This window comes from Aquibaculum arenosum (assembly GCF_029222965.1).
GTDB classification, from domain to species: Bacteria; Pseudomonadota; Alphaproteobacteria; order Kiloniellales; family DSM-21159; genus Aquibaculum; species Aquibaculum arenosum.
On the sequence record NZ_JARHUD010000010.1, the window covers coordinates 56,068 to 112,426 of the forward strand.

At 67.0% G+C, this 56,359-nt stretch carries 51 protein-coding genes, 1 tRNA gene and 1 other RNA gene (2 of these 53 running past the window's edge); 9 read left to right on the top strand and 44 right to left on the bottom strand.

The features are described 5' to 3' along the window. From nuoI to P2G67_RS14560, 10 genes are all read right to left on the bottom strand, one after another. Positions 1 to 468, bottom strand: the 5' portion of a protein-coding gene (nuoI, locus tag P2G67_RS14515) for an NADH-quinone oxidoreductase subunit NuoI (protein WP_275823973.1). The gene continues 21 nt to the left of window position 1, outside the view; only the first 468 of its 489 coding nucleotides appear in the window; the start codon lies at positions 466 to 468; its stop codon lies beyond the left edge, outside the window. 180 nt (positions 469 to 648) lie between these two features. Further along, a complete protein-coding gene (nuoH, locus tag P2G67_RS14520) occupies positions 649 to 1,659 on the bottom strand; it encodes an NADH-quinone oxidoreductase subunit NuoH (protein WP_275823974.1) in 1,011 nt (336 codons plus the stop codon). Between the two features lie 47 nt (positions 1,660 to 1,706). Then, entirely contained in the window at positions 1,707 to 3,785 is a 2,079-nt protein-coding gene (gene nuoG / locus P2G67_RS14525; RefSeq protein ID WP_275823975.1) for an NADH-quinone oxidoreductase subunit NuoG, read from the bottom strand. A gap of 33 nt (positions 3,786 to 3,818) precedes the next feature. Beyond that, positions 3,819 to 5,111: an NADH-quinone oxidoreductase subunit NuoF gene (nuoF, locus tag P2G67_RS14530; protein ID WP_275823976.1), complete on the bottom strand. Its 1,293-nt coding sequence runs from the start codon at positions 5,109 to 5,111 to the stop codon at positions 3,819 to 3,821. Beyond that, positions 5,111 to 5,728: an NADH-quinone oxidoreductase subunit NuoE gene (gene nuoE, locus P2G67_RS14535; RefSeq protein ID WP_275823977.1), complete on the bottom strand. Its 618-nt coding sequence runs from the start codon at positions 5,726 to 5,728 to the stop codon at positions 5,111 to 5,113. Before nuoE ends, nuoF begins: the two co-directional genes overlap by 1 nt. Continuing rightward, positions 5,725 to 6,903, bottom strand: a complete 1,179-nt coding sequence (locus tag P2G67_RS14540) for an NADH-quinone oxidoreductase subunit D (RefSeq protein WP_275823978.1) — start codon at positions 6,901 to 6,903, stop codon at positions 5,725 to 5,727. Before P2G67_RS14540 ends, nuoE begins: the two co-directional genes overlap by 4 nt. Then, positions 6,903 to 7,529 (bottom strand): NADH-quinone oxidoreductase subunit C, encoded by a 627-nt coding sequence (locus P2G67_RS14545; RefSeq protein WP_275824026.1) that lies wholly within the window; start codon positions 7,527 to 7,529, stop codon positions 6,903 to 6,905. Before P2G67_RS14545 ends, P2G67_RS14540 begins: the two co-directional genes overlap by 1 nt. A 44-nt stretch (positions 7,530 to 7,573) precedes the next feature. Then, complete coding sequence (locus P2G67_RS14550) at positions 7,574 to 8,119, bottom strand: NuoB/complex I 20 kDa subunit family protein (RefSeq protein ID WP_322099721.1); 546 nt, start codon at positions 8,117 to 8,119, stop codon at positions 7,574 to 7,576. Then, positions 8,110 to 8,475 (bottom strand): NADH-quinone oxidoreductase subunit A, encoded by a 366-nt coding sequence (locus P2G67_RS14555; protein ID WP_275823979.1) that lies wholly within the window; start codon positions 8,473 to 8,475, stop codon positions 8,110 to 8,112. Before P2G67_RS14555 ends, P2G67_RS14550 begins: the two co-directional genes overlap by 10 nt. 284 nt (positions 8,476 to 8,759) lie before the next feature. Beyond that, a tRNA-Asp gene (locus P2G67_RS14560) sits at positions 8,760 to 8,836 on the bottom strand. Positions 8,837 to 9,191: 355 nt separating this feature from the next. Here P2G67_RS14560 and P2G67_RS14565 point away from each other — a divergent pair. After that, the gene (locus P2G67_RS14565) at positions 9,192 to 10,367 is read left to right on the top strand and encodes a pyridoxal phosphate-dependent aminotransferase (protein ID WP_275823980.1); all 1,176 of its coding nucleotides are present in this window, start codon (positions 9,192 to 9,194) and stop codon (positions 10,365 to 10,367) included. A gap of 378 nt (positions 10,368 to 10,745) precedes the next feature. Continuing rightward, complete coding sequence (locus P2G67_RS14570; RefSeq protein ID WP_275823981.1) at positions 10,746 to 11,219, top strand: Ros/MucR family transcriptional regulator; 474 nt, start codon at positions 10,746 to 10,748, stop codon at positions 11,217 to 11,219. A gap of 176 nt (positions 11,220 to 11,395) precedes the next feature. Here the strand turns inward: P2G67_RS14570 and P2G67_RS14575 are convergent, their stop codons facing one another. Beyond that, positions 11,396 to 11,842, bottom strand: coding sequence for a MarR family winged helix-turn-helix transcriptional regulator (locus P2G67_RS14575; RefSeq protein WP_275823982.1), 447 nt, complete (start codon positions 11,840 to 11,842; stop codon positions 11,396 to 11,398). Between the two features lie 77 nt (positions 11,843 to 11,919). Between P2G67_RS14575 and P2G67_RS14580 the strand changes: the two genes are divergently transcribed. From P2G67_RS14580 to P2G67_RS14590, 3 genes are all read left to right on the top strand, one after another. Then, complete coding sequence (locus P2G67_RS14580) at positions 11,920 to 12,999, top strand: WD40/YVTN/BNR-like repeat-containing protein (protein WP_275823983.1); 1,080 nt, start codon at positions 11,920 to 11,922, stop codon at positions 12,997 to 12,999. Between the two features lie 7 nt (positions 13,000 to 13,006). Beyond that, positions 13,007 to 13,300, top strand: coding sequence for a MoaD/ThiS family protein (locus tag P2G67_RS14585; RefSeq protein ID WP_275823984.1), 294 nt, complete (start codon positions 13,007 to 13,009; stop codon positions 13,298 to 13,300). Positions 13,301 to 13,444: 144 nt separating this feature from the next. Next, entirely contained in the window at positions 13,445 to 14,275 is an 831-nt protein-coding gene (locus P2G67_RS14590; RefSeq protein ID WP_275823985.1) for a c-type cytochrome, read from the top strand. Between the two features lie 10 nt (positions 14,276 to 14,285). Here the strand turns inward: P2G67_RS14590 and P2G67_RS14595 are convergent, their stop codons facing one another. The 25 genes from P2G67_RS14595 to P2G67_RS14715 form a co-directional block, all read right to left on the bottom strand. Further along, positions 14,286 to 14,582 (bottom strand): hypothetical protein, encoded by a 297-nt coding sequence (locus P2G67_RS14595; RefSeq protein WP_275823986.1) that lies wholly within the window; start codon positions 14,580 to 14,582, stop codon positions 14,286 to 14,288. Next, the gene (ligA, locus tag P2G67_RS14600) at positions 14,579 to 16,720 is read right to left on the bottom strand and encodes an NAD-dependent DNA ligase LigA (protein ID WP_275823987.1); all 2,142 of its coding nucleotides are present in this window, start codon (positions 16,718 to 16,720) and stop codon (positions 14,579 to 14,581) included. Before ligA ends, P2G67_RS14595 begins: the two co-directional genes overlap by 4 nt. Continuing rightward, positions 16,717 to 18,390 (bottom strand): DNA repair protein RecN, encoded by a 1,674-nt coding sequence (recN, locus tag P2G67_RS14605; RefSeq protein WP_275823988.1) that lies wholly within the window; start codon positions 18,388 to 18,390, stop codon positions 16,717 to 16,719. The genes ligA and recN overlap by 4 nt, the downstream gene beginning before the upstream one ends. A 7-nt stretch (positions 18,391 to 18,397) precedes the next feature. Then, positions 18,398 to 19,207, bottom strand: a complete 810-nt coding sequence (locus tag P2G67_RS14610) for an outer membrane protein assembly factor BamD (protein WP_275823989.1) — start codon at positions 19,205 to 19,207, stop codon at positions 18,398 to 18,400. Between the two features lie 166 nt (positions 19,208 to 19,373). Next, positions 19,374 to 21,158 carry a cell division protein FtsZ gene (gene ftsZ / locus P2G67_RS14615; protein ID WP_275823990.1) on the bottom strand — a complete coding sequence of 595 codons (1,785 nt, stop codon included), beginning with the start codon at positions 21,156 to 21,158 and terminating at the stop codon, positions 19,374 to 19,376. A gap of 106 nt (positions 21,159 to 21,264) precedes the next feature. After that, positions 21,265 to 22,536 carry a cell division protein FtsA gene (gene ftsA / locus P2G67_RS14620; RefSeq protein WP_275823991.1) on the bottom strand — a complete coding sequence of 424 codons (1,272 nt, stop codon included), beginning with the start codon at positions 22,534 to 22,536 and terminating at the stop codon, positions 21,265 to 21,267. Between the two features lie 35 nt (positions 22,537 to 22,571). Next, on the bottom strand, positions 22,572 to 23,450 hold the full coding sequence (locus tag P2G67_RS14625; RefSeq protein WP_275823992.1) for a cell division protein FtsQ/DivIB: 879 nt from the start codon (positions 23,448 to 23,450) through the stop codon (positions 22,572 to 22,574). Then, the gene (locus tag P2G67_RS14630) at positions 23,441 to 24,361 is read right to left on the bottom strand and encodes a D-alanine--D-alanine ligase (protein WP_275823993.1); all 921 of its coding nucleotides are present in this window, start codon (positions 24,359 to 24,361) and stop codon (positions 23,441 to 23,443) included. The genes P2G67_RS14625 and P2G67_RS14630 overlap by 10 nt, the downstream gene beginning before the upstream one ends. Continuing rightward, positions 24,358 to 25,287, bottom strand: a complete 930-nt coding sequence (gene murB, locus P2G67_RS14635) for a UDP-N-acetylmuramate dehydrogenase (RefSeq protein ID WP_275823994.1) — start codon at positions 25,285 to 25,287, stop codon at positions 24,358 to 24,360. Before murB ends, P2G67_RS14630 begins: the two co-directional genes overlap by 4 nt. 5 nt (positions 25,288 to 25,292) lie before the next feature. Further along, positions 25,293 to 26,711: a UDP-N-acetylmuramate--L-alanine ligase gene (gene murC, locus P2G67_RS14640; RefSeq protein WP_275823995.1), complete on the bottom strand. Its 1,419-nt coding sequence runs from the start codon at positions 26,709 to 26,711 to the stop codon at positions 25,293 to 25,295. After that, positions 26,708 to 27,841 (bottom strand): undecaprenyldiphospho-muramoylpentapeptide beta-N-acetylglucosaminyltransferase, encoded by a 1,134-nt coding sequence (gene murG / locus P2G67_RS14645; RefSeq protein ID WP_275823996.1) that lies wholly within the window; start codon positions 27,839 to 27,841, stop codon positions 26,708 to 26,710. The genes murC and murG overlap by 4 nt, the downstream gene beginning before the upstream one ends. Next, entirely contained in the window at positions 27,838 to 28,968 is a 1,131-nt protein-coding gene (locus tag P2G67_RS14650) for an FtsW/RodA/SpoVE family cell cycle protein (RefSeq protein ID WP_275823997.1), read from the bottom strand. The genes murG and P2G67_RS14650 overlap by 4 nt, the downstream gene beginning before the upstream one ends. Next, positions 28,965 to 30,353, bottom strand: coding sequence for a UDP-N-acetylmuramoyl-L-alanine--D-glutamate ligase (gene murD, locus P2G67_RS14655; RefSeq protein WP_275823998.1), 1,389 nt, complete (start codon positions 30,351 to 30,353; stop codon positions 28,965 to 28,967). Before murD ends, P2G67_RS14650 begins: the two co-directional genes overlap by 4 nt. An 11-nt stretch (positions 30,354 to 30,364) precedes the next feature. Continuing rightward, complete coding sequence (gene mraY, locus P2G67_RS14660) at positions 30,365 to 31,453, bottom strand: phospho-N-acetylmuramoyl-pentapeptide-transferase (RefSeq protein ID WP_275823999.1); 1,089 nt, start codon at positions 31,451 to 31,453, stop codon at positions 30,365 to 30,367. Beyond that, positions 31,443 to 32,906: a UDP-N-acetylmuramoyl-tripeptide--D-alanyl-D-alanine ligase gene (locus P2G67_RS14665; RefSeq protein ID WP_275824000.1), complete on the bottom strand. Its 1,464-nt coding sequence runs from the start codon at positions 32,904 to 32,906 to the stop codon at positions 31,443 to 31,445. The genes mraY and P2G67_RS14665 overlap by 11 nt, the downstream gene beginning before the upstream one ends. Continuing rightward, positions 32,903 to 34,375, bottom strand: a complete 1,473-nt coding sequence (locus P2G67_RS14670; RefSeq protein WP_275824001.1) for a UDP-N-acetylmuramoyl-L-alanyl-D-glutamate--2,6-diaminopimelate ligase — start codon at positions 34,373 to 34,375, stop codon at positions 32,903 to 32,905. The genes P2G67_RS14665 and P2G67_RS14670 overlap by 4 nt, the downstream gene beginning before the upstream one ends. Beyond that, positions 34,362 to 36,128: a peptidoglycan D,D-transpeptidase FtsI family protein gene (locus P2G67_RS14675; protein WP_275824002.1), complete on the bottom strand. Its 1,767-nt coding sequence runs from the start codon at positions 36,126 to 36,128 to the stop codon at positions 34,362 to 34,364. The genes P2G67_RS14670 and P2G67_RS14675 overlap by 14 nt, the downstream gene beginning before the upstream one ends. Next, positions 36,125 to 36,760, bottom strand: coding sequence for a cell division protein FtsL (gene ftsL, locus P2G67_RS14680; RefSeq protein ID WP_275824003.1), 636 nt, complete (start codon positions 36,758 to 36,760; stop codon positions 36,125 to 36,127). Before ftsL ends, P2G67_RS14675 begins: the two co-directional genes overlap by 4 nt. After that, positions 36,757 to 37,740: a 16S rRNA (cytosine(1402)-N(4))-methyltransferase RsmH gene (gene rsmH / locus P2G67_RS14685; protein ID WP_275824004.1), complete on the bottom strand. Its 984-nt coding sequence runs from the start codon at positions 37,738 to 37,740 to the stop codon at positions 36,757 to 36,759. The genes ftsL and rsmH overlap by 4 nt, the downstream gene beginning before the upstream one ends. A 3-nt stretch (positions 37,741 to 37,743) precedes the next feature. Further along, positions 37,744 to 38,151, bottom strand: coding sequence for a division/cell wall cluster transcriptional repressor MraZ (locus P2G67_RS14690; protein WP_275824005.1), 408 nt, complete (start codon positions 38,149 to 38,151; stop codon positions 37,744 to 37,746). A 463-nt stretch (positions 38,152 to 38,614) separates the two neighbouring features. Beyond that, positions 38,615 to 38,992, bottom strand: an RNA gene (gene rnpB, locus P2G67_RS14695) — RNase P RNA component class A. Positions 38,993 to 39,050: 58 nt separating this feature from the next. Beyond that, positions 39,051 to 39,755 carry an N-acetylmuramoyl-L-alanine amidase gene (locus P2G67_RS14700; protein WP_275824006.1) on the bottom strand — a complete coding sequence of 235 codons (705 nt, stop codon included), beginning with the start codon at positions 39,753 to 39,755 and terminating at the stop codon, positions 39,051 to 39,053. Between the two features lie 7 nt (positions 39,756 to 39,762). Then, positions 39,763 to 40,650, bottom strand: coding sequence for a DMT family transporter (locus tag P2G67_RS14705; protein WP_275824007.1), 888 nt, complete (start codon positions 40,648 to 40,650; stop codon positions 39,763 to 39,765). Further along, entirely contained in the window at positions 40,647 to 42,491 is a 1,845-nt protein-coding gene (locus P2G67_RS14710) for an ABC-F family ATP-binding cassette domain-containing protein (protein WP_275824009.1), read from the bottom strand. Before P2G67_RS14710 ends, P2G67_RS14705 begins: the two co-directional genes overlap by 4 nt. A gap of 145 nt (positions 42,492 to 42,636) precedes the next feature. Beyond that, entirely contained in the window at positions 42,637 to 43,425 is a 789-nt protein-coding gene (locus P2G67_RS14715) for an aspartate dehydrogenase (protein ID WP_275824010.1), read from the bottom strand. A 153-nt stretch (positions 43,426 to 43,578) separates the two neighbouring features. Between P2G67_RS14715 and P2G67_RS14720 the strand changes: the two genes are divergently transcribed. Genes P2G67_RS14720 through P2G67_RS14730 form a run of 3 tightly spaced genes read left to right on the top strand, consistent with a single transcriptional unit; the run spans position 43,579 to position 47,392 of the window. After that, entirely contained in the window at positions 43,579 to 45,855 is a 2,277-nt protein-coding gene (locus P2G67_RS14720; protein WP_275824011.1) for a xanthine dehydrogenase family protein molybdopterin-binding subunit, read from the top strand. After that, positions 45,852 to 46,826: a dihydrodipicolinate synthase family protein gene (locus P2G67_RS14725; RefSeq protein ID WP_275824012.1), complete on the top strand. Its 975-nt coding sequence runs from the start codon at positions 45,852 to 45,854 to the stop codon at positions 46,824 to 46,826. The genes P2G67_RS14720 and P2G67_RS14725 overlap by 4 nt, the downstream gene beginning before the upstream one ends. A gap of 14 nt (positions 46,827 to 46,840) precedes the next feature. Next, the gene (locus P2G67_RS14730; protein ID WP_275824013.1) at positions 46,841 to 47,392 is read left to right on the top strand and encodes a 3-hydroxyanthranilate 3,4-dioxygenase; all 552 of its coding nucleotides are present in this window, start codon (positions 46,841 to 46,843) and stop codon (positions 47,390 to 47,392) included. Between the two features lie 3 nt (positions 47,393 to 47,395). On the opposite strand, the gene aac(3) is transcribed toward P2G67_RS14730, so the two are convergent. From aac(3) to P2G67_RS14770, 8 genes are all read right to left on the bottom strand, one after another. Continuing rightward, positions 47,396 to 48,208, bottom strand: coding sequence for an aminoglycoside 3-N-acetyltransferase (gene aac(3), locus P2G67_RS14735; RefSeq protein ID WP_275824014.1), 813 nt, complete (start codon positions 48,206 to 48,208; stop codon positions 47,396 to 47,398). A gap of 36 nt (positions 48,209 to 48,244) precedes the next feature. Beyond that, a complete protein-coding gene (locus tag P2G67_RS14740) occupies positions 48,245 to 49,234 on the bottom strand; it encodes an ABC transporter ATP-binding protein (RefSeq protein WP_275824015.1) in 990 nt (329 codons plus the stop codon). Continuing rightward, positions 49,231 to 50,202: an ABC transporter ATP-binding protein gene (locus P2G67_RS14745; RefSeq protein ID WP_275824017.1), complete on the bottom strand. Its 972-nt coding sequence runs from the start codon at positions 50,200 to 50,202 to the stop codon at positions 49,231 to 49,233. The genes P2G67_RS14740 and P2G67_RS14745 overlap by 4 nt, the downstream gene beginning before the upstream one ends. After that, complete coding sequence (locus tag P2G67_RS14750; RefSeq protein ID WP_275824018.1) at positions 50,202 to 51,035, bottom strand: ABC transporter permease; 834 nt, start codon at positions 51,033 to 51,035, stop codon at positions 50,202 to 50,204. Before P2G67_RS14750 ends, P2G67_RS14745 begins: the two co-directional genes overlap by 1 nt. Next, positions 51,035 to 51,976, bottom strand: a complete 942-nt coding sequence (locus P2G67_RS14755; RefSeq protein ID WP_275824019.1) for an ABC transporter permease — start codon at positions 51,974 to 51,976, stop codon at positions 51,035 to 51,037. Before P2G67_RS14755 ends, P2G67_RS14750 begins: the two co-directional genes overlap by 1 nt. A 104-nt stretch (positions 51,977 to 52,080) precedes the next feature. Then, complete coding sequence (locus P2G67_RS14760) at positions 52,081 to 53,568, bottom strand: ABC transporter substrate-binding protein (protein WP_275824020.1); 1,488 nt, start codon at positions 53,566 to 53,568, stop codon at positions 52,081 to 52,083. A 60-nt stretch (positions 53,569 to 53,628) separates the two neighbouring features. After that, on the bottom strand, positions 53,629 to 54,639 hold the full coding sequence (locus P2G67_RS14765; protein ID WP_275824021.1) for a P1 family peptidase: 1,011 nt from the start codon (positions 54,637 to 54,639) through the stop codon (positions 53,629 to 53,631). Positions 54,640 to 54,662: 23 nt separating this feature from the next. Then, positions 54,663 to 55,970 carry an acetylornithine deacetylase/succinyl-diaminopimelate desuccinylase family protein gene (locus P2G67_RS14770; RefSeq protein ID WP_275824022.1) on the bottom strand — a complete coding sequence of 436 codons (1,308 nt, stop codon included), beginning with the start codon at positions 55,968 to 55,970 and terminating at the stop codon, positions 54,663 to 54,665. Positions 55,971 to 56,156: 186 nt separating this feature from the next. Here P2G67_RS14770 and P2G67_RS14775 point away from each other — a divergent pair. Further along, the coding region annotated (locus P2G67_RS14775; RefSeq protein ID WP_275824023.1) for an IS5 family transposase crosses the window boundary (this coding region is incomplete at its 3' end): on the top strand, positions 56,157 to 56,359 show 203 of its 818 nt. Its footprint extends 615 nt past the window's final position.

Sequence of the window (56,359 nt, forward strand, 5' to 3'; positions counted from 1 at the left end):
GGCAATGTTCAGGGCGATCTCGTACTCCCAGCGGTCCCCGTTATCGAGGAGCTTCTCCTTGTTGTAGAAGAGCTCCGCCCGGGTCTCCGCCGCGAACTCGAAGTTCGGTCCCTGGACGATGGCATCAACCGGGCAGGACTCCTGGCAGTAGCCGCAGTAGATGCACTTGGTCATGTCGATGTCGTAGCGCGTGGTGCGGCGGCTGCCGTCAGCACGCGGCTCGGCCTCGATGGTGATCGCCTGCGCCGGGCAGATCGCTTCGCAGAGCTTGCAAGCGATGCAGCGCTCTTCCCCGCTGGGGTAGCGGCGCAGCACGTGCTCGCCGCGAAAGCGCGGGCTGAGCGCCCCCTTCTCATGGGGATAGTTCAAAGTCACCTTCGGCCGGAAGAAGTAGCGCAACGTCAGCCACATGCCCGACAGGAGCTCCGTCAGGAAAAGGCTGCGTACAGTGCGATCGACGAACGCCATGGTGTCGTCCTAACTCCTAAGCAATCCGTGGGCCAGCGGTCCGCAGACCCTGTCCCGGGGACCAAGGGGCAGCCTGCCCCGCCGCGGCGCGGGCGCTACCATAGTCTTGCAACAGGCCCTGGCAAGTCCCTGCCTCGTCCTGTGTCGCGCGCTGGCGCACACTTCGGCTCAGACTCTGGTTCACTGGGGCAACCAATCGAAGGTCACCAGAACGCCGGCGGTCAGCACGACCCACACGAGGGTAAAGGGCAGGAAGACCTTCCAGCCCAGCCGCATGAGCTGGTCGTAGCGATAGCGCGGAAAGGTCGCCCGCACCCAAAGGAAGCAGAAGAGCACCAGGGCAACCTTCAGGGCGAACCAGACGATTCCCGGCAGCCAGTTGAAAGGCACGATGTCGAGCGGCGGCAGCCAACCACCCAGGAAGAGGATGGTGGTGATCGCGCTCATCAGGATCATATTGGCGTATTCGCCAAGGAAGAAGAGCGCAAAACTCATCGCCGAGTACTCGACGAAGTAGCCCGCCACCAGTTCCGATTCGCCTTCCGGCAGGTCAAAGGGTGCGCGATTGGTTTCCGCCAGCACCGAAACGAAGAAGATCACGAACATCGGCAGCAGCGGGATCGCGAACCAGACGGTCTGCTGCGCCAGCACGATGTCAGTCAAGCGCAGCGAGCCGACGCAGAGCAGCACGGTGATGATGACGAAGCCCATGGAGACCTCGTAGCTCACCATCTGCGCCGCCGAGCGCAGCGCCCCCAGGAAGGGATACTTCGAGTTCGAGGCCCAGCCGGCCATGATCACGCCGTAGACACCCAGCGAGGAGATAGCGAAGAGGAAGAGGATGCCAACGTTGATGTCAGCGATCACCCAGCCTTCAGCCACCGGGATCACGGCCCAGGCCACCATGGCCAGGGCGAAGGTCAGGATCGGGGCCGCCAGGAACACGATGCGGTTGGCACCGGCCGGCAGAATCGTTTCCTTGAACAGCAGCTTCAGTCCGTCGGCAAAGGGCTGCAACAGGCCGAAGGGGCCCACGACGTTGGGGCCCTTGCGCAGCTGAATGGCCGCGATGACCTTGCGTTCGGCATAGGTCAGGTAGGCGACGGCCACCAGCAGCGGCACGACAATCGCCATGATCTGCGCAACGATGATCGCAAAAGGCCAGGCATAGCCGCTCCAGAAGTCAGTCACGACGCCCCTCCCCCGCGGCTGTGGCCCACGTGCTTCGCTTCATCCCTTCACCCCTCCGTCCCGGTCGCCGCGCGCTTGGGCAGCACGAAGATCTCCGTGCACTTTGCCATGGTCGGCGAAGCCCGGCTGATCGGGTCGGTCATGTAGAAGTTGTCGATCGGCAGTGCAAAAGGCGCCCCTGACACCTCGCCCTTTGCCCCGAAAGCCTCCCAGGCCGCCGGCTGCACCTCGTCGAGGCGGCCGAACAAGGGATTGGCTTCGATCAGCTTCTGCCGCAATTCACCGAGGTTGTCGTAGGGCAGAGGCTGGCCCACCACCTCAGAGAGCGCGCGCAGAATCGTCCAATCCTCGCGCGCCTCACCCGGCGGGAAGGTGGCCAGGCGGCCGAGCTGCACGCGGCCTTCCAGATTGACGTAGGTGCCGTTCTTCTCGGTGTAGGCCGCACCGGGCAGGATGACATCGGCGCGATGTGCGCCGGCGTCGCCGTGATGGCCCTGATAGACCACGAAGGCGCGCCCTAGGCGGCTCATGTCGATTTCATCGGCGCCGAGCAGCCAGACCAGGTCGATCTCGCCCTGCTCCGCCCCAGACAGGATGCCCTCGAGATCGCGGCCTTCCGGCCCCGGCAGGAAACCGAGGTCCAGACCGCCGACACGGCTGGCAGCGCGGCTCAGCACGTTGAAGCCGTTCCACTCTTCCGGCGCCTGCGGGCCGGCCATGCCGAAGCTCTCGGCCACCTCCCGCGCCAAGGACAGGATTGCCGCGCCGTCCGGCCGCGCCACCGCACCGCTGCCGAGAATCAGCATCGGCCGCTCGGCCTTGCGCAGCACCTCGGCGAAATCGCCCTCGCCGCGACCCAGAGCCTGCAGCGCGTCCAGACCGTCGCCCAGCGAGACCGTCTCATAAGTCAGATCCACCTGCGGGCCGATCACGCCGACCGGCAGGCCGTTCTGCAGGAAGCGCTTGCGGATGCGTGCGTTCACCAAAGCGGCTTCCCAACGCGGATTGGTGCCGATCAGCAGAACCGCATCCGCCTGCTCGATGCCGGCGATGGTCGTGTTGAAGAGATAGCCGCTGCGTGCCCGACTGTCGCTGCCAACCTTGGACCCGTCCTGGCGACACTCCAGGTTCTCGGAGCCGAGGCCGGTCATGAAGTCCTTGAGGGCTAGCATGGACTCGGCGTCGCAGAGGTCGCCGGCAATCGCCGCCATGCGCTCGCCCGAGAGCCCGCGCAGGCGCTCGGCCACCGCCGTCAGCGCTTCCTCCCAGGACACGGGGCGCAGCTTACCGTCGATGCGCAGATAAGGGCGGTCGAGGCGCTGACGCGACAGGCCGTCACGCGCATGGCGCGTCTTGTCGCTGATCCACTCCTCGTTCACGTCCTCGTGGATGCGCGGCAGCACACGCATGACCTCACGCCCGCGACTGTCGACGCGGATGTTCGATCCCACCGCGTCCATCACATCGACCGACAGCGTCTTGCGCAGTTCCCAGGGGCGGGCCGTGAAGGCGTAGGGCGCACTGGTCAGCGCCCCCACTGGGCAGATGTCCACCAGATTGCCGGACAGCTCAGAGTCGATGGCGCGTTCCAGCGTGGTGATCTCCGCGTCCTCGCCGCGGTTGACCATGCCGATGTCCTCGACCCCAGCGATCTCGGTCGCGAAACGTACACAACGCGTACACTGGATGCAGCGGGTCATGATCGTCTTGATCAGGGGACCCATGTACTTCTCACTGACCGCGCGCTTGTTCTCCTCATAGCGGCTGCGGTCGTAGCCATAGGCCATGGCCTGGTCCTGCAGATCGCACTCGCCGCCCTGGTCGCAGATCGGACAGTCCAGCGGGTGGTTGATCAGCAGGAACTCCATCACGCCGTTGCGGGCTTTTTCCACCGTCGGCGTGTCGGTGCGGATCACCATGCCGTCACCCACTGGCATGGCGCAGGAGGCGATCGGCTTGGGGGCGCGCTCCATCTCCACCAGGCACATACGGCAGTTGCCGGCGATGGAGAGGCGTTCGTGATAGCAGAAGCGGGGAATCTCCGCGCCGGCCATCTCGCAGGCCTGCAGCACGGTGATGCCGGCGGGCACCTCGATCTCGCGACCGTCGATCGTGACCTTGGGCATGTTCAACCTTCTCCTGGCGCCGCTTGCAGCGGCTTACTCCGCGGCGACCGGGGTGCGGCCGGCCTTGTATTCGGCGATGCGGCGTTCCAGCTCGGGGCGGAAGTGCCGGATGAGCCCCTGGATCGGCCAGGCGGCGGCATCGCCCAGGGCGCAGATGGTGTGGCCTTCGACCTGCTTGGTGACGTCGAGCAGCGTATCGATCTCTTCGACCTCGGCCTGGCCTTTCATCATCCGGCTCATCACCCGGTACATCCAGCCGGTGCCTTCGCGGCAGGGCGTACACTGGCCGCAGGATTCGTGCATATAGAAATGGCTGAAGCGCTGGATCGCCTCGACGATGTCCGCCGACTGGTCGATCACGATCACCGCTGCCGTACCAAGGCCCGACTGCGCCTCCCGCAGGGAATCGAAATCCATCAGCACGTCATCGCAGATCGTCTTGGGCAGACAGGGCACCGAAGAGCCTCCGGGGATGACGGCCTGCAGGTTGTCCCAGCCGCCGCGCACGCCGCCGGCATGCTTGTCGATCAGCTCGCGCAGCGGGATGCCCATTTCCTCTTCCACGTTGCAGGGCCGATTGACGTGCCCTGAGATGGAGAAGATCTTGGTGCCGGTGTTTTTGGGTCGCCCCAGCCCCTTCCACCAGGCGGCACCGCGCCGCAGGATGGTGGGAGAAACGGCAACCGTCTCCACGTTGGTGACCGTGGTCGGGCAGCCCCACACGCCAACCGCAGCCGGGAAAGGCGGCTTGAGGCGCGGCTGGCCCTTCTTGCCCTCCAGCGATTCCAGGAGCGCAGTTTCCTCGCCGCAAATGTAGGCGCCGGCGCCGCGGCTGACCTCGATGTCGAAGGCCCAGCCCGACCCACAGGCGTCGGGGCCGAGCAGACCCGCCTCGCGCGCCTCGGCAATCGCCGCCTCCAGGCGCTGGGTCGGCAGCCAGTATTCACCGCGGATGTAGATGTAGGCCTTGTGCGCGCCCATGGCGAAGCCGGCGATCACACAGCCTTCCAGCAGCATGTGCGGATCGTTGCGCATGATCTCCCGGTCTTTGCAGGAGCCGGGCTCGGATTCGTCGGCGTTGACCACGAGGTAGTGCGGGCGGCCGTCGTTTTCCTTGGGCATGAAAGACCACTTCAGACCCGCCGGGAAACCGGCGCCGCCACGACCGCGCAGTTCCGATTCCTTGATCTCCTCAATGATCTTGTCGCGTCCCAGGGCAACCAGGTCCTTCGTATTGGACCAGATGCCGCGCTTGCGCGCACCATCGAGACGCCAATCCTCAAGGCCGTAAAGGTTGAGGAAAACGCGATCCTTGTCCTGCAGCATCAAGCGCCCCCCTGCACTTCGGTCAGCGTGGTCAGGCCGCCTTCGGGCTCTGAGCTAACGCGGCCCTGCTGCGAGCCGGCCGCCGGCGTCTCCCCCTTGCGAAGGGCCCGCATGATCTCCTTAGCCTTCTCCGGCGTCAGGTCCTCGTAGTAGTCGCGGTCATTAACCTGGAACATCGGCGCGTTACAGCAGGCGCCCAGGCATTCAACCTCGACCACCGAGAAGGCACCATCTTCGCTGAGTTCACCGAAGCGGCTGGTCCCTGCCTCTTCCAGGCAGGCCTTGGAAATCTCGTCGGAACCGCGCAGCCAGCAACTTGTGGTGCGGCAGATCTGGATCTGGTGACGGCCCACGGGCTGGGTGTTGAACATGGTGTAGAAGCTGACGACCTCGTGCACCCGGATCGGCGCCATGCCCAGGAAGGAGGCCACGTACTCGATGGCCGGAACCGAGAGCCAACCACCGTTTTGCTCCTGCGCCAGGTAGAGCAGCCAGATGACCGCGCTGGCCTGCCGGCCTTCGGGATAGCGCGCGACGTAGCCCTTGGCCTTATCCAGGTTCTCCGGCGTGAAGGCGAAGTCCTCGGCCTTCGGCGGGATGTAGGTGGTGACCTTCATCGATCGACCTCTCCGAAGACGATGTCCATGGAGCCGAGAATGGCCACCGAGTCGGCCAGCATGTGGCCGCGGCAAAGGTGGTCCATCGCTGCCAGATGGGCGAAGCCCGGCGCACGGATCTTGCATTTGTAGGGACGGTTGGAGCCGTCGGAGACGAGATAGACCGCGAACTCGCCCTTGGGCGCCTCGACGGCCGTGTAGGTCTCGCCCGGCGGCACGTGATAGCCCTCGGTGTAGAGCTTGAAGTGATGGATCAGCGCTTCCATGGAGCGCTTCATCTCGCCACGGCGCGGCGGCGTGATCTTCTGGTTCTCCACCATGACCGGCCCGTCGGGCATCTTCTCGATGCACTGCTCGATAATGCGCAGCGACTGGCGCATCTCCTCCATGCGCACGAGATAGCGATCGAAGCAGTCGCCGGACTTGCCGACCGGAATCTGGAAATCCAGCTGGTCGTAGCACTCATAGGGCTGTGCCCGGCGCAGGTCCCAGGGCACGCCGGAGCCGCGCAACATCGGGCCGGTGAAGCCCCAGTCCAGAGCGGTTTCCACCGGCACGACGCCGATGTCCACAGTGCGCTGCAGGAAGATGCGGTTGCCGGTCAAGAGATCTTCCAGGTCGTCGATCACCTTGGGGAAGGACTCGCAGAAGCGTCCGATATCATCCAGCAGGCCGGCCGGCAGATCCTGGTGTACACCGCCCGGGCGGAAATAGGCCGAATGCAGCCGCGCGCCGCTGACGCGCTCATAGAACTCCATGATCTTCTCGCGCTCTTCGAAACCCCAGAGCAGCGGCGTCATGGCGCCCACGTCGAGCGCGAAAGTGGTGATGTTCAGCAGGTGATTGGCGATGCGCGTCAGCTCGGAGAAAAGCACGCGGATGTACTGAGCGCGCGGCGGCACCTGGATGCCCAGCAGCTTCTCTGTCGCCAGCGCGAAGGCGTGCTCCTGGTTCATCGGGCTGACGTAGTCGAGCCGGTCGAAGTAGGGCACGGCCTGCAGGTAGGTCTTGTATTCGATCAGCTTTTCGGTGCCGCGGTGCAGCAGCCCAATGTGCGGGTCTGCGCGCTCGATCACCTCGCCGTCCATTTCCAGAACCAGGCGCAAGACGCCGTGCGCCGCCGGGTGCTGCGGACCGAAATTCAGGGTCAGCGGCTTGATTGCTGCTTCCGCCATCAGGCCTTGCCTCCGTCTTCGCTGTCAGCCGCCTCGGCCTTTTCATCACCGGGCAGGTGCAGCATGCCTTCCCAGGGGCTCTCGAAATCGAAGCCGCGGAACTCCTGCCGCAGGGAAACCGGCTCATAGACCACGCGCTTCAGCTCTTCGTCGTAGCGAAGCTCCACGTAACCGGTGAGCGGGAAGTCCTTGCGCAGCGGATGCCCCTCGAAGCCGTAATCGGTCAGGATGCGTCGCAGATCGGGGTGATCGGAGAAGAAGACGCCGTAGAGGTCCCAGGTTTCCCGCTCGAACCAGTTGGCCGAGCTGAAGACGCCGCACAGCGAGGGAACCGCAGTTTCCTCATCGGTCGGCAGCTTGATGCGGACCCGCAGGTTATGTTTCAGCGACAGCAGGTTATAGACCACCTCGAAGCGCCGCTCGCGCTGCGGATGATCCACGGCCGTGATGTCCATCAACTGCTTGAACAGCGCGTTGGGATTGTCGCGCAGGAAGGTGGCGAGAGGAATCAGGTGCTCCCGTTCCGTCCAAAGGATCAGCTCGCCGCGAATCTCTTCGGCCTGCATGAGCGCATCCGGTTGGGATGCCTCAAGCTGGTCGATCAGGTCCTTGTGGGCAGGGATCATCACCATCTCGTCGCTGTTGCTCGACACCGGAACGGCCGTCCGCCCTAGCGGGCGATCGCCGCCTGGCGCTTGATCTTCTTCTGGAGCTGAAGGACGCCATAGAGCAGCGCCTCTGCCGTGGGCGGGCAGCCGGGGACATAGACGTCGACCGGCACCACCCGGTCGCAGCCACGTACCACGGAATAGGAGTAATGATAGTAGCCGCCGCCGTTGGCGCAGGACCCCATGGAGATGACCCATCGCGGCTCGGCCATCTGGTCGTAGACCTTGCGCAGCGCCGGCGCCATCTTGTTGCACAGCGTGCCGGCAACGATCATCACGTCCGACTGGCGCGGGCTGGGCCGGAAGACGGCACCGAAGCGGTCCAGATCATAGCGGCTGGCGGCGGTGTGCATCATTTCCACCGCACAGCAGGCCAGACCAAAGGTCATGGGCCACATCGAACCGGTCTGGGCCCAAGCGGCGAGCTTGTCCATCTGCGCGATGACGAAACCCTTTTCCTGGATCTCATCGGAGACACGGTTAAGCGCGGCGTCCTGCGTCGCGCCGGGCGCGAGCGGCTGGCCCTGCGGCTGGGCGATCACTCCCATTCCAGCGCTCCCTTCTTCCATTCATAGATGAAGCCGACGGTCAAAAGCCCAAGGAAGACCATCATCGACCAGAAACCAAACATGCCGATCTCACCGAGCGAAACCGCCCAGGGGAAGAGAAAGGCCACTTCCAGGTCGAAGATGATGAAGAGAATGGCGACGAGATAGAAGCGCACGTCAAAACGCGAGCGCGCGTCGTCAAAGGCCTCGAAGCCGCATTCATAGGCCGACACCTTTTCCGAGTCCGGCCGCTGCCGGGCCACGACGTAGGAGCCGATCACCATGACAAGCCCCAGACCCAGAGCGATGCCGATGAAAATCAAGATCGGCAGGTACTCTACCAGCAGTGGATTCATCTCCTGCCCCTCGGAACCAGTCCTTCGGCAGCGCCACCGGCACTTCCAGCAGCCGGCAACGCCGTTGCCCGTCCGACACTTTGCCCCTGAGGGTCAGTGCCGGCCGGTTGTCTCAGCAAGTGCGCGGCCACACGAACGCGGTCGCGACGTGGCCGGACTATAGGGCGGACGCCCCGGTGGGAAAAGGGCGAAACGACGCGTCACCCTCGCCCACAAAAACACGATGGGCAAAGGCGTTAGAGCCCTGCCCTGCAGGTGACATCGATTATGTCGGGGAAAGCGAGTGGCGGGAGTGACGGGACTCGAACCCGCGGCCTCCGGCGTGACAGGCCGGCGCTCTAACCAACTGAGCTACACCCCCTCGCCATGTCGCGGCCGGCGCTGGGCTCGGCGTGGCGACGGGCGGGAAGTACTCCAGGGGCTGGGGGGTGTCAAGCGAAACCGCGAGCCGAATTTGCCAAAGCCGGCCAAGCGTTGAGGCGGACGCGCAGACGCGCTGCACACGCGCCCCTGACCCTGGTTCGAAGCCCCCGCCTCCCTTGCCTTTCGTACAGGGGAGGCCATGGCATGATCTGGGCGCCGGGCGCTGCGAAAGTGCAGGCCGGAGCACCACGCCGGCCGCTGCCGTCCCACGCTGCGGCTGGACTGAAGCAGCCCGGCAACCTTAGAGTTGGCGCAACTCTAGTCTCTTCCCCCGACAGAACAGGGATTTGCCGATGCTTCCGCTCGCCGCTGCCGTTTCTCGCCTTGGCACCGAAACCGCCTTCGAAGTTCTCGCCCGCGCCAAGGCGCTGGAGGCTAAGGGGAAGTCGGTGATCAATCTTGGCATCGGCCAGCCCGACTTCCCGACCCCACCGCACATCGTCGAGGCGGCCGTCAAGGCCCTTCGCGACGGTCACCACGGCTACACCCCGGCAAATGGCATCCCGGAACTGCGACAAGCTGTTGCGGCCACCTTGGAAAAGCGTGCAGGCGCAGCGCTGGACCCGGACCGGGTCGTGGTCGTGCCAGGCGGCAAGGTCACGATGTTCTTCGCAATCTCGCTGTTTGGCGAACCCGGCGCGGAGATTCTCTACCCCAACCCCGGCTTTCCCATCTACGAATCGGTGATCCGCTACAGCGGCGCCACGCCGGTGCCCCTGCCGCTGCACGAGGACAAGGGCTTTGCTTTCTCGGCCGAGGAGGTGCTGGCCCGCATCACCGAGCGCACGCGCCTCATCATCATCAACAGCCCCGCCAACCCGACCGGCGGCGTCGTACCCAAGGAAGAGCTGGACCGGTTAGTGGAAGGCCTCGAGGCTTGGCCCCACGTCGTCGTGATGTCGGACGAGATTTACGGCGAGATGCTTTATGACGGGCTGGAGCACAGCTCGTTGCTCGCCTACGAATCGCTGCGTGACCGCCTGATCCTGCTCGACGGCTGCTCCAAAACCTACGCCATGACCGGCTGGCGTCTGGGCTATGGCTACTGGCCGAAGGAGCTGGTGGAGCCTGTGGTGCGCCTGGCGGTTAACTCGGTCTCCTGCGTCAATGCACCGACCCAGTGGGCTGGAATTGCCGCATTGGAAGGGCCTCAGGATGCGGTTGCCGAGATGCTCCGCGCCTTCGACCAACGTCGCCGTGCCGTGGTCGCTGGGCTGAACGCCATCGAAGGAATCAGCTGCGTCACGCCGAAGGGCGCTTTCTACGCCTTTCCCAATATCGGCAAGACCGGCCTTAGCGCCAAGCAGATGGAGCAAGGCCTTTTGGCGGAAGCGGGCGTGGCAGCCATCGCCGGCACCTCCTTCGGCGCCGAGGGTGAAGGCTACCTGCGCATTTCCTATGCCAACTCCCTGGAGAACATCGAGTTGGCGCTGGAGCGGATCGGTCGCTGGCTCACCGAGCGCGCCTGACGCACTCGGGTCTGCCCTGAGGTTCGGTCAAACGGGTCGGATGCCGCTCTGACCCTGACCGCGTCAGCTGGAGTCTGAGCGGGACTGGCCAGCTGTCGACGCTGATCACTTCAGTTGTAAATCGACCACGGACACAGCGTCCGTTTGCGCCTGATTCTTGCGTAACCCGGACCGCGCTGCGCCGTTTTCTCTGGCCGAGTTTTATCTTCCCCTTAAAGACATCGCCTCGTTCTGAGCCCACAACTACCTCTTTGTGCGTAGAGGAAGGCCGAAGTTCTCGGTTCTGCGATCTATCGGCATTCGGTTATGCTTGCAATTCAAGAGAAATATCTTAGATTGCGCGGCAATAGATTAACCCCTCCAGAATAGGAGAAGACCGTGGAAGACAAGTCGACAGACGAAGCTCCCAAGCAATCCGAGATTCTAACACACACCGCACAGATCGTAGCCGCACACGTTGGTCACAATGCGATTGCGCCCAACGATGTGCCGACTCTCATCAAATCGGTACACGATGCCTTGACGAGTGTCGGGACACCGGAACCGGAAGAGCCCCAGCAGGAGCCGGCGGTGCCTATCCGGCGCTCGATTCAGCCGGACTATTTGGTTTGTTTGGAAGACGGCAAGAAGCTGAAGATGCTGCGCCGTCATTTGAAGACGGCTTTCAACATGACCCCGGAAGAGTATCGGGCAAAGTGGAACCTGTCCCCGAACTATCCTATGGTCGCGCCCAACTACGCCAAGCAACGTAGCGATCTGGCCAAGCAGTTCCGACTGGGCAAGCGCAAGGAAGAAGAGCCGGCAACGCCGGCACCGAAGACACGCGGCCGGAAAAAGAAATCCGAGTCCTGATGCGGAGGGCAGCAGACGGCATTTGATCGGAATCGTTTCGCGGACCGAATGAATGGCAGAAGCTGCGTCACACCTTAGAATCTTGATCGGAAGAATCTTGATCGGATTCACGCGATTGATTGAGTCGCATAGCGATTTCGATCAATCGCGGCGGTTTGCTTGAAAACGCAAAATCTTCAGGAGAGCGCGCGCAGGTCTCGGCACAGCCGCTCGGGGTCCTCTTCCTCGACCAGCGCGCGCGTCGCCTCCTGGGTGCGTTCCCACAGCGGCATTGCCTCGACCAGCAGGTCGCGCCCCGCCTCCGTCAGCAGCAAACGGCGGCTGCGCCGATCGGCGGGATCGACGGTGACCTCCAGCAGCCCCTTGCGCTGCAGCGGCTTGATGTTGGCCGTGATGGTGGTGCGATCCATCGCAAGCACCGACGACACCGCCCCGATGCTCGGCGGCTCCGGGCGGTTCAGCGACATGAGCAGAGAGAACTGTCCGCTGGTGAGCCCCAGCGGCCGCAGCGCCTCGTCGTAGCGCCGTGCCAGCGCGCGCGCTGCCCGCTGCACATGCAAACATAGGCAACTGTCGCGCACCCGCAGGGTTTCTGAATAGGGAAGAGACTCATCCTGGGCCATGGACCTTTGACACCGATCTACAATGTTGATATCAACTTAATGCGCCTGCGACAGCGCTGCAAGATAGGGAGGCAAAGGTGGCGACAAAAGTCCTGATCCTGCTGGGCACCAAGAAAGGGGTCTTCATTTTCGAATCCGACTACGGGCGTCGCTCCTGGCAGCTGCGCGGTCCCTACTGCCAGACATGGCCGGTCTACCATGTGGTGGCCGATCCCGGCAGCGGCACCCTCTATGCCGGGGCCGGCGACCCCTGGTTCGGCCCGGCGGTCTGGCGCTCGGACGATCTCGGCGAGACCTGGTCGCACTCCAGCGAAGGCCTCGTCTATGGTGAAGGCGAAGATCCGGTCCAAGGCGTTTGGAGTCTGGCGCCAGCGCATGGCCGCCTCTATGCCGGCGTCGGACCGGCCGGCCTCTTCGTCAGCGACGACCGCGGCTCGACCTGGAGCCATCTGGAAGGGTTGCGCGCCCACCCCTCCCGACCCCAGTGGCAGGCAGGGGCTGCCGGTCTCATCCTCCATTCCCTGCTCCCCCACCCGAGCGACCCGCAGCAGATCTGGATTGCGATCTCGGCGGCCGGGGTGTTTCACACCGCGGACGGCGGCGGCACTTGGGAGCCGCGCAATCGCGGCACCCGCTCCGACTACCTGCCGGAGGACCAGCGCTATCCCGAGTTCGGCCAGTGCGTGCACAGCCTGGCCATGGCCCCGGGGCGACCGGATCGGCTCTACCAGCAGAATCACTGCGGCATGTATCGCAGCGACGACGGCGGCCAGGCATGGCAGAGCATCGAAGCCGGGCTGCCCTCCACCTTCGGATTTCCCTCGGCGGTCGATCCAAAGGACGAAGACACTCTCTACCTCGTGCCGCTGAACGGGGACATCGCCGGGCGCTACATGCCCGAGGGCCAGGCGGCCGTGTGGCGCACACGCGACGGCGGCCGGACTTGGCAAGACCTGCGAGAAGGCCTGCCGCAGCGCAACGTCTACTTCAACGTCCTACGACAAGCGCTGGCCACCGACGGCATGGACCCGCTGGGCGTCTACTTCGGCACCAGCAGCGGCTCTCTCTATGCCAGCGATGACGGCGGTGACACCTGGCGCCGTCTGGCGGAGCACCTGCCCCTGGTGCAGTCGGTGGAAACCCTGGTGATCCGCTAGGTCCCCGATGAGCCTCAAGACCGAACGGGAAGCGCCCCAGGTCGTGGTCCACTTGCCCACGGCCTTGCGTGCGCTCTTTCCCGAGGCGCCGCCCCGCGTCCAGGTCCGGGCCGCGACGCTGGCGGAGGTCATGCATGTGCTCGACCAGCGCTGGCCCGGCATGCGCGACAGGCTTTGCGATTCGCGTCCGGCCTTGCGGCGGCACATCAACGCCTTCGTCGATGGGGAGCGCGTCGACCTGACCCGGCGCTTGCAGGAGGGCGACGAGGTGATCCTGCTCACGGCCATCAGCGGCGGCTGAGCCACGCAAACGCACCATGCAAGCAGCTGCTCAGATCTTCCCGTAATTCAGACTCCCGCGCGAGCCGAATTCTTGTATTATGGGCCTTCCGGCCCAAAGGGCCATGACGGTTTCAAGACCCAACAAGAAGAGACGGGGGAGAGGATGCGCACAGTCTTGTTGGCCGTGGCCGGCCTCGCTGCCACTGGCGGAAGCGTCCAGGCGGATGAGCTTCTGGACCGTGGTGCCTACTTGATGAACACCATCGTTGCCTGCGGCAACTGCCACACGCCCATGGGCCCGGAGGGTCCGGGGCCGGAGCTTGCCGGCGGCCTGCCCTTCGAGTTGCCGGGCTTCACCAGCTACGCCGCGAACATCACGCCGGACCCGGAAATCGGCATCGGCGACTGGAGCGACGAGGAGATCGGCCGCGCCATCCGCGAGGGCATCGGCCGCGACGGCGAACTGCTGGCGCCGGTGATGCCGGCCGAGTTCTACCAGCATCTCTCCGACCGCGATCTGGCCGCCATCATCGCCTACCTGCGTCAGGTCGAGCCGGTGGTCAGCGCCGTGCCGGAAACAAAGTTCAAGATGGAACTTCCGCCGGCCTGGGTCGAGCCGGTGGCGAGCGTGCCGGAGCCGGACCACGACGATCCCGTGGCCTACGGCGCCTATCTGGCGGAAATCGGCCACTGCATGGAGTGCCACACGCCGCGTGACGACCAGGGACACCTGGACTTTGACCGCCTGGGCGCTGGCGGTCAGGTCTTCCCGGGCCCCTGGGGTGAATCGGCTTCCCCCAACATCACCTCCCATCCCAAATTGGGGATCGGTGAGTGGAGCGACGCCGAGATCAAGCGCGCCATCACCCAGGGCATTTCAAGGAACGGCCAGAAACTGCAGCCCCCCATGGGCTATGCCTACTATGCAGGCATCAGCGACAAGGACATGGATGCTCTGATTGCCTGGCTGCGCAGGGTGCCGCCGGCAGAGTAGCCGCGCCGCTCTACCCCATCTCCACCAGGCGCAGGCCGTCCAGGTTACGGGCGCGGCGGAAGGCGTCGAGGTCGCGGCAGAGCGCGATCAGACCCTCCTCATGGTCGAAGCTCTCCGCCTCGGCGCGCAGCTTGAGGTTTTGCACATCCCGGGCGGTGAGCAGCAGCACCTCCCCCTCCCAGCGGCCGGCGTCGAGAAACTCCGGCAGATCGGCCAGCTCGTAGTCTTCGCCGATCCAGGCATGGACCAGGGCGTGGCTGCCATCCGGCAGCAAGGCGTAGACACCGGCCTGCGATCCGCTGCTCATGTGTCGCTCCCGCTCAATTCGCGCCACTGTTCTTCGCTGAGGATTTCGACCCCAAGATCGGCGGCCTTGCGCGCCTTGGAACCGGCATCGGCGCCCACCACCACAAAGTCGGTCTTGCGCGAGACCGATCCGGCCACCTTTGCGCCCAGTGCCTCTGCCCGCGCTTTGGCTTCGCTGCGGCTCATGGTTTCCAGCGTGCCGGTGAAGACCAGTGTCTTGCCGGCGATGGGCGATTGCACTTGCCTGTCCGGTGCCTCCGGCGGCTCCACGTTCAGGCGGGCCTCCAGTTCCTCCAGAACCTTCAGATTGTGCGGCTCGCCGAAGAAGGCACAGAGATCATCGGCCATGGACAGGCCGATGCCAGAGAGATTGCAGAGCTCCGCATAGGCTTCGCCCACCTCTTCGGGTTTGCGGGCCTCGGGCTGCGCCTGGCGTTCGGCGGCAGCCTGCTTCATTGCCGCCTGCCAGGCTTCCAGCGAGCCGTAGCTGCGGGCCAGCAGGCGGGCCGTCGCCTGCCCCACTTGGCGGATGCCGAGCGCATAGATGAAGCGATCGAGCCCGATCCGCCGGCGTGCCTCGATGGCCTCGAAGAGCTTTTCCGCAGAGCGCGCACCCCAGCCCGGGCGATTCTTCAGGCGGGTCAGACCGTCGGAGCCATCATTGCGCTGCAGGTCGAAGATGTCGGCCGGCGTGCGGATCAGCTCCCAATCGAAAAAGGCGCGCACCTGCTTTTCGCCCAAGCCTTCGATGTCGAAGGCATCGCGGGAGACGAAGTGGATCAGCTTCTCCACCTGCTGATAGGGGCAGGCCAATTCGCCGGAGCAGCGGGAGACCGCTTCGCCTTCGTGGCGCACCACCTCGGTGCGCAACGGACAGGGGCAGTGGGTCGGGAAGCTGTAGGGCGCCAGGTTCTTGGGGCGCTTGTCCAGCACCACTTCGACGATCTGCGGAATGACGTCGCCGGCGCGCTGCACCACCACGGTGTCGCCTTCGCGCACGTCCTTGCGCTGAATCTCGTCGGCATTGTGCAAAGTAGCGCGGGAGACCACGACGCCGCCCACGGTTACAGGTGTTAGATGCGCAACCGGGGTCAGCGCGCCGGTACGCCCCACCTGGATGTCGATCTTCTCCAGTTTCGTGGTGGCCCGCTCGGCCGGGAACTTGTGGGCAATGGCCCAGCGCGGTGCTCGGCTGACGAAACCCAGGCGCGCCTGCAGGTCGAGCCGATCCACCTTGTAGACCACGCCGTCGATGTCGTAGTCGAGGCCCGCCCGCTCCGCCTCGACCCGGTGGTAGAGCGCCAGCATGGCTTCCAGGTCCGGACAGCGTTCAGCCAGCGGATTGGTCGCAAAACCCCAGTCCCGCAGACGCTCGAGAAAGGCCCAGTGGGTCTCGGCCACGCTCTCCGACAGCTCGCCCCAGGAGTAGGCGAAAAGCCTGAGCGGCCGCTGGGCCGTGATCGCAGGGTCGAGCTGGCGCAGGGAGCCGGCGGCGGCATTGCGCGGATTGGCGAAGACCTTGCTGCCCGCCTCCTCCTGCCGCCGGTTGAGCGCGGCAAAGTCGCTCTTGGTCATGTAAACCTCGCCGCGCACCTCCAGGACATCTGGCACCCCTTTGCCCAAGTCCTTGGGCAGGTCGTCCAAGGTGTGCAGGTTGCGGGTAACGTCTTCGCCCTCCCGCCCGTCACCCCGGGTGGCGCCGCGCACGAAGCGCCCCTCCTCATAGCGCAGGGTGATCGACAGCCCGTCAATCTTGGGTTCGGCGACAAAGTCAAGCGTCTCCTCCGCCGGCCAGTTGAGGAAACGCCGCACCCGCGCGACGAACTCACCCAGGTCGCCCTCATCGAAGGCATTGTCGAGTGAGAGCATCGGCACCGCGTGACGCACCTTGGCAAAGCCACTGGAGGGCGCGGCGCCGACCCGCCGGCTGGGACTATCGGCACGGACCAGATCGGGAAAGCGCGCCTCGATGGCGGCGTTTCGCTGACGCAGCGCGTCGTAGTCGGCGTCGCTGATCTCCGGCGCATCCTCGCGGTAGTAGAGCGCATCGTGCCGGGCGATCTCGGCCGCCAGCCACTCCAACTCGGCAGCGGCCTGCTCGCGGGTCAGGGAGTCGACAGGGAGCGCGTGCTCGCTCATGGTCTCGCCATCAGTTTGCCGGCGGCCGCGCGGGCCTCCTGGGTAATCTGCGTGCCCGAGAGCATGCGCGCCACCTCTTCCTGCCGCTCAGGTGCATCGAGCGGCACGACACGGGTCACCGTGCTCTCCCCGGCCGTTTCCTTACGGACCTGCCAGTGATAGCGCCCCAGGGCCGCCACCTGAGGACTATGGGTCACCACCAGTACCTGGCGCTGCTCCGCCAGGCGCGCCAGCCGCTCGCCCACCGCCGCGGCCGTGGCGCCGCCCACCCCCGAATCGACCTCGTCGAAGATCAAGGTCGTCACCGGCGAGGCTTCAGCCAGCACAACCTTGAGCGCGAGCAGCAGACGGGAAAGTTCACCACCGGATGCGATCTTGGCCAAGGGGCCACCGGGCGCGCCCGGATTGGTGCTGACCTCGAACACCACCCGGTCGATGCCCTGCGGCCCCCAAGCCTCTTCGTCGCGCCGCTGCACACGGCAGAAGAAGTGCGCCTTGTCGAGTCGCAGCGGGGCCAACTCCGCCTGCACCGCAGCCTGCAGGCTTTCGGCTGCGGCACCTCGTTTATCACTGATCTCTCCGGCAGCGGCGAGATAGGCTTCACGCGCGTTTTCGACCGCTGCCTTCAAGCCGGCGAGATGGGTCTCGCCGCTGTCGAGCGCCTCCAAGCGCTCGGCGAAGACCCGGCGCAACTGCGGCAACTCCTGCACCTCGCAGCCGTGCTTGCGCGCCTGTTCCTTCAGGGCGAAGTAGCGCTCTTCCACCGTGGCCAGGCGTCCGGGCTCGAACTCCAGGTCCGCGGACAGCGAAGACACCTGGGCCTGGGCCTCATTGACCTCGGCCACCGCCCGGTCGAGCGCGCCCATGAGTTCGTCGACTCGGCCACCCGCCTTGTCGGCCACGCGATCCAGGGCACGCTGTGCCATGGCCAGCGCCCGCTCGGCCGTATCCGAGCCATCGCCGCCCAAAGCCGTGGCTGCGACGTTGAGAGCCTCGCTCAGTCGTTCGCCGTGCATCAGGAAGCGCCGCTCCTCGGCCAGGCGCTCCTCCTCGTCTTCCTGGGGGTCCAGTTCGTCCAGCTCCTCCAGCGCATGGCGCAGGAAGCTGTCGTCGCGGCGTGCCTGTTCCAATTGCGCCTGGGCCTCGGCGAAAGCGCGCTCCGCTGCGCGCCAATCTTGCCAGTGTCCTTCCAGGGCTTTGGCTTGCGCGCGCAAACCACCATGGGCATCGAGCAGTCCCAGATGGGTGGCCGGATCGAGCAAGCCATGCTGCGCAAACTGCCCTTGCACCTCCACCAAACGCTCGCCCAGCGCGCGCAGCAGTCCCACCGACACCGGCTGATCGTTGACGAAGGCACGGCTGCGGCCATCGGCTGAAAGCACCCGGCGCAGCACGAGCGCTTCCTCCTCGAGCGCAAAGTCCTGTTCACGCAAGTGCGCCAGGGCAGGATGCTCGTGGTCGATTTCGAAAGCTGCGGTCACGCTGGCTTGATCGCTGCCGTGGCGCACCAGGGCCGAATCGGCGCGGGCGCCCAGCGCCAAACCCAAGGCATCCAGCAGGATGGACTTGCCGGCGCCGGTTTCACCGGTCAGCACGCCAAGTCCAGCGTCGGGCGCAAGTTCCAGCTGGTCGATCAGCACCACATTGCGGATCGCGAGGCTGACCAGCATGGCCGTCTCAGAAGACCGAACGCCAGGTCCGCGAGATCCAGGAACGCTGCTGACGGTCTTCCTCGGGGCGGAGATCTTCCCCAGTCAGGAGGGCATAGGAGTCGAGATACCAGTCCGAGCCCGGGTAGTTATGTCCCAGGACGGCTGCAGTTGCCTGGGCCTCGTCGGTGATCCCCAGGGCAAGGTTCGACTCGACAAGCCGGTGCAGCGCTTCCGGAACATGCGTGGTGGTCTGGTAGTCGCGGACCACGATCTGGAATCGATTGATCGCGGCCAGATGCTCGCCCTGACGCTGATAGTAGCGGCCAATGGACATGTGCTGACCCGCCATGTGGTCATGGGCCAGGTCGAGCTTGAGCTGCGCATCCCGGGCGTAACTGGAGTCCGGGAAGCGCGCGATTACTTCCTCCAGGGCACCAACGGCGCGACGGGTCATGGCCTGATCGCGCTCTACGTCGGCAATCTGCTCATAGTAGCTGATGGCCTTGAGATAATAGGCGTAGCCGATGTCCGGATGACCAGGGTGCAACTGGATGAAGCGGTCCAGCGCATTGATCGCCTCGTCGTAGTCGTCGGCCTGGTAGTGGGCGAAGGCCGACATGAGCTGCGCGCGCGGAGCCCAGACCGAGTAAGGGTGCTGGCGCTCGACCTCGTCGAAGTTCGCCGCGGCCGCACCGTAACTCCCCTCTCCCATATAGGCGAGGCCGAGATTGTAGAACTCCTCGGCCGGCCTTTCGACATAGACCTCCTTGTCGTCGGAGGAGCAGGCCCCCACCAACAAGGCCAGTCCCAAGGCCAGAATCCGGCCCTTGGTCATAATGTACTGCAAACGGCTATCACCCGGCATATTCACCAGCCCTCATAAGACGCGCCGACTATAGGCAGATGACGAAGGGCGCTCAAGCCAGGGTCATTGCAAGATCGCGCGGGCGGGATCCGCTGCGGGGGCAGCGGATCCCGTTGCGGAGGAGCAAGCGGCGCGATCAGTTAGCCTGACGGCGCAGGAAGGCCGGAATGTCGAGCATCTCCTCGTCTTCCTTGCTCGTGTGCAACCGCTCCTGCGACTCCAGGTCCAGATTCGGCTGCCGGCTCTCCGGTTGCGGCCGCGCCGCTTGGGGGCGAGCCGGTTGCTGACGCGCTGGCTGCTGAGACGGCGCCTGCTGGGACTGCGGCTGCTGACGCGGCACGCCAAGGCTGGGTTCGGCTCGGGTTGCCTGCCGCGGCTGCTGTGCGCGCGGCTCTGCCGCTTCCCGTGCCGGCCGGGGAGCAGCGGGCTTGCTGCCGCCGGTTACCATGGTGAAGAGCGACGAAGCCTTGTTGCGCAGGCTGAACCCGCCGGCCTGCCCCGCTCGCTCGGGAGCCTGCTCGCTGTGGCGCGGCTCGTTCATCGCGGGCCCCGCTTCGGGGACGGCGCGCTTTTGCACCTGCATGGGCTCGGGCGGGATGTAGGCTTCGTCCCCATCCTGCTCAGCCACCTCGTCCTGCGGCTCTGCATAGGCAGTCGACTCGTAGGCGTCGTGCTCAGGCTCGGACAGCGACTCCTCTTCAGGCCGCGCCTGCGCCATGGCCGCAGAGACCTGGATCGCAGCAGGGGCCTGGGCCGTAGCGGCCGCGGTGGCAGCAGCGGTCGCCTGAGCCGCCGCCGGAGCGGCCGTGGCGCGAGCCGCGACAGCAGACTGGCCGACCGCCTGGGCTGCCGGACGGAATGCCTGCGCCGCCGGACGAGCGGTTCCCGTCGGGGAGCCATTACCCGCACCGACCACGCTCAGGTTGACCGGGCGCGGCTGGCCGGCCTGGGCCTCCATCTCGATGCCCGTCGCCACCACCGAAACCCGCATGCGTCCGTTCAGGGACTCATCGAATGTGGAGCCAAAGATGATGTTGGCCTCGGGATCGACCTCCTCGCGGATGCGGTTGGCCGCCTCGTCCACCTCGAAGAGGGTCATGTCCATGCCGCCGGTGATGTTGATCAGGACGCCACGGGCCCCCTGCATCGACACGTCGTCCAGAAGCGGGTTGGAAATGGCCGCTTCCGCCGCCGCGATGGAGCGATCCTGCCCTTCGGCTTCGCCCGTGCCCATCATCGCCTTGCCCATCTCGGTCATGACCGAGCGGATGTCTGCGAAGTCCAGATTGATGAGGCCCGGCATGATCATCAGGTCGGTCACGCCGCGCACACCCGAGTGCAGCACATCGTCCGCCATCTTGAAGGCATCGGCGAAGGTGGTCTTCTCCGTGGCCAGGCGGAAGAGGTTCTGGTTCGGAATGATGATCAGGGTGTCGACGTACTGAGTCAGTTCCTGAATGCCCTGCTCCGCCAGACGCAGGCGATGAATGCCCTCGAACTGGAAGGGCTTGGTGACAACGCCGACGGTCAGGAGCCCGGCCTCGCGCGCCGCACGTGCCACCACCGGCGCCGCGCCGGTGCCGGTGCCACCGCCCATGCCGGCAGTGATGAAGACCATGTTGGCCCCATCCAGGTGGCCCATGATGTCATCCAACGACTCTTCTGCCGCCGCACGGCCCACGTCCGGGCGCGAGCCCGCACCCAGACCGGCGGTGACGTTGCGCCCCAGCTGAATGCGCCGCTCGCACAGCGACTGACGCATCGCCTGGGCGTCGGTATTGGCGATCACGAACTCCACCCCTTCCAGGTTGGAGCTGATCATGTTGTTGACGGCATTACCGCCCGCTCCGCCGACGCCGATCACCGTGATCCGCGGGCTGAGAACTTCCTCTTCCATCGGTACGCTCAAGTTCAAATCCATAGCTGCCTCCGCTTGCTCACCCACTCAATTGCGTTCCGCCGTCCGCCGGAATTGGCCGACGGCGCTCCCGAATGCGGTCCGGCCCCCGCCGAACCGCGCGCTGTGACTAAAAGTGTTCCCGTATCCAATGCCCCATCCGGCCGAAGAGTCCGGCCGCCTCCGTGTTGTCTTGTGTTGCCGGCGGCGGCGGGACGCGCTCCATCGCCAGCGCATAGGCCAAGAGGCCCGAGGCAGTGGCGTAAGCCGGGCCGCTGGTGGCTTCCGCCAGGCCGCTGAGATGGATGGGCCGCCCCACCCGCACCTGCTTGTCCAGAATGAGAGCCGCCAGATCGTTCATCCCCGGCAGCTGTGCTGCACCGCCCGTCAAAACCACGCGCCGGCCGCCCACCTTGTCGAAGCCACTGGCTTCCAGGCGCGAGCGCACCAGTTCGAAGGTTTCCTCCAGGCGCGGCTGCATGATCCCCACCAGCAGGGAGCGGGGGACCTGCTGCACATGCCCCTCCTCCTCGCCCACCTGGGGCACGTCGATCATTTCGCTCTCGTCGGCCGTGGTGGCGATGGCGTGGCCATAGAGCGACTTGAGCCGCTCGGCGTGGGTCAGGCCGGTGGAAAGACCGCGGGCGATATCGCTGGTCACATGCTGCCCGCCCACTGGCACCACGTCGGTGTGCACCACGTTGCCGTCCAGAAAGACCGAGATGGAGGTGGTGCCGCCACCCATGTCGATCAGGGTCACACCCAGCTCGCGCTCATCACCCACCAGTGAGGCCAGAGCCGAGGCGTAGGGCGAGACCACGAAAGCGCCGATGCCGAGCTGGCAGCGCTGCACACAGGTCGCCAGATTGCGTACCGCGCCGGCGGCGGCGGTGACGATGTGCATGTTGACGCCCAGGCGATCGCCGTACATGCCGCGTGGATCGCGGATGCCGCGGCTGCCGTCGATGGTGTAGCCGACCGGGATGGAGTGGATCAGCTGGCGGCCCTTCTCGGGCTGCCCCAACACACCTTCGAGCTGATGCCCCTGCTCCAGGGCCCGGCGCACGTCGGAATCGTCCACCTCGTGCCCATCGATCGCCACCTCGACACCGATCAGGCGCGAGGCGGGATAGCCGCCCGAAAGGTTGACCACCACGGACTCGACGGCTTCGCCCGCCATCTGCTCGGCGGCATGCACGGCGGCGAGGATCGCGCCCTCGGCGGCTTCCATGTCCACCACCGTGCCGTTCTTCACCCCGCGCGAAAGCTGCTGGCCGATGCCCAGCACCTTGAGGCGATCGGGCTGCTCGCCGCGCCCCTCCTCGATGCGCGCGATGAGGCAGCAGATCTTGCTGCTTCCGACGTCGAGCGCCGCGAGAATTCCGTGCCGGTTACGCTTCAAGCCCTTGTTCATCCTTTGCGAAATCCCCTCTCCCGTCAGGTGTCGGTTCCGCCGCGCACCGGCGGTTTGGGCAACTGCCCCGTAACTGTCCGCAGCACCAGGCGGTCGCCCAGCCGCAGGTCCACCATGGCAACGTCGCGATCCAGCAAGCCCTGCTCTCGGTCCAGCCGAGCGAACTGATGCCAAGCCTCGGCGGCGCCCTTTTCCGGCAGGCGCACTTCCACCCGGCCCTCGAGATGCAGGTTCCAGCGCCGCTGCGAGACCCAGACGGCCGCCACCACGCGCTCCGCCAGCTCCGGCTCGCTTTCGAGGATCGCCACCAGTTCGGCCGCTTCCTCGGCCGCCTCCTCGCCCACCACCAGTGGCAGGTTGATGAAGCGGCCGGGGCGCGCACTGGTGATGATCTCGCCATGCTGGTCGATCACTTCGAGCCGCCCGTCACGCTGCCAGAGCGCCAGCGGCCGCCGTTCCTGCAGCTGCAGGTGAATCTGATCCGGCAGACGCCGCTCCACCTCAGCGGAGGAAACCCAGGGCAGCGCCAGCACCCGGGCGCGGGCAGCATGAGGATCGAAGGCCAGGATCGGTGAGCCGCGCTCAACACCCAGTGCCGTCAGGAGGCGCGTGGTGTCGCTGCGCTCGCGCCCCTCCACCGTGACATCGGCCACCGCCATGCCGGCATGCACCGTTGCGGCCCAGAAAACGTTCTCAGTCCCCTTGGCCATTCGACCGAGCAGGCCATCGCTCCAGGCCCAGGCTGCGCTCCCGACGACCACGGCCACCAGAAAGGCGCGTGGCAGCAGGGGCAGGGCACGTTGCGCCAGCGGCGAATCCCGCCAGCGGCGCTTCGGCGCAGTGCGGCGCGCGGCCTTGCGGCCCTTCTGCTGCTTGGCGTCGGGCTTGCGGCTCAATCGCATTGTGCGTGCTCCGCCAACCAGTGAACCAGTTCGGGAAAGGGGATGCCGCAGTGGGCGGCCTGCTCTGGCACGAGGCTGAGCGGCGTCATGCCTGGCTGGGTGTTAACCTCCAGAAGATAGAGACCGCCCGCCTCTCCGGCCTCGGCCCGGTCGTCGAAGCGGAAGTCGGCCCGGCTGACGCCTCGGCAGCCCAAGGCACGATGGGCGGCCAGCGCCATGTCCATGGCCTGATCGTAGATCGCCGGGTCCACCGGCGCCGGCACCAGGTGGTCGGTCTTGCCGTCGGTGTACTTGGCTTCGTAGTCGTAGAAGCCCTGGCGCGGCCGCAGTTCGGTGACCGCCAGCGGCTGATCCTCCATCACGGCCACCGTCAACTCGCGGCCCTGGATATAAGGCTCGACCAGCACCTCCTCGCCGAAACCCCATTCCTGCTTGGAGAAAGGCAGATCGTTGTCGCCGTGGCGCACGATGACCACGCCCATGGAGGAGCCTTCGCGCACCGGCTTCACCACGAAGGGGCGCGGAACGGGATCACCGGCCAGGAGTGACTGCCGGTCGGAGATCAGCCCCTCGGGACAGCGCAGCCCCGCTTCCGCGAAGAGCCGCTTGGCCATCACCTTGTCCATGGCCAGCGCCGAGGCCAGCAGGCCTGAGTGCGTGTAAGGCACTTCCATGAGATTGAGCAGCCCCTGGACGTTGCCGTCTTCGCCCCAACGGCCGTGCAGAGCATTGAAGACCACGTCGGGACGCTCGGCCTGCAGGTCGGCCAGCAGGGCCGGCACACCTTCCTGGAGGTCGAAGAGCGTCACCTGATGCCCCTTGTTTTCCAGGGCTTCGGCGCAGGCCTTGCCGCTGACCAGTGACACGTCCCGCTCCACCGAACGACCGCCGTAGAGGACGAGAATCTTCATGACGCTGCCTCCTCCGACTGCGGGCGACCGATGCGCTTGATTTCCCACTCCAGCTCGATGCCGCTGTGCGCCAGCACCCGCCGACGCACTTTCTCGCCCAGCGCCTCGAGGTCGCCGGCGGTGGCGTCCCCGGTGTTGATCAAGAAGTTGCAGTGCTGCTCGGAGACCTGAGCGGCGCCCATGCGCAGACCACGACAGCCGGCGGCGTCGATGAGCTGCCAGGCCTTCTCCCCCGGAGGGTTCTTGAAGGTGGAGCCACCGGTGCGGCTGCGAATGGGCTGCGACTGCGAGCGGGCGCTGCGAATCTCGTCCATGCGGGCCTGGATCTCGGCCGGATTGCCGGGCTCGGCCCGCAGGGCAGCGCGCAGGAAGATCCAGTCGGTGGGCACCTGCGACTTGCGATAGGACAGCCCCATCTCCTCCGGTGCGAGCCGCTTGATCTCACCCTGGGGCGTGATGGCTTCCGCCCAGCGGAGCACGTCCTTGATTTCCCGGCCGTAGGCGCCGGCATTCATGCGCAGCGCGCCGCCGATGGTCCCGGGAATGCCGGAGAGGAATTCCAGCCCGGTCAGCTCGAAACGCCGCGCCGCTTCCGACACGTTCACATCCAGCGCCCCGGCGCCGCAGATCAGACCGGTTTCGTCGCGCTCGATCGCCGCGAAGTGACGGCCCAAGCGGATCACCACACCCGCAACCCCGCCGTCGCGCACCAGCAGGTTGGACGCGACGCCGATCACCGTGACCGCCACGTCGGCCGGCTTGGCCTTGAGGAAGGCGGCCAGGTCGTCGGGGTCCGCCGGCCGGAAGGCAACATCGGCCGGCCCGCCGACCCGGAACCAGGTCACACCGGCCAGCGGCGCGTTCTCGGTGTAGCGGCCGCGCACCGCAGGCAGACGATCGATCAGGCGCAGATTCGGAGAGGTCATGGCGGTCATTTGCCTCCCCCGAGATGCACGGCGAGCTGCTCCGGCAGAGCTTGGGCCCAATTGGTGATGCTGCCTGCCCCCAGGCAGACCACGATGTCGCCGCGCTTGCCGGTGTGCGCGATAATCCGCGCCAGATCGAGCGGATCGTTAAGCGGCGCGGCTTGGCGATGGCCGTGCGCTCGCAGGCCGCGCACCAGTGCATCGCGATCGACACCCTCGATCGGCGCTTCACCCGCGGCATAGACGTCGGACACCAGCACGCCGTCGGCGTCGTTGAAGCAGGTGCAGAAATCCTCGAAGAGATCACGCAGACGCGAGTAGCGGTGCGGCTGCATCACGGCGATCACCCGACCGCTGGCAGCCTGGCGCGCAGCGCGCAGCACGGCCGCGATCTCCACAGGGTGATGGGCATAGTCGTCGATGACGGTGATGCCGCCCACCTCGCCGGTGCGGGTGAAGCGTCGCTTCACGCCGCCGAAGCTCTGCAGCGCGCCGCGCAGGGTCTCTTCGCTCATGCCCATTTCCAGGGCCAGCGCACAGGGAACCAGGGCATTCTGCACGTTGTGCTGGCCCATCATCGGCAGGAAGAGGTCCGCGATCTGCATCGGCGCCCCGCCTTCGCGGCCGGCCACCACCAGATCGAAGCGCGAACCATCGCGCTCGAGCCGCAGGTTCTCCGCCCGCACGTCGGCCTGCGGGCCGAAGCCGTAGGTGACAATGCGCCGATCCTCGATCCGGGCGATCAGCGACTGCACCGCCGGATGGTCGATGCAGCAGAGCGCAAAGCCATAGAAGGGGATGTTCTCGACGAAGGTCTCGAAGGCGGCGTGCAAGGCCTCCACCGAGCCATAGTGCTCCAGATGCTCGGGATCGATGTTGGTGACCACCGCGATCGTGGCCGGCAGCTTGGTGAAGCTGCCGTCGCTTTCATCCGCCTCGACCACGATCCAGTCGCCCTCGCCGAGACGGGCGTTGGTGCCATAGGCATTGATGATGCCGCCGTTGATCACCGTGGGATCCAGCCCGGCCTTGTCGAAAAGCTGGGCCACCAGCGAGGTGGTCGTGGTCTTGCCATGGGTACCGGCAACGGCCACGGCCCAACGCAGCCGCATGAGCTCGCCCAGCATCTCCGCGCGGCGCACGATGGGCAGAAAGCGCTCCCGCGCGGCGACCACCTCGGGATTGTCCGGCTTCACGGCCGAGGAGATCACCACCACCTGAGCCTGCTCGACATTCTCGGGCGCGTGACCGATGGCCACGGCAATGCCGAGCTCACGCAGGCGCTTGACCGTGGGGCTGTCGTTCAGGTCGCTGCCCTGCACCTTGTAGCCAAGATTGTGCAGCACCTCGGCGATGCCGCTCATGCCGATGCCGCCGATACCAACGAAGTGCAGCGTGCCGATGTCCAAAGGCAGGGTTCTCATGCCGCGGCCTCCTTGTTCACGCCGCGGGCGTTGTTGCCATCGCCGCAGAGCAGGTCCGCCAGGCGTTCCGCCGCATCGTCCCGTGCAAAGGCGCGCGCCGCGGCCGCTGCCTGGACCAGCGTGTCGCCATCCGCCAGCAGTTCGCCCAGCCGGCCGGCCAGCGAGGCGGCAGTGATGTCGCGCTGGCGCAGCACCCAGCCGGCCCCGGCCGCAGCAAAGGCCTCGGCGTTACCCTGCTGGTGATCGTCCGCCGCGAAGGGATAGGGAATGAGGATGGCGGGCCGACCCGCCGCCGCCAGTTCGGCCACGGTCGAGGCACCCGCCCGGCAGATCAGCAGATGGGCGGCAGTCAGTCGCTGCGGCATGTCGTCGAAGAAGGGCTGCAGCACCGCGCGCACGCCGGCGGCGTCATAGATCGCCTTGACCTCGGCGCGGTCGCGGCTGCGCAGCTGCTGCACCACGTCCAGACGGGCGCGCAACGCGGCGGGCAGCTGGGCGATGGCATCGGGCAGCAGCTCGTCGAAAGCCTGCGCCCCCTGGCTGCCGCCGGTGATGAGCAGGCAGAGCCGACCGTCAGCCTCCGGCCGCGGATAGGGCTTGCTCCCCACTGCGGCGACGGCGGCGCGCACGGGGTTACCCGTCAACACGATCCGCTCTCTGGCACCTTCCGGCACACCCGCCACCTCGGGAAAGGAGGTGGCGATCACGTCGGCACGCGCGGCCAGCATGCGATTGGCACGTCCCAACACCTGGTTCTGCTCGTGCAGCAGGGCGCGCACCTTGAGATGGCGCGCTGCCAGCAGCGGCGGCACCGAGGGATAGCCACCGAAGCCGAGCACCGCCTTGGGCCGAAGTTGCCGGATCAAGCGGCGCGCCTGCAGATAGCCCCGCAGCAGGTCGAAGCCGGCACGCAACTTGCCCAAGGCACCGCCACGCTGGGGCGATCCGGCGGCAATGCGCCGGGTGCTGACCTGCGGCAGATCGTTGCCGAAGCCGGCGCCGCGGGAATCGGTGACCAGCACCACCTCTGCGCCGCGGGCGACCAAAGCCCGTGCGGTGGCCTGGGCCGGGAAGAGGTGCCCACCGGTGCCGCCGGCGGCCAGCATGATGCGGTTTGGCGCCCCGGTCATAGCATCGGCCCTCCCACACTGTGCCGGCGCCGGGTCAAAGCCAGCACCATGCCCATGCCCATGGCCAACGCCAGCAGCGACGAGCCGCCATAGGAGAGGAACGGCAGGGTCATGCCCTTGGTCGGCAGCAGATGCAGGGTCGAGCCCATGTTGACCAGCGCCTGGAAGCCGAACTGGGCCAGCAGACCTGTGCCCGCCAGCACCACAAAGAGGCTTTCCTCGCGCAGCAGGCGGGTGAAACCGCGCAGCACCACGAAGGCAAAGAGGCAGGCGATGATGAGGCAGGCAATGATGCCCAACTCCTCGCCGGCCACGGCGAAGACGAAGTCGGAATGGGCGTCCGGCAGATAGGCCTTCACCGTGCCTTCACCGGGGCCGCGCCCCCAGAGGCCGCCGTTCATGAAGGCCTCCATGGAGCGGCCGATCTGATAGCCGTCGCCGCTGGTGGGGTCGAAGAAGGCATCGATGCGCTGTGCCACATGGGGGAGCGTCATATAGGCCCCCACCACGCCGGAAAGCGCCACGGCCGCAAGCGCCGCCACCAAGATCCAGGGCAAACCAGCCAGGAAGAGCTGCAGCCCGAAGACGCCAGCCACCAGCACGGTCTGTCCCAGGTCGGGCTGGAGCAGCAGCAGCGCTGAGATGAGCAGCCAGAGCAACCCGGCGACCAGCTTGCCGGGGAAGTTCTCCTCGTAGCGTCCCAGCGCCAGCAGCCAGGCGGCCACCACGGCAAAGAAGGGCTTCACGAATTCCGAAGGCTGCAGGGAGAATCCGGCGATGGAGATCCAGCGCGTCGCACCCTTGATCTCCGGGCCGAGGAAGAGCACCGCGACCAAGAGCACCAGCGTGCCCAGCAGGCCGAAGACCGAGAAGCGCCGCACCCACAGCGGGCTGGCCAGCGACACGCCCAACAGCAGCGCAGCGGCCAGCGGCAGCATCACCAGGTGGCGCTTCGCAAGACCGAAGGTTCCCAGCCCCAGGCGCATGGAAACCGCCGGCGAGGCCGTGAGGCTGAGGATCGCGCCCACCGCCACCAACAGGACGAGCGCGAAGAGCGCCCAGCGGTCGACGCTCCACCACCAGCGGCCGAGCAAGGACGTATCGGTGCGGTCGAAGGCCAGGCTCATCCCGTCTCCTTCTCCGCCAGCGCCCGGACGGCGGCCTTAAAGGCCTCGCCCCGGACTTCGAAGTTCTTGAACTGATCGAAAGAGGCGCAGGCCGGGGAGAGCAGCACCACTGCACCCTCGCGGCCGTCGCGCCGCGCCGCGGCAAAAGCCTGGCGCACCGCGGTATCGAGATCGTCGCAGACTTCGCTGTCGACACGGCCCTCAAGCGCCTTCGCGAAAGGCTCGGCCGCCTCGCCGATCAGGAAGGCACGGGCGACACGGCCCAGGCTTTTTTCAAGGCCGCTCAGCCCACCCTCCTTTGCGCGCCCGCCGGCGATCCAGTAGATCGGCTCGTAGCAGGCCAGCGCCTTGGCTGTGGCATCAGCGTTGGTGGCCTTGGAGTCGTTTACGAAGGTGACGCCGTCGATCTCCGTCACCTTCTCCTGCCGATGCGCCAAGCCAGGAAAGCTGCGCAGGCAGGCGGTCGCGATCGCGGGATCGACACCTGCCGCCTTGGCGGCGGCGTAGGCAGCAGCCGCGTTCTGCCAGTTGTGCCGCCCTGGCAGCTGGGGCAGTTCGGAGAGCGGCAAAGCTGCGACCCGCTTTCCGTCCGTTTCATCCCACAGCAGGCCGTCCTCAGCATAGACGCCGCCCTCGACGCGCCCCTCGCCGGAGATCGGCCAGATGACCTGATCGCCGGCCCGCTTCAGGTCTTCCCAGATCTCACGGCAGATCGGATCATCGATCCCGATGATCGCGGTGCGTGGGCTGGTTTGGCGGCGGAAGATATTCCGCTTGGCCGCCACATAGCCCTCCAAGCCGCCGTGGCGATCCAGGTGATCGGGCGTGATGTTCAGCAGGACGGCGATGTCGAAGGTGATGGAGAGCGTCAGTTCCATCTGATAGCTCGACAGCTCGAGCACGTAGAAGCCATCCGGCTGCATCGGCTCGAACTCCAGCACCGGCCGGCCGAGGTTGCCACCGGTCTCGACGCGCCGCCGCGCCATCTCGAGGACGTGGCCGATGGCGGCCGTTGTCGTCGACTTTCCATTGGTGCCGGTGATCCCGACGTAGCGGGCATCGGGTTGGGCCCGGCCGAGCAGTTCAACGTCGCAGATGATCTCCACACCCGCCTCGCGGGCCAGCTTGGCCACCGGGTGCGGTTCGGGAAAGCGATGCGGGATGCCGGGGCTGATCACCAGCGTCACCGGCTCAAGCCAGTTGGCCTGATGCAGATCGACCAGCGGGATGTCCTGCTCCCGCGCCCGGGCACGCACGTCCTCGTCATCGTCCCAGGCCCAGACCTCGGCGCCATTGGCCATCAAGGCCTTGGCCGTGGCCATGCCGCTGCGGCCCAGGCCCAGGACCGCGACCACGTAGCTGTACATGAAGGGAAGGCTTATCATCGGCGGTCTCGCTACCTGAGCTTGAGGGAGGAGAGGCCGATCAGCGCCAGCACCACGGCGATGATCCAGAAGCGGATGACGATGGTCGGTTCCTTCCAGCCCTTCTTTTCGAAGTGATGATGCAGCGGCGCCATACGGAAGATGCGCCGTCCGGTCAGCTTGTAGGAGGCGACCTGGACGATCACCGAGACAGTCTCCAGCACGAAGAGGCCGCCGATGATGGCGAGCACGATCTCATGCTTGGTGATGACCGCCACGCCGCCCAGGGCGCCGCCGCAGGAGAGCGAGCCCGTGTCGCCCATGAAGACCATGGCCGGCGGCGCGTTGTACCAGAGGAAGCCCAGCCCAGCGCCAACCAGCGCGCCGCAGAAGACCGCCAGTTCGCCGGTGCCCTGCACGTAGTGGATCTGCAGGTAATTGGAGTAGACCACGTTGCCCACGAGGTAGGCGATGAAGGCAAAGCAGCTCGCCGCGATCATCACCGGCACGATGGCCAACCCGTCGAGGCCGTCGGTCAGGTTCACCGAGTTCGACGCGCCCACCATCACAAAAACACCGAAAACCGCGAAGAAGAGCCCGAGGTCGATCAACAGGTTCTTGACGAAGGGCAGCGCCAGCTGGCCGGAGAGCTCCGGCGGCGAGACCAGCATCACTGCCGCCGTCGCAATCCCGGCCACCACAACCTGCGCCAGCAGCTTCAGGCGGCCTGAGAGACCGTGATGGCTGCGCCGGGTGAGCTTCAGGTAGTCGTCGTAGAAGCCGATCGCGCCGAAGCCGATCGTTACGAAGAGAATGATCCAGACGTAAAGGTTGCCGAGATCTGCCCAGAGCAGGGTCGACACCGCCAGCGCGAAGAGGATCAGCACCCCGCCCATGGTCGGCGTGCCCTGCTTGGTCAGCAGATGGCCTTCCGGTCCGTCGCTGCGGATCGGCTGGCCATAGCGCTGCTTCTTGCGCAGCCAGTTGATCAGCGCCGGACCGAAGAAAAAGGCCAGGATCAGCGCAGTGATCAACGCGCCCCCGGTGCGGAAGGTGAGATAACGGAAGAGGTTGAAGGCAACGAACTGGTCGGAGAGCGGAACGAGCAGATTATAAAGCATGCGCCCGGCCCCCCTTCGACCCCGTCGCCGCACCCCTTGGCGCGGCGGAGGCAGCCGTCAGCGCATCGACCACCCGCTTCATCTTGCTGCCCAGCGACCCCTTCACCAGGACCACATCTCCGTCGCGCAAGGCCGGCGGGATCTGCGGCGCCAGGGCTGCGCTGTCCGGCGCATGCACCACTGTCGTCCGGCCTTCCAACGCCTCGGCCAACTCGGCCATCAATGGCCCGCACAGGAAGACGGCATCCACCGCGGCATCCGACAGCTTGTCGGCGAGAGCACGGTGCAGACGCCCGGCCTCGGGGCCCAGTTCCAGCATGTCGCCGAGCACGGCAATCCGGCGCCCCTCGCCCTGCGGCGTCATATCACCCAGCACGCTCAGCGCCGCCGATACCGAGAGAGGATTGGCGTTGTAGCTTTCATCCAGGAGCGTGATGCGCCGGCCGTTGGACAGCACCAAGGTCTGGCGCGCACCGCGGCCAGCCAGGGGCTCCAGCCCTTCCAAGGCCCTCGCAGCAGCCACCACGTCGCCGCCCAGCGCCCTCACCGCCGCCAGGGCGGCCAAGGCATTGCCGGCCTGATGGCGCCCGGCGAAGGGCAGGAAGAACCGCAGCGGGCGGCCCTGCACCTCGGCCTCGACACGGCCGCCTTCGCCCTCGGCCTGATAGTCGACCAGGCGCAGGTCCGCTGCCGGGTGGGCGCCGAAGGTAAGGATGTCGGCGCCGGCGGCCTCCGCGGCCGCAGACAGCCGCTCATAGAAGTCATCTCCGCGCGGCAGCACCGCCGTGGCCCACCTGGAGTATCCGGGCTCCAGCCCCTCGAAGATCTCCGCCTTGGCGTCGGCGATGGCCTCGCGCGAGCCAAGATACTCCAGGTGTGCAACACCGATGTTCGTGATCACCGCCACATGCGGACGCACGAGGGCGGCCAGCGGGCGGATCTCGCCGGCGTGGTTCATGCCAATCTCGCACACCGCCCAGGCGGCACTGCGCGGCAGGCGCGCCAGAGTCAGCGGCACACCCCACTGATTGTTATAGCTGGCCGCCGCAGCATGGGTCGGACCCAGGGCCGCGCAGGCGCCGGCCAGCAGCTCCTTTGTGCTGGTCTTGCCGGAGGAGCCGGTGACCGCGATCACCTTCGCCTGGCTGCGCGACCGGGCGGCGCGGCCCAGGTCCCGGAGAGCGGCCAGGCAGTCGGGCACCAGCAACAGCGGTGCCGTCTCGTCCAGGCCTTCCGGCCGGTGGCTCACCACCGCCGCAGCAGCGCCCTTGGCCAGGGCATCGCCCACGAAGGCATGAGCGTCATAGTTGGGGCCGGACAGCGCGACAAATAGGTCCCCTGCCGCAATCGATCTCGTATCGATCGAGACTCCCGTAGCGCGCCAAAGGTCCGGCCCCGTTCCGTTGGTTGCCGCCTTCGCCTCGGCCGCGGTCCAGAGGATCTCCGCGCTCATGCCTTGCCTCCCCAAAGCTCGGCAATGGCACGACGCACCTCTTCGCGGTCGTCGAACGGCAGCACCCTGTCCTGAATAGTTTGTCCCTGTTCGTGCCCCTTTCCGGCCACCACCAGCAGGTCGCCGTCGCCAAGAGAGGCAATACCTTGGCGAATGGCCGTGCGGCGGTCGCCGATCTCCTCGGCGCCGGGCGCTGCGGCCAGGATCGCGGCGCGGATGGCCGCGGGGTCCTCGCTGCGCGGGTTGTCGTCGGTCACGATGACGGCATCGGCCAACCGCGCGGCCACTTCGCCCATCAAGGGGCGCTTGCCGGGATCCCGGTCGCCGCCGGCGCCGAATGCCACCAGCAGGCGCCCGCGGGCGTGGGGGCGCAGGGCCTCCAGCACGGTCTGCAGCGCGCCCGGAGTATGGGCATAGTCGACGAAGACCCGGCCGCCGGCCGGCGTGACACCCACGGCCTCGACACGGCCCGGCACACCCTGGACCTGCGCCAGCGCGGCCAGCGCCGCTTCCGGCTCCACGCCCTCGGCCAGGACGAGGCCAAGGGCGGCGAGCGCGTTCAAACCCTGGAAGGTCCCGGCTACGGGCAAGGCAAGGTGGTGGGAACGCCCGAAGATCTCCAGGGCAAGTTGGAGGTGGGCATCCGCCGGAACCAGGTCCAGAAGCTTGAGTTCGCGCCCGCCGCGACCATAGCCGAGCACCCGCTGACCGCGGGTCCGGCAAAGTTTGGCGAGGGTTTCGAACTCGGGCGCGTCGGCGTTGAGCACCGCCGTGCCCTCTGCGGGCAAGAGCTCCTCAAAGAGGCGCCGCTTGGCCGCAAAATAGGACTCCATCGAGGAGTGATAATCGAGATGATCGCGGCTGAGGTTGGTGAAGGCCGCCGCGCTCAGGCGCAGGCCGTCGAGCCGGTATTGATCGAGGCCGTGGCTCGAGGCCTCGAGCACCAGGTGATCCACACCCTCATCGGCCAATTCCGCCAACAGGCTTGCCAGCACCACCGGGTCGGGCGTGGTCAGCGCCTTCGGCGCGCCGGCGCGCTCCGGCTCCAGGCCGAGGGTGCCGAGGCTGGCTGCCTGATATCCAAGCGCCTGCCAGATCTGCCGGGTGAAGCTCGCCACCGAAGTTTTGCCGTTGGTGCCGGTCACGGCGGCGATGCGGCGCGGCTGGGGCCCGTGGAAGGCGGCGGCCATCATCGCCAGACGATGACGCGGTTCCGGGTCAGCGATCAGGACAGCATCGCCCGCCTCGTCCGGAAGGCAGGTGCCCTCCGGCGCCAGGACGGCAACGGCGCCGCGACGCAGCGCCTCCGGGATGAAGGCGCGGCCATCGGCACGACTGCCCGGCAGTGCGGCAAAGAGGAAGCCCGGAGCCACCTGCCGGCTGTCCGCCGTCAGTCCCCTGACCTCGATCCTGCTTGCCTGCGGCAGCGCCACTGTTCCGGCTTCCTTCATCAGTTCATCGAGACGCAACGCTTCGACCCCTCAGGCGGGCCGGGACCAGCAGCGGGTCCGGACGTTGCTCTTCCGCCTGCGGTCGCGGCGGCATGCCGAGCATCGGCCCCAGGCGCGAGATCACGCGCCCCACCCCCGGCGCCGCCACCCAGCCTGCCGTGGCAAAGCCATAGGTGCGCTCGGTCGGCTTGGGCTCGTCGACCATGAAGAAGACGACGTACCTCGGGTCGTCGATCGGGAAGGCACCGGCGAAGGACGCGATGCGCTTGTCCTTCTGATAGCCACCGCTGGGGCTCAGCTTGTTGGCCGTGCCGGTCTTGCCGCCGACCAAGTATCCTTCGGCATCGGCGTTGCCGCCACTGCCGTGCAACACCACCAGGCGCAGCAACCAGCGCATCTGCTCGCTCGTGCGCTCGGAAATCACGCGCTCGCGCGGCGCCTGCTCCCCGGGAAGCCGCTTGATCAGGGTCGGCTGCACCAATTCGCCACCATTCACCAGCGCCGCGAAGGCCCGGGTCACCTGCAAAGGCGTCAGCGCGATGCCATGACCGTAAGAAATGGTCATGGTATTGATTTCGCGCCACGGATTGGGAAGCATCGGCCGGCCGCGCTCGGGCAGTTCCAGCGATGCCGGATCGAGCAACCCGAAATCGTCCAGATAGTTGCGCAGGCGCTCGGTGCCAGTGGTCATGGCCATATGCACCGTGCCGATGTTGCTGGAATTCTGGAAGATCTCCGGCACGCTCTGCCAGCGGTTCTTGCCGCGAAAATCGTTGATGGTGAAACGCGCCACTCGGATCGGCTGCGAAGTGTCCCAGCCGTCCTCCAGCGTGACCGAACCGGAATCCAGCGCCGCCGCGGTGCTGAAGGACTTCAGGACCGAACCGACCTCGTAGACGCCCAAAGCGGCGCGGTTGAATCGCTGTTCTTCCGTTGCCCGGCCCGGCATGCGCGGATCGAAGCTGGGCAGCGAGACCATGCCCAGAAGCTCGCCGTTGTCCGCATCCATCACCACAGCCGCGCCGCCGACACCGGAGAACTCGTCGATGGCTGCCTGCAGCTCCTCGGCCAGCACATGCTGCACGCGCAGGTCGAGGGACAGCTGCAGCGGCGTCTCGCCGCCGGCCAGCCAAGCGTCAAAGGCTCGCTCCATGCCGGCCAGCCCGCGGTCGTCGATGTCGGTAAAGCCGACCACGTGGGAGACGAGCTCGCCGTGGGGATAGAAGCGGCACTCGTCGCGCTGCAGATGCAGTCCGGGAACGCCGAGGCGGATGACGGCCGAAGATTCCTGCGGAGACAGGCAGCGCTTGACCCAGACGAAACTGCGGTCGCTGTCCAGGTCCCGGCGCAGGCGCTCCCCGATGGCGTCGGGCATCACTTCCGCCAAGCGATCGGCCACCTCGATGGGGTCGCGCAGTTCGCGCGGATTGGCATAGAGCGCCATGGTCGGAAGGTTGGCGGCCAGCACTTCGCCGTTGCGGTCGAGAATGCCGGCACGACCGGCCTGCCATTCACCGGGCGCCTCCATGGTCCCGGCGATGCGCGGGGCCATGTCGTTCTGAAGCCAGGACAACTCGACCAGCCGAAAGCCGACGGCCAGGAAAGCAAAAGCGAAAAGAAGCCCTGTGAGGATCAGGCGCGTACGCCCCACCTCGAGCGCCTGCTTACGGTTGCCGTCAAGCCCCACCACCCAACGCTCGGGCTGACCCAGATCCATGCCGGAAGGCAGATCACCCTGATGCCTGCCCTTGGGTTCGCGCGGTTCGTTCATCGCACGCCTCCCCCGCCAGTGGACACTGGCAGCGGACGGCCAGTGAGGGGATTGAAGCTCTCATTTTCGCTCAGTGGCGGGACTGCATCAGTGCCCAGGCGCGCAATGGTGTCGGCGATTGGGTCCGCCGGCGCGGCAGCGGGTGTCGGATTGGAGGAAGCCTGCGGCTCAGGCGCTTGGGCCGGCTGTGTGTCGGACGCATCGACCTGGGCCACGGCAATGCTCCCCTCCGTACGGGCGGGCGTGCGCTGCGGCGACGGCAGGGCCTCTGGTTGCCAACCGGCGGGCATCAAGGGGCGCTCACGTGGCAGGGGCTCGGCATCGGCCAGTTCAGTCTGGCTGTAGCCGAAGTCTTCTGGGCGCGGCGGCAGGTGCCTGACCTGCACCACCTGCTGCGGGCGCATCGGCCCCAGTTCTAGATGCCGCTCCGCCAGGGCGGCGATGCGCGCCGGCTGATTCAGATAGCTCCACTCGGCCTTGAGAACGTGGGTGGCCTCGCGGTCTTCCAGGATCTGGCGATTGATCTCGGCCAGTTCCTTTTCCACCTCCTGGACTTCGTACTTCACCTGGAAGAGCAGGCCAGCAACGCCGGCCGCGGCGGCCACGATCAGGATAAGCAGCAGACGCGTCATGCCGAACCCTCCTCTGCCGATACGCCGGGACGCGACCAGGCCGGCGCCGCAGTGCGCTCCGCGGCGCGCAGGCGGGCCGAACGGGCGCGCGGGTTACGCCGGGACTCTTCCACACTGGGCTTGCGCGCGCTGCGATGAAGCAGTTCGAAACTGGGTGCGCGCGCCTCGACGGCCGGCAGATGGCGCGAGCCGCGCGGCGCGGCCCCGGAGCGCTCACGCAGGAAAGTCTTGACGATGCGGTCCTCGAGCGAATGGAAGGAGACCACGGCCAATCGGCCTCCGGCCGCCAAGACCCGCTCCGCCGCGGCCAGTCCGCGCTCGAGCTCGCCCAACTCGTCGTTCACGTAGAGACGCAGCGCCTGGAAGCTGCGCGTCGCCGGGTCGATGCCATCGGCCGAGGGCTTGACCACCCGACGAATGATCTCTGCGAGCTGCAGCGTGCGGGTGATGGGCGCTTCGCGGCGGGCAGCGACAATGGCCCGTGCCACGGCGCGGGCGCGGCGTTCCTCGCCAAGGTGCCAGAAAACATCGCTGAGTTGCGCTTCTTCAGCTTCATTGACCACGTCGGCAGCGCTGGGGCCGGTGGTGCCCATGCGCATGTCCAAGGGGCCGTCGCTGCGGAAGGAGAAGCCGCGCTCGGCCTCGTCGAGCTGCGGCGAGGACACACCCAGGTCGAGCGCGACACCGTCCAGCGCAGCCTCGCCACTCAGGCGATCGAGTTCTCCGAAGCAGCCCTCCACCAGGCGGAGCCGGCCGGCGAACTCTTGCTCCATGGCGCGGCCGGCGGCAATTGCTGCGGGGTCGCGATCCAGCCCGATCAGCCTGCAGGAAGCGGCTTCCAGAATGGCGCGAGCATAACCACCGCGCCCGAAGGTTCCGTCGAGATAGACACCGCCATCGCGCGGCGCCAGCGCCTCGAGCACCTCCGGCAACATCACGGGCAGGTGGCCCGCTGCTTGGTGAACGTCTGTCGCCGTCATGGGTCACTCCCCCTGCGGTCGACGGAGCGGCAAGGACAGTCCCTTGTCGCCAATCTTAGAGCGGGCCTGGGCCTTATAGGCCTTGAAGGTTTCCGGCTCCCAGATGTGGAAGAAACGGCCGAGGCCGGCAAACACCGCTTCCTCGGTGATGCCGGCATGTTCCAGAAGATCGTCAGGCAACTGCACTCGACCCCCGCTGTCCCAGGCAAGCTGGCGCGCGTCGGAAAAGAGACTGAAGGCCATGGCCTCCTGGTCATCCGAGAAAAGGTCGAAGGTCTGATCCACGCTCTCCATCAGGTCGGTCATCAAGCCCAATCCACAGCCCTGCACCGCCTGCGCCCGCGGCGCGGCAAAGCAGACAATGCCGGGAAAGGAATCGGCGGCGAGAACTTGACGAAAGGGGGCCGGCACCGACACGCGTCCTTTGCGGTCTACCTTGTTGAAGAAGGTCCCTAAAAATGGCGCTCGCGTGGCCACCCCGATCTCCTGCCGCTGAACCGATCCGCTTACCCCACCCCCTGAACCGATCCTTGGCGGCTGCGGTTAGTGCCCGACATCTCTGCCGAACCCGTCCCGACACTGGCCTCTGCTCACTTGCAAAAAATCCCGCGCGCATGGGTTTCTTTGGGCGGCAAATGCCCGTGCTGGGATTAAATGGGATATCATGGGTCTGTATGGGCGTCAATGGGAACGCAAGTAACATCGACAGCCTCGGAAAGATAAAAACCCGCACAATTCCGCGCTTTTCGACGTTCCCAACCCATCCAGCCAAGCAAGGCCACGCAAACGACACGCGCAAGCGCGCAAGGTCCAACAAAAGCCCCTGTTCTCTTTATGTTCTATTTATGAATACAGCGGGGCCGTGAAGAAAGCAGGCGCCAGACGGCCTGTAAGCCGGGTTCTGTCCACCGCCCGAAAGGCGGGGGATGGCCATTCATCTGGGACGCTCGTCGCCGAGCGCCTCGCGCGACCTACCCGGGCGGCAGCGCGGAAACGCGCCTGGCCTTGCGGCCCACCGCCCCTACTCGGTCTTGCTCCCGGTGGGGTTTACCGTGCCATCCCCGTTGCCGGGGACGCGGTGCGCTCTTACCGCACCCTTTCACCCTTACCGCGCATGCGCGCGGCGGTTTGCTTTCTGTGGCACTTTCCCTAGGGTCGCCCCCGCCGGGCGTTACCCGGCACCGTGTTCCCGTGGAGCCCGGACTTTCCTCCCCCGCGTCAAAGACGTGAAGGCGGCCATCCGGCCGTCTGGCGCTGGCAGGATGTAGGCACTCGCGCCCGGTCGGTCAACGCGCCAAAGAGCGCAGGCATCAACCTTCGCCGCGGGCGGCGTTGAAGAGTGCCGCCACCGCCGCAAGGCGGCCGGCTGTGTCGGCGTCCAGCACCCCATCCACCCGCGCCGGTCGGAAGTGGCGCTGGAAGGCGCGCAGCACGGCAGGAAAATCCTCTTCGAGATAGCCGTAGCCAATCGTCGCGAGGGCCTGTCTTGCCTGCGTTTCGTCCGGCGCCAGGGCGGGCGCCTCTTGGGGCCAGAGGCCGTGCCCGGCAGCGGCAAGGCGCGCCCAATCAAACAGCTCTCCGGGGTCCTCCTTGCGCAGCGGCGCTACGTCGGCATGGCCCACGACGTTCCAGCGCGGGATGCGCCAGCGCACCCGCAGCACCGCCAGTAGCTCCAACAGGCAAGCCATCTGGGCTTCGGGAAAGGCGCGGTAGCCCCACTCATGCCCCGGATTGACCAGTTCGATGCCGAGCGAGCGGTCGTTTACGCCCTCCTGCCCTTCCCAGTTCGACAGGCCGGCGTGCCAGGCGCGCCGGCTTTCCGGCACCAGGCGCCAGAGCGTGCCGTCTTCCTCGATGCAGTAGTGAGCCGAGACGCGCGCCGCCGGGGCGCAGAGGCGCGCCATCGCTTCCTCGGCGCTGCGCATGCCGGTGTAGTGCAGCAGGATCAGGTCGGGTTCGCGCTCGCCGGGGCGGGCGTCGTGGTTGGGCGAGGACCGTTCACGGATCAAGGGCATGGCGTCGTCACACCCGCTTACTGGCTACGGCGGCAATCTTCGGCCGGCGCAGCACCACAATGCCGACGCCGCCAATGGTCAGCAGGCCGCCCACGGCAATGGACCAGGTGAAGGGCTCGCCCAGGACGAACACCCCTGACGCCACGCCAAGCACTGGGACGACCAGCGTGATCGGCATGGCCTGGTTCATGTCGTAGCGCATGAGAAGGCGATACCAGAGACCATAGCCCACCACCATCACCGCCAGCGCGTTGTAGGCCACTGCACCCCAGCCGATCCAATCGGCCTCCTGCAGCGCCGTCCAGTGGCCGCTTTCGGTGAGCAGTGACAGCACCAGGAGTTGCGGCCAGGCGAAAAGCGCCATCCAGGCCGACACGCACCAGGGCGACAGCTCGGAGACCTTCTTCACCTGCACATTCGACACGGCCCAGACCAGTGCCGCGGCCACAACCATGCCCAGCGCCGTATAGCTGCCCTCGAGCCGGGGCTCACCGGCAATGACGATGACGCCGCCAAAGGCCGTCGCCAGTCCCAGCGCCCGGCGCCAGCCCAGCTTGTCTCCGAAGAAAAAGGCGGCGAGCAGGGAGGCGAAGGGCACCTGAAGCTGAATCGCGATCGCCGCCGTCGAGGCATCGATGCCGGCCAGGCCGGTGAACATCAAGGCGAAGTGCAAAGTGCCTAAGGTGACCGACAGCGCGATGATCTCCCGCCAGCGGCCGTGCGGCGGCGGGACGAAGGGCAGCAGCACCACAGAGACGATCATGAAGCGCAGCGCCACCAGCAGCATGGGCGGGAATTGCTCCAGCCCCGTCTTGCTGACGGCGAAATTGAAACCCCAGATCAGCATAACCACGGCGAAGAGCGCGAAGTCCAGCGGCTTGATCGCCTTGGTCATGCCCCGCCCTCGCCGGCGAGCCGCTCGCGCTTTTCCTCCAGCTCGAGCCAACGCTCTTCCGCTTGGGCCAAGCGTGCCTGCAGATCCGCGAGCCTAGCGCTCGCCGTTTCGAAACCAGCGGGGTCGCGGGCATAGAGGCCGGGGTCGGCGAGCTTTGCTTCCTGGGCTGCCACCTGTGCCGACAGCTTGTCCATCTCGCCCGGCAGGCCGTCCAGTTCACGCTGTTCCTTATACGACAGCTTGCCCGACGGCCGCGGCGCCGCCGGCCGGCGAGCCGGACGACTGCGCGAAGACGTCGGGGTCGAGCTCGTGCGCGCATCAGGCAGTCCCCCGGCCTGGCGGACGGCGTCGGAGAAGCCGCCGGGATACTCCCGCGCGCCGCCGCGTCCATCCAGCAGGATCACCGAGGTGCAGAGCCGGTCAAGAAAGTCGCGGTCATGGCTGACCAGGATCAGCGTGCCCTGATAGTCGTCCAGGACTTCGGCCAGCAAATCCAGAGTGTCCATGTCCAGGTCGTTGGTGGGCTCGTCCAACACCATGAGATTGGACGGCTGCGCAAAGGCACGGGCAAGCAGCAGGCGGTTGCGCTCCCCGCCCGACAGCGCCTTGACCGGCTGCTGCGCCTGGATCTCCTCGAAGAGAAACTCCCGCAGGTAGCCGACCACATGCTTGGGCTTGCCGCCCACCATGACATTGTCCCCGCCGGCCGGGCAGAGCACGGACCAGGGCGTGGCTTCGGGATCAAGGACGCTGCGCTTCTGGTCGACCACCTCGATCTCGAGGTTGGTGCCCAGCGTCACCTGACCCTCATCGGGCTCCAGCCGGCCGAGCAGGAGGTTGATGAGCGTGGTTTTACCGGCGCCGTTGCGGCCGACGATGCCCACCCGGTCGCCGCGACGAATGCGGGTGGAAAAGTTCTCGACGATGGGCAGCCGGCTGCCGTCTGGCGCAGTGAAGGCCTTGCTCACCCCCTCGGCCTCGATCACCAGCTTGCCGCTGGTGGCGGCTTCCGCCGCGGCCATGCTGGCCTGCCCCTGGCGGTTGCGCAGCATCTCCCCGCGCTCCTTGCGCAGGGTCTGCAGGCGGGCCAGCCGGCCCTGGTTGCGCTTGCGCCGCGCCGTCACGCCGCGGTGCAGCCAGTGCTCCTCGCGCTCGATCTGCTTGCCCAGGCGATAGAGTTCCTGGGCCTCGGCGTGGCGGATTTCCTCCGCCCAGTCGTCGAAGCGCTCGAAACCGGCGTCGAGGCGATGCACCTGCCCGCGGTCGAGCCAGAAGACCCGGTTGCCCACCCGGGTCAGAAAGGCGCGGTCATGGCTGATGGTGAGCAGGGCACCGCGGAAGCGTGTCAACTCGTCCTCCAGCCACTGGATGGTCGGCAGGTCGAGATGGTTGGTCGGCTCGTCCAAAAGCAGCACTTCCGGCTCACCCACCAGCGCGCGGGCCAGCGCCGCGCGGCGCGCCTCGCCGCCGGAAAGCGTGCCCAGCGCGGCAGCCGGGTCGAGATCGAAGCGATCCACCAGCGCATCGACGCGGTAGGACTCACTTTCCGCACCGGGCGGCAGGCCTTCGGCGATGTATTCGGCGACCGTCTGCTCCGGCGGCAGCGTCGGTTCCTGGGGCAAGTAGGACAGCCGCACGCCCGCCTGCACCACCCGCTCCCCGGCGTCGGGCTCGACCAGGCCGGCCAGCACCTGCAGCAGCGTGGACTTGCCGCTGCCGTTGCGGCCGACCAGACAGGCCCGCTCGCCGCGGAACAGCAGCAGATCGAGGCCCTGGAACAGGGGCTTGCCCCCGAAGCCGAGGGAGACCTGCTGTAAGGCGATGAGGGGAGCTGCGTTCATCCGCTGACGGGCATTCGGTCAGGGCAGAAACGGTTGAGGAAGATCACGCGCATGCCCCGCTTATTCCACGCCCCGCCCGCGCGAAGCAAGGCACGCCGCGGCAAGGGCCGCATGTGCTGGAAGCATGGCAGGGACAGGTGAACACTTAAACGACGAGTGCTGCTTCCCGGTTCGCCAGATAGCGCAGCAGGGAGTAGACCGTGAGCAGAGAGGTCCGGGGATTGTCCGGCGCCGCATAGCCCTCGCCGCTGTAACTGATGCGTCCGGTGACGCCCTCAGCCTCGATCTCATGCCGATTGCCGCCGGCAGTGGGATCCGCCACCAGTTCCACCTGGGTCTCGTCGAGCCCGAGGCCGGCGAGACCGACGATGGCCGCCACATTGGCATTCTTGGGAAAGGTCCCTGCCGCCTCGCGCGCGCTGCCGCTGAAGAAGGTGGTGGCGGTCGAGAGGCTGTCCAGCGCGCAGAGGCTTTCCGCCGCCGAGCCGCGCCAGGCGGCCGGGGGCTTCACCCCCCGATAGGTGACCTGTTGCAAGCCGGCCAGCCGCATCGCCGCCAAGGCGTCGATGGCACCAATGGCGCCGGCGGGAACCACCAGGCGTGACCCGCCCGCCCGGGCCGCCGCACGCAACCGCTCGGCCAGCGCGGCGTCGGTCAAGGCTCCTGCCGATGCCGCCGCCAGTTCGAAGCCGGCCTGGAGGACACCCTCACCGTACTCGGCTACCGCGCCGCCGCCGGCGGCTTCGACCACCACATCCGGTCTCGCGGAGAGCAGGTCGTCCAGAGACTCGACCAGCGGCAGGTCAGGGGTTTGGCCGGCGCGACCGGGGCGCACCAGGATCGCAGTCAGTTCCGCCCCCGGCGCCTTCCCGGCGGCAACCTCCTGCAGCAGCAGACGTCCGATGGCGCCATGGCCGATCACGGCAAAGCGCATGTGCGACCTCCCTTGCATTCAGCGGCCTGAAAGCTACCCCATCGTCCCGGCTGCGACGAGACCGCACAAGAGGCTGCGACGTGAACGTTGTCCCTCCCGCCTCGCTTGCGCCACACTGCGCCGGCTCAAACCATATCAAGGGAAGTTACCTCCTTGTCCGCCTCGCCCGTCTCCGCATCGCATCGCCCGGCTGACAGCGTAATGGGCCAGCCCCTGCGGCGCCGCGAGGATGCCGCCCTGTTGCGTGGGCAGGGACACTTTATTGACGATCACGCGCCGCCGGGCTGCCTGCACCTGGTCTTTCTGCGCAGCCCGCTTGCCCGCGGGCGCATCACCGGACTGGACTGCGCCGCGGCCCGCGCGTTGCCGGGCGTGGTGGCGGTGTTGACCGCGGCCGATGTGCGCGGTCTCGGGCGCCTGCCGGTGAACCCCATCGGCGGCCCGGTGCAGCCGCCACCCTTCCCCATCCTGACCGACGACAGCGTCCAGGCCCTGGGACAGCCGGTGGCCGCCGTGGTGGCCGAGACCTTTTCCGCCGCCCTGGATGCCCTGGAGCAAATCGACCTCGACATCGAGCCGCTGCCTACCCTGCTCACACCGACGGCGGCGTTGGCGGGCGACAGCCTCTATCCCGAGGTGCCGGGCAATCTCGCGGTCGAGCGACACTACAGCCGCGGTGACGCCCGCGCGGCCTTCGATGCCGCTGCCGTCGTCGTCGAGGCGCAGATCTGCCACCCGCGCCTTGCCCCCAGTTCGCTGGAGCCGCGGGCCACGCTGGCCCAGTGGGACGCTACGGCGGCCCGCCTGACACTCTGGTCCGGCACCCAGACACCGCATCGCCTGCGCAGTGACATGGCGGCGATCCTCGGGCTGGAGCCGGAGCAGGTGCAGGCCATCGCGCCGGATGTGGGCGGCGCCTTCGGGCTGAAGGCGTCGCTCTATCCCGAGGACGTGGTGGTGGCCCAAGCCGCCCGGCAGCTGGGGCGGCCGGTGAAGTGGGTTGCAAGTCGTGGCGAGGAGTTGCTGTCCGGCACCCACGGACGCGGTGCAGAAAGCCGCGGCACCTTGGCCCTGGACCGCGAGGGACGCATGCTGGCCCTCGAAGCGGACTTCCTCTTTCCGCTCGGTTACTGGATGCCATTCAGCGGTGCGGTGCCGGCCTGGAACGCCGCGCGCATTCTGCCCGGTCCCTATGCCATTACCGACTACAGCGTCACCAGCCGCGCGGTCATCACCAACACCGCGCCGCTCGGCATCTATCGCGGCGCCGGCCGGCCGGAGGCGGCCCTGCTGCTGGAGCGGCTGGTGGAGGAAGCAGCGGACCAGCTCGGCATGGACCCGCTGGAGCTGCGCCGGCGTAACCTCGCGCCCAGCCAGGCCGGCGACGCCGCCAGCGGCCGCGATTCCAGCGACTACCAGGCGCTGACGACGGAGCTGGCGGCGCAAAGCGACTATGAGACCCTGCGCGCGGAAATCGGCCAACGCCGCAATCGAGGCGAAAAGGTCGGTCTCGGCCTTTCCTGCTACGTGGAGCCTTCAGGCCAGGGCTGGGAAAGCGCCCGGGTCAGCCTGCTGCCCGACGGCTGCATCCAGGCCGCCACCGGCTCCAGCGCCCAGGGACAAGGCCGCGAGACCGCCTTCGCGCAGATCGTCGCCCAGGTCTTCGGGGTTACGCCGGAACAGGTCGAGGTGCTGCACGGTGATACGGCACGAACACCGGCAGGTATCGGCGCCCTGGCCAGCCGCTCGACACCCATCGGCGGCAGCGCCCTGCTGCTGGCTGCGCGAAACAGCCGTGAACAAGCTGGCCGCCAGGCCGCCGCCCTGCTCGACTGCGAGCCCGAAGCGGTGCTGACCGACGAGGCCGGCCTGCACAGCAGCGATCGTGACGCCCATGTCTCCTGGGCCGAGCTTGCCCGCAAGAGCAACGATGCCTGCGAAAGCGAAATCGTCTACGAGGCTGCCGGGGAGGCCTGGGGCTTCGGTGCCTGCCTGGCCGTGGCCACCATCGACCAGGAGACGGGCGCGGCACGGATCGAGCGGCTGATCTACCTCGACGACGCCGGCACCCTGGTCAATCCGCTGCTCGCCGAGGGCCAGATTCACGGCGGCATCGCCCAGGGATTGGGCGAAGCGCTGCTGGAGCGGCTGGTCTACAACGAGGAGGGCGAGTTGCTCACCGGCTCGCTGATGGATTATGCCCTGCCGCGCGCCGACGACATGCCGGCACTGCAGCTCGGCCACCACAGCACGCCCTCGCCCTGCAATCCGCTGGGTGCGCGCGGGCTAGGCGAAAGCGGCAGCATCGGAGCGCCGCCGGCGATCCTCAACGCCCTGCTCGACGCGCTCAAGCCGGGCAAACTGCCTATACTCGAACCGCCACTGAGCAGCGAGACGCTCTGGCGCGCACTGCGAAAGGAACAGGAATGAAGCGCTACAGCCGCAAGGATGCCAAGGACCACGCTCGCGAGCACATGAAGGGCATCTGGGCCGCGGCGCTGACGCCTTTCCGGCCCGGGGACCTCGCCCTGGACGAGGAGGGCTTCAAGGCCAACCTGCGCCACTGGGCCGGCGAACTGGGTATCGACGGCGTCTTTGTCGCCGGCAAGCAGGGCGAGTTCTTCTCCATGTCCGTGCCTGAGCGCAAGCGCAGCTTCGAGCTGGCGGTGGAGGTGGCAAAGGAACGCCCGGGCGGGCGCGACTTCGGCACCATCATGTCCTGCTCCGATCAGAATCTGGACACGGTGATCGAGCTGGCGCAGCACGCCGAGGCCATCGGCGCCGACTACATCGTGGTGCATGCCCCGGTCCTGCACTTCGTGAACGACCGCGACGAGACGCTCTTCGAGTACTACCACACCATCTCGGAGCAGGTAGAGATCGGCATCGCGCTCTGGAGCCACCCGGACAGCGGCTATCTCATGAGCCCCGAGCTCTGTGCGCGGATTGCTGAACTGCCGAACGTGGTGGCCATCAAGTATTCCGTGCCGCGGGAGATGTACGCCCGCCTCACCGAGATCGCCGGTGACCGGCTGATTGTCAGCACAGCCAGCGAGGAGGAGTGGCTGGACAACATCCTGGAGCTGGGGTGGCAGCTCTACCTCTGCTCCTCCCCGCCCTACCTGCTGCAAACCGCGAAGGACCGGCGCATGCGCGAGTACACCGACCTCGCCTTTGCCGGCAAGGCGGAGGAGGCCCGGGCGGTGCGCGACAGCCTGGAACCGGTGCGCCAGGCGCTCAAATCGACGCGCCCCGGCGGCAAGCCGCAGGCACAGCAGAAATACTGGCAGGAACTGCTGGGCCAAGTCGGCGGCCCCGTGCGCCGGCCCATGCTGCCGCTGACCGAAGCAGAGAAAACCGCGATCCGCGAGGCCTTCGACGGCTGTGGTCTGCAGCGCTGACAGGAGAGATGACGATGACCCCGCACCCGCGCCTCAAGCCCTTCGACTTCCGCGACTGGATCGAACGCCACCGCCACCTGCTGAAGCCGCCGGTGAGCAACAAGCTGGTCTTCGAGGAGGCCGGCATGGTGGTCATGGTGGTGGGCGGCCCCAATCAGCGGGTCGACTTCCATGACGATCCCGTAGAGGAGTTCTTCTACCAGCTCGAAGGCGACATGCTGCTGAAGGTCGCAGAAGGCGGGAAGATCTATGACGTGCCGATCCGCGAGGGCGAAGTTTTCCTGCTGCCGCCCCACGTGCGCCACTCGCCGCAGCGGCCGGTGCCGGGCTCCGTCGGCCTGGTGGTGGAATCGCCGCGCCCGCCCCAGGCGCTGGACGGCTTCGAGTGGTTCTGCTTCGAGTGCGGCAGCCGCGTCCACCGCGTCGAGGTCCCGGTGACCAACATCGTCACCGACCTGCCGCCGCTTTTCGATGCCTTCTACGCCGACGAGGACGCCCGGCGCTGCGCCAACTGCGGCGCAGTACACCCGGGCCGCGAACCCCCGCCGGGCTGGGCGGCGTTGTAGTCATCACCGCGCCCCGTGGCGCGCCTCCAGCCATTGCACGCCGAAGCGCACGATGTCTGACGCATCGATGAGCTGGCACTGCGCCGATCCCACGCGGCCGGCCTTGTGTCGGCCCTGCTCGAGGTAGGCGCGCGCCATCAACTCGATGGAATCCGGGGCGCCCGGGCCGGCATAGCAATCGTGGATGCCGTTGGTGTCGAGTTCCTCCACCTCCCGCCAGACCGTGCCGCCGTCCGGCCCAAGGAGCGGCACGGCATAGCACACGCGGCGCTTGTTCGGGATGTCGGCCAGCGCCTCGGCGTAGTGCAGCACCGTGACTGAATCGGGCGGCGCCCCGAGCAGCAGCACCTTGCCGTCATGGGCAAGGAAACGCTCCAGCGGCGAATCCGGCGCCAGCCCGCTGCCCAGTTCGTGCGGCGTCACCAGATCGGCGGCCGCTGCGCCCCAGGCCCAGAAGGAGGCATCGGGATGACCGCTGCGCCGTGAGCCGGGCAGCTGCACCAAAAACCGGTTGAGCGCACCGAAACTGGGATGGGGTGCTGCATTGGCGGGATCGAAGGCCGGCCAAGCGTCGCGCTCCGCCGGCGAAAGCTGCCGGCCGTTCAGCGTTTCGTCGTAGGGCGAATGCTCCCAGGAGACGACGGCCAGGAGGCTTCCCTTCGGCCCCACCGCCTCGCACAAGGCCGCCGCCAACTCGGCCGGCCCGCCCACCACGGGCCCCAGGGCGCGCAGCGAGGCGTGCACCATGATGGTGTCACCGGGAGCGATGCCGAGATCGTGAAGCTGCCGGACCAGATCACCGCGGCTCACAGCCATGTCGCCTATCCATCCTGAGGACTGGATGAGCGGCAACTATACCTGATGGCAGGCGACCTGTCGGCCGGGTGCGATGGTGCGCAGTTCGGGAGCTTCGCTGCGGCAGCGCGCCACGGCGAGCGGACAGCGGGGCTGGAAGGGGCAGCCGCCGGCGGGTGCCGGGGCCGGGTCGGCGATGGGTCGACGGCTGCGCCGGCGCGCTGGGTCCGGGCTGGGCACCGCCTCCAGCAGCAGCCGGGTGTAGGGATGGGCCGGCGCCTTGAAGAGCTCGGCGGTCGGTCCCGTCTCCACGAAGCGCCCGAGATACATGACCGCCAGTCGCTGACAGACCTGCTCCACCACCGCCAGATTGTGGCTGATCAGCAGGTGGGTCAGGCCGTGGCTCTCCTGCAGGTCTAGCAGCAGATTCAGCACCTGGGCCTGTACCGAGACGTCCAACGCCGACACGGGCTCATCGGCCACGATGAGTGATGGGCGGGTGATCAGCGCGCGGGCGATGGCAATGCGCTGGCGCTGCCCGCCGGAGAACTCGTGTGGGTACTTGCGCGCGTCGGAGGCTTGCAGGCCCACCGCCTGGAGGCTTTCGGAAACACGGTCACGCCGGCTGCGGCCTTCGGCCCCGTCGGCGAGCAGGCGCAGCGGCTCGGCCACGATCCGCGCGACCGACAGCCGCGGGTCGAGCGAGCCGTAGGGATCCTGGAAGACCATCTGGAAGCCGCGCCGCCGCCGGCGCAGGGCGGCCGGCGAGAGTGACAGCAGATCCTCGCCCTCGAAGAGCACGCGCCCGGCCGTCGCCGGTTCCAGCGCCATGAGCAGCCGGGCCAGGGTGGACTTGCCGCAGCCGCTCTCGCCCACGACGCCGAAGATCTCGCCGCGCTCCAGGGTGAGGTCGACCCCGTCCACCGCCTTGAAGACCGGCCGCTCGGCGAAGGGATGAGGCCGGGCCAGTGGGTGGTGGCGCGCCAGGCCCTCGGCCACCAACAGCGGCGCACCCGTCCCGGACGGCATGGCAGCGGGCCCGCTCACGGCAGCTCCTCCAGACGGATGCAGCGCGCCTGCTGGCCGCCGGGCAGTGGCTCCCAGGGCGGCACCGCGGCACGGCAAGCCTCGATCACATAGGCGCAACGGTCGGCGAAGCGGCAACCGGAGGGGCGGCGGCCCGGCTCAGGCACGCTGCCGGGAATGGTCTGCAGGCGTTGCCCTGCCCCGGCCGGCACCCCGGCATGACCAGGCATCGCCAGAAAGAGACCGCGGGTGTAGGGGTGCGCCGGCCGGGCAAAGATTGCCGCACTGCTTCCGGTCTCCACCGGCATGCCGGCATACATGACCAGCGTGTCGTCCGCCGTTTCCGCAATTACGCCCAGGTCGTGGCTGATCAGGATCAGCCCCATGCCCATCTCCGCCACCAGCTCGCGCAGCAGGTCGAGAATCTGGGCCTGGACGGTCACGTCCAGCGCGGTGGTCGGCTCGTCGGCGATCAGCAGCCGCGGCCGGCAGGCGAGCGCAATGGCAATGCCGACGCGCTGGCGCTGCCCGCCGGACATCTGATGCGGATAGTCGTCGAGGCGCCGCGCTGCTTCGGGAATGCCCACGCGCTGCAGCAGGTCGAGCGCGCGTGCCCGGGCGGCGCGGCGGCCCAGATTCTCATGCCACTGCACCCCCTCGGCGATCTGCTCGCCCACGGTCATGGCGGGGTTGAGGGCGGTCATGGGCTCCTGGAAGATCATGCCGATGCGCTTGCCGCGGATGCGGCAGAGCGCGGCCTCCGGCAGACCAATCAACTCGTCACCCTCCAGGCGGATGCTGCCGCTGGCGCGCGCGGCGGGCGGCAGCAGCCCCATCAGGGCCAGCGCCAGCATCGACTTGCCTGAGCCCGATTCCCCGACAATGCCCAGGGTGCGCCCCGCCTCCAGGCGGAAGTCCACCTCCTCGACCAGCGCCAGAGGGCCGCTCGGGGTGGCGATGCCCACGGAAAGATTGCGGACCTCCAGCATCAGCGCTTGCGCCTCAGTTTCGGATCGATGATGTCGCGCAGTCCGTCACCCAGCATGTTGAGCCCCAGCACTGCCAGCGCAATGGCCAGCCCCGGCAGGATCGCCAGGTGCGGCGCCTGACTCAGATAGGTCTGGGCGTCGCTCAGCATGCGCCCCCAGCTCGGATGCGGCGGGGGCATGCCTACGCCCAGGAAGGACAGGCCCGCCTCCGCCAGGATGGCCAGGGCAAGCTGGATAGTTGCCTGCACCACCAAAAGCCCGGCGATATTGGGCAGCACATGGTGCAGCGTGATCAGCACCGGCCCCTTGCCGGCCGAACGCGCGGCCAGCACGAAGTCCCTTTCCCAGACCTGCAGCGCAGCCGCGCGGGAAACGCGCGCGAAGACCGGGATGTTGAAGACCCCGATGGCGATCACTGCGGTGGTCGCGCCCGGGCCGATCAGGGCGGCGATCATGATGGCCGAGAGCACCGCCGGAAAGGCAAAGGTGACGTCGGCGAGACGCATGACCACCTCCTCCGCCCAGCCGCGCCAGGCCGCCGCCAGCGTGCCCAGCAGCACGCCTCCGGCCATGCCGAGCAGCACGGCGACGAAGGCGATGGAGAGCGAGTTCCAGGCGCCGACCATCAGCAGCGAGGTGAGATCGCGTCCGAAGTGGTCGGCGCCGAGCAGACCGGCCTGCAGCGGCGGCGCCAGGCGCTGGGTGATCTGGATCTGCGTCGGCGAGGCCGGCGTCCAGACCTGGGACACGACCGCCGTCCCCAGCAGCAGCAGCGTGACCAAGCCGCCGAGATTCAGCGTCGGGTGACGGACGACTGTGCGCAAGGCCGTCATCACCCCTGCCTCAGGCGCGGGTCGAGCCAGGCATAGGCGAGATCGACCAGGAAGTTAACCACGATCACCAGCGCGGCGAACAGCAGGACCACGTCCTTGATCACCACCAGGTCCCGTTGGCTCATGGCCTGAAACAGCAACCGCCCAAGGCCCGGCAGGGTGAAGACGTTCTCCACCAGGATCGCGCCGGCCACCAGGAAGGAGAACTGCATGCCCATCACCGTGACCACGGGGATGAGCGCATTGCGCAGCACATGGCGGCGCAGGGCGACGCGCCGGGTCAGTCCCTTGGCCCGGGCGGTGCGCACGAAGTCTTCCCCCAATACCTCCAGCACCGATGAGCGGGTGACCCGCGCCAGGATCGCCGCCTGCGGCAACGCCAGGGCCACTGCCGGCAAAAGTAAGGCTTTCAGCGCCGCGACGGGATCGTCCCAGCCCGGAAAGCCGCCGGCGGAGAACCAGCCGAGATAGCTGGAGAAGAACAGGATCAGCAGCAGGCCGAACCAGAAGTTGGGAATGGCCACCCCGATCTGGCTGAACAGCATGACGCCGTGGTCGGCCGGGCGCTCATGATTGGCGGCTGCGATCACGCCCAGGGGCACCGCCATCGCGGTGGAGATCAGGATGGCGAGGAAGGCCAAGGGAAAGGTGACCGCCAGACGGTCGGCCACCAACTCGGCGACCGGCACCTTGTAGGTCATCGAAAGGCCAAGGTTACCGCTCAGCGCGCCGCCCAACCAGTTCAGGTAGCGCTCGTATGCCGGGCGGTCGAGCCCCATCTCGCGGCGCAGGGCGGCCAAGGTGTCCTCGCGCGCTTCCGTGCCCAGCATAATCGCGGCCGGATCACCCGGCAGGATCTCGAGCACCAAAAAGATCGCGATCGAGGCCAGCAGCAGCGTGATGGCCAGCGCCGTGAAACGCCGCAACAACAGAAAGATCATGCCCTGCTCGGCCTCAAAGGACCCGGCCCCACGACACCCGGATTAGCAGCCGCCTCCCGGCCGCCTGCTCGCTCGAACAGGCGGCCGGACAGCAAACAGGGCCGCTATTCGACCCAGCGCACATCGCGCACGACATTGGAGGGCATCGGCGTGCTCTCCCACAAGCCCTCCAGACGCGCATCCCACACGCCCAGCTTTGGCAGCTGGAAGAGGAAGAGCGCCGGCACGTCCTCGGCCAGTGTCTGCTGCGCCTGGGCATAGAGTTCGAAGCGCTCGGCCTCGTCCGGCGTGACGCTAATTTCCTCGATCAGGGCCTTGAATTCGGGATTCTCGTACTGGAAGTAGTAGCCATCCCGCTGATAGATATCGATGTCCAGGGGCTCGGTGTGGGCCACGATGGTCATATCGTAGTCCTTGTTGGAGAAGACCTCCTCGATCCACTGCGCGGGGAATTCGGTCGGGCGGATCTCCACCTGCACGCCAATGTCGGCCAACAGCGCAGCGATGAGTTCGGAGGAACGGCTGGCATAGGCCATCTGCGGCGTCTTCAGCGTCAGCGACAGGCCGTCGCCATGGCCCGCCTCAGCCAACAGCTCACGCGCCCGCACGGGGTCGTAGGGCAGCACGCCACTGGTATCGACATAGGCCGGATGATTGGGCGAGAAGTGGCTGCCGATGGGCTGGCCGAAACCGGCGTAGGCACCCTCAATCAGCACCGAACGGTCGATGCCGTGCATCAGGGCCTGGCGCACCCGCACGTCGTCGAAGGGCGACCGCTGGTTGTTGAGACCGGCCACGATCTCGCCTTCCGTGTTGCCGGCCACGGCAGTGAAACGCTCGTCTCCGGAGAACTCGGCGAAAAGCTCCGGTGCGCCCAGGTTCGGGAAAGCGTGCACGTCCCCGGCCCGCAAGGCTGCCACCTGCGCCTGGGCATCATTGATGAAGCGGAAGGTTACCCGGTCCAGATGCACCGCATCAGCGTTCCAGTAGTCTTCGAAACGGGACAGCTCGACCCGATCGCCACGCACCCAATCGTCGAACTTGAAGGGGCCGGTGCCCACCGGATCGGTCTGGTTGGTCCCGGCACTTTCCGGCGCCACGATCACCGCGTCGCCCCAGCCCAGATAGTAGAGGAAGTTGCCCGAGGGCTCCGAGAGCGTGATGACCACGGTGTGGTCATCGGGGGTTTCGATCTCCTCGATCGGCGCGAAGATCTGCTTCTGCGCATTGGTGGAGTCCGGCGAGCGGGCACGGTCGAAGGCGAACTTGACGTCCTCGGCCTCAAAGCTGCTGCCGTCATGGAAGGTCACGCCCTCGCGCAGCTGGAAGGTATAGGTCAGGCCATCCTCGGAGACCTCCCAGCTCTCCGCCAGCAGCGGCTGCACCTCGCCATTGCGGTCGATCTGCACCAGACCTTCATAGAGGTTGAGCCAGGTCACCTCGCGAATGGCCACCGGCGCGGCACTGGTGGGATCGAGGTTGGGCGGCTCGATGGGCATGCCCAGCACCAGTTCATCCTCTTGGGCCTGTGCCTGCAGCGGCAAGACCGCGGCCAGCACCGCTGCCAGCGCTGTGGCCGAAAGCAACGTCATCGATGGCTTCATCACTACCCCCTGTTTCTTGACTCTTTTCACCTGCCCCATCCTCCCCTGTCAGACATTCTCCGCCGCAGCGCCATAGCGCTCCCGCCAGGCAGGATAGGGTCCAAGACTGTCGGCCGCCCAGACACCGCGCGCCACTGCGCGGGCGAGGCAGTCGGCTGCGACGCGCCCAAGACGCGCCAGATCGACCACGTCCGGCCCCGGTCGCTGTCCGGTGGATAGGGCAAAGACCGTATCGCCGTCGAGCGGCGAATGCACCGGTCGCAAGGCGCGGGCCAAACCGTCCTGTGCCATCACCGCCAAGCGGCCACAACCAACCTTGTCCAGGCGCGCGTCGGTGGCGACCACCGCAATGGTGGTATTTGCGCCGGCTTGCGGCGGCGCATCGCCAACTGTGGCATCGAGGCTTGCGACGGGACGCGCGGGCGGTGGGTAGCCGCCGAACTCACCCTCCTGTTCCAGAATCCAGGCCCAGAAGGCGCCGCTTTCCGGCTCCACCGCGCTGCCCAGGGCATTCACCGCCACCAGCGCGCCAACGCTCGTGCCATCGGGCAGAACCCAGGAGGCGCTGCCCAGGCCACCCTTGAGCGCACCGGCCTTGGCGCCGAGCCCCGCTCCCACATTGCCGAGGGGAAAATCGTGACTCGCCGCGACGGCCGCTTGGCGCCCCAGCGCGCGGTAAGGCGGGGTCTCGCCCCAGTCCTTATCGCCACCATTGATGAGATCGAAGAGGATCGCCGAAGGGACGATGGGCACACGCGTGCCAGCCACCTCGAAACCGCGCCCCTGGGACGCCAGCCAGCCAACCACGCCGGCACGGGCTTCCAGCCCGAAGGCTGAGCCGCCGGAGAGCACCAGGGCATCCACCTGCGGCACCGTGGCTGAGGGGGCGAGTAGGTCGGTTTCTGCAGTGCCCGGCCCGCCGCCGCGCACATCGACCGCGGCCGGGCAGGCCCGATCGGGCAGGACCACGGTCACGCCGCTGCGCACACGGTGATCGTCTGCATTGCCGACTGTGAGGCCGGGAACATCGGTGATCAGATTGCGTGGTCCGACGGGCATCGTCCCTGCTTCCCCCTCGCAGTTCAGTCCCGAAGTGTGCCTGTCAGGCGCAGCGTGGCCGCTGCCATGATCTTGGCCGAGGCCACCATGTCGTCGATGCCCACCCACTCATCTGGCTGATGTGCCAGGTCGAGGACGCCCGGCCCATAGGCGACACAGTCGTGCAGGTGCCCGATCCGGGCCACGTGCTTCTGGTCGTAGGTGCCGGGAGAAGCGATGTGCTGTGGTTCCTTGCCCAGCACCCTACGAATCTCCTCATCGAGCGCCTTGACCACCGGTGCATCCTCATCCGTCATGGTGGGCAGGACCGACCAGAGCTCGCGCAGGCGATACTCAAAATCCGGCACCTCGGCGCGCAAGCGCTGCAACAACCCCTCAATCTCGCCGCGCACCTGCTCCAGCGGCTCCTCGATCAGAAAGCGCCGGTCGAGTACCAGTCGGCAGGAGTCGGCGACACAAGCACTGGGCAGGCCATCAAAGCCTTCGGCTTGGCCGCCGTGCAGGGAATTGAAGTTCAAGGTTGAGTTGCGCGCTCCCTCAGGCTCCACCGGCATCTGGGTGCGGCGCTGGTCCAGTTCCGGATAGAGTTCTCGCTCGATCAGGTCGAGAAAGAGCCCCATGTTGCGGATCGCCGAAACACCGAGAAAGGGCATGGAACCGTGCGCGATGCGGCCCAGCGTTTCCACCTCCGCCCACCAGACGCCGCGATGGCCGAGGCACACGCGGTCGACGTTGAGCGGCTCCGGGATGATGACGTGGTCGACCCGCGGCTTTGAGAAGTAACCGCGCTCCGCCAGCCAGGCCACACCAGCATAGCCGCCGGATTCCTCATCGACGGTGCCGGATATCTCGATGGCGCCGCGAAAGGGGATGCCTTCGCGCAACAACGCTTCCACTGCGATGATGGAGGCGGCCAGGCCGCCCTTCATGTCGCAGGCCCCGCGGCCATAGACCCGTCCGTCGGCCACGGTTCCCTCAAAGGGATCGAAGGTCCAGCCCTTGCCGGCCTCCACCACGTCGATGTGACTGTTGAAGTGCACCGTCTCGCCCGGGCCTTCGCCCTCGATGCGGGCGACGACGTTGGTGCGCGGATAGCGATCACTGTCGCCCAGCGCGCCTTCGGCGCGCAGATACTCGATGGAAAAGCCCTGCTTGCGCAGGCGCTCACCCACCAGTTCGGCACAGGGACGATAGGCGTCGCCGGGCGGATTAACCGTGGGAATGCGAATCAGCTCCTGGGTCAGGGCGATCAGTTCCTCACGGCTTTCCTCGATCCTGCGGGACACCTTCTCGATGCTGGTGTCGCTCTTCGCCGTCACGTCATCCGCCATCTTTTGTATACCTGTCCACTACCACCATTGAGACGCCATCGGAGCATAACCGTGCCATCGCAGTGCTCAAGCTTTTCCGAAGCGCGAGGCAAAGCACGGGTCAGGCCAGCTGGGCACCTCTATTAACCTCGCGGCGCTGGCCTGTTTATGATTCACTGGGCTGGTGGACGCGCGGGGAGGCAAGGGATGGCGAAAGCTCCGGGGTTGTTCGACGTGGAGGAGCGGCTGCAGCGGCTGAGCGACATTGGCGATCAGCTCGAGGCCTTTGCAGCGGTGGTGGATTTCGAGATGTTCCGGGCAGACTTGCTCGCGGCGCTCGGTTATAGCGATGGCGCCAAGGGCGGCCGTCCGCCCTTTGATCCGGTCATGATGTTCAAGGTCCTGGTGGT

What these genes read in the sequence shown, in the direction of transcription:
- nuoG (WP_275823975.1), bottom strand. Translation starts at nt 3,785, where the DNA reads ATGCCCAAGGTCACGATCGACGGTCGCGAGATCGAGGTGCCCGCCGGC.
- nuoF (WP_275823976.1), bottom strand. Translation starts at nt 5,111, where the DNA reads ATGCTGCAGGACAAGGATCGCGTTTTCCTCAACCTTTACGGCCTTGAG.
- nuoE (WP_275823977.1), bottom strand. Translation starts at nt 5,728, where the DNA reads ATGAAGGTCACCACCTACATCCCGCCGAAGGCCGAGGACTTCGCCTTC.
- P2G67_RS14540 (WP_275823978.1), bottom strand. Translation starts at nt 6,903, where the DNA reads ATGGCGGAAGCAGCAATCAAGCCGCTGACCCTGAATTTCGGTCCGCAG.
- P2G67_RS14545 (WP_275824026.1), bottom strand. Translation starts at nt 7,529, where the DNA reads ATGATCCCTGCCCACAAGGACCTGATCGACCAGCTTGAGGCATCCCAA.
- P2G67_RS14550 (WP_322099721.1), bottom strand. Translation starts at nt 8,119, where the DNA reads ATGGGAGTGATCGCCCAGCCGCAGGGCCAGCCGCTCGCGCCCGGCGCG.
- P2G67_RS14555 (WP_275823979.1), bottom strand. Translation starts at nt 8,475, where the DNA reads ATGAATCCACTGCTGGTAGAGTACCTGCCGATCTTGATTTTCATCGGC.
- P2G67_RS14565 (WP_275823980.1), top strand. Translation starts at nt 9,192, where the DNA reads ATGCTTCCGCTCGCCGCTGCCGTTTCTCGCCTTGGCACCGAAACCGCC.
- P2G67_RS14575 (WP_275823982.1), bottom strand. Translation starts at nt 11,842, where the DNA reads ATGGCCCAGGATGAGTCTCTTCCCTATTCAGAAACCCTGCGGGTGCGC.
- P2G67_RS14585 (WP_275823984.1), top strand. Translation starts at nt 13,007, where the DNA reads ATGAGCCTCAAGACCGAACGGGAAGCGCCCCAGGTCGTGGTCCACTTG.
- P2G67_RS14590 (WP_275823985.1), top strand. Translation starts at nt 13,445, where the DNA reads ATGCGCACAGTCTTGTTGGCCGTGGCCGGCCTCGCTGCCACTGGCGGA.
- P2G67_RS14595 (WP_275823986.1), bottom strand. Translation starts at nt 14,582, where the DNA reads ATGAGCAGCGGATCGCAGGCCGGTGTCTACGCCTTGCTGCCGGATGGC.
- ligA (WP_275823987.1), bottom strand. Translation starts at nt 16,720, where the DNA reads ATGAGCGAGCACGCGCTCCCTGTCGACTCCCTGACCCGCGAGCAGGCC.
- recN (WP_275823988.1), bottom strand. Translation starts at nt 18,390, where the DNA reads ATGCTGGTCAGCCTCGCGATCCGCAATGTGGTGCTGATCGACCAGCTG.
- P2G67_RS14610 (WP_275823989.1), bottom strand. Translation starts at nt 19,207, where the DNA reads ATGACCAAGGGCCGGATTCTGGCCTTGGGACTGGCCTTGTTGGTGGGG.
- ftsZ (WP_275823990.1), bottom strand. Translation starts at nt 21,158, where the DNA reads ATGGATTTGAACTTGAGCGTACCGATGGAAGAGGAAGTTCTCAGCCCG.
- P2G67_RS14625 (WP_275823992.1), bottom strand. Translation starts at nt 23,450, where the DNA reads ATGCGATTGAGCCGCAAGCCCGACGCCAAGCAGCAGAAGGGCCGCAAG.
- P2G67_RS14630 (WP_275823993.1), bottom strand. Translation starts at nt 24,361, where the DNA reads ATGAAGATTCTCGTCCTCTACGGCGGTCGTTCGGTGGAGCGGGACGTG.
- murB (WP_275823994.1), bottom strand. Translation starts at nt 25,287, where the DNA reads ATGACCTCTCCGAATCTGCGCCTGATCGATCGTCTGCCTGCGGTGCGC.
- murC (WP_275823995.1), bottom strand. Translation starts at nt 26,711, where the DNA reads ATGAGAACCCTGCCTTTGGACATCGGCACGCTGCACTTCGTTGGTATC.
- murG (WP_275823996.1), bottom strand. Translation starts at nt 27,841, where the DNA reads ATGACCGGGGCGCCAAACCGCATCATGCTGGCCGCCGGCGGCACCGGT.
- P2G67_RS14650 (WP_275823997.1), bottom strand. Translation starts at nt 28,968, where the DNA reads ATGAGCCTGGCCTTCGACCGCACCGATACGTCCTTGCTCGGCCGCTGG.
- murD (WP_275823998.1), bottom strand. Translation starts at nt 30,353, where the DNA reads ATGATAAGCCTTCCCTTCATGTACAGCTACGTGGTCGCGGTCCTGGGC.
- mraY (WP_275823999.1), bottom strand. Translation starts at nt 31,453, where the DNA reads ATGCTTTATAATCTGCTCGTTCCGCTCTCCGACCAGTTCGTTGCCTTC.
- P2G67_RS14665 (WP_275824000.1), bottom strand. Translation starts at nt 32,906, where the DNA reads ATGAGCGCGGAGATCCTCTGGACCGCGGCCGAGGCGAAGGCGGCAACC.
- P2G67_RS14675 (WP_275824002.1), bottom strand. Translation starts at nt 36,128, where the DNA reads ATGAACGAACCGCGCGAACCCAAGGGCAGGCATCAGGGTGATCTGCCT.
- ftsL (WP_275824003.1), bottom strand. Translation starts at nt 36,760, where the DNA reads ATGACGCGTCTGCTGCTTATCCTGATCGTGGCCGCCGCGGCCGGCGTT.
- rsmH (WP_275824004.1), bottom strand. Translation starts at nt 37,740, where the DNA reads ATGACGGCGACAGACGTTCACCAAGCAGCGGGCCACCTGCCCGTGATG.
- P2G67_RS14700 (WP_275824006.1), bottom strand. Translation starts at nt 39,755, where the DNA reads ATGCCCTTGATCCGTGAACGGTCCTCGCCCAACCACGACGCCCGCCCC.
- P2G67_RS14705 (WP_275824007.1), bottom strand. Translation starts at nt 40,650, where the DNA reads ATGACCAAGGCGATCAAGCCGCTGGACTTCGCGCTCTTCGCCGTGGTT.
- P2G67_RS14710 (WP_275824009.1), bottom strand. Translation starts at nt 42,491, where the DNA reads ATGAACGCAGCTCCCCTCATCGCCTTACAGCAGGTCTCCCTCGGCTTC.
- P2G67_RS14715 (WP_275824010.1), bottom strand. Translation starts at nt 43,425, where the DNA reads ATGCGCTTTGCCGTGATCGGCCATGGCGCCATCGGACGTCTGCTGCTG.
- P2G67_RS14725 (WP_275824012.1), top strand. Translation starts at nt 45,852, where the DNA reads ATGAAGCGCTACAGCCGCAAGGATGCCAAGGACCACGCTCGCGAGCAC.
- P2G67_RS14730 (WP_275824013.1), top strand. Translation starts at nt 46,841, where the DNA reads ATGACCCCGCACCCGCGCCTCAAGCCCTTCGACTTCCGCGACTGGATC.
- P2G67_RS14745 (WP_275824017.1), bottom strand. Translation starts at nt 50,202, where the DNA reads ATGCTGGAGGTCCGCAATCTTTCCGTGGGCATCGCCACCCCGAGCGGC.
- P2G67_RS14750 (WP_275824018.1), bottom strand. Translation starts at nt 51,035, where the DNA reads ATGACGGCCTTGCGCACAGTCGTCCGTCACCCGACGCTGAATCTCGGC.
- P2G67_RS14755 (WP_275824019.1), bottom strand. Translation starts at nt 51,976, where the DNA reads ATGATCTTTCTGTTGTTGCGGCGTTTCACGGCGCTGGCCATCACGCTG.
- P2G67_RS14760 (WP_275824020.1), bottom strand. Translation starts at nt 53,568, where the DNA reads ATGACGTTGCTTTCGGCCACAGCGCTGGCAGCGGTGCTGGCCGCGGTC.
- P2G67_RS14765 (WP_275824021.1), bottom strand. Translation starts at nt 54,639, where the DNA reads ATGCCCGTCGGACCACGCAATCTGATCACCGATGTTCCCGGCCTCACA.
- P2G67_RS14770 (WP_275824022.1), bottom strand. Translation starts at nt 55,970, where the DNA reads ATGGCGGATGACGTGACGGCGAAGAGCGACACCAGCATCGAGAAGGTG.